This window comes from Qipengyuania sp., from assembly GCF_048550555.1.
Lineage (GTDB): Bacteria > Pseudomonadota > Alphaproteobacteria > Sphingomonadales > Sphingomonadaceae > Qipengyuania.
In genome coordinates this window covers 1-49,328 of the sequence record NZ_JBLYYF010000005.1, presented here as the reverse complement: position 1 = coordinate 49,328, position 49,328 = coordinate 1, and the positions used below count along the sequence as shown (strand labels likewise).

Annotated in this window: 48 protein-coding genes and 1 riboswitch; of the genes, 33 read left to right on the top strand and 15 right to left on the bottom strand. The window is 66.2% G+C overall.

The features are described from left to right. The 3 genes from ACN4E0_RS00605 to smpB form a co-directional block, all read right to left on the bottom strand. Positions 1–2,149: two-component system sensor histidine kinase NtrB (locus ACN4E0_RS00605; protein ID WP_419564400.1), on the bottom strand; the 2,149-nt coding region annotated here is incomplete at its 3' end. Further along, the gene (locus ACN4E0_RS00600) at positions 2,146–2,754 is read right to left on the bottom strand and encodes a DUF2062 domain-containing protein (protein WP_419564398.1); all 609 of its coding nucleotides are present in this window, start codon (positions 2,752–2,754) and stop codon (positions 2,146–2,148) included. The genes ACN4E0_RS00605 and ACN4E0_RS00600, both read right to left, overlap by 4 nt. Before the next feature lie 131 nt (positions 2,755–2,885). After that, positions 2,886–3,368 carry an SsrA-binding protein SmpB gene (gene smpB / locus ACN4E0_RS00595; protein ID WP_221600038.1) on the bottom strand — a complete coding sequence of 161 codons (483 nt, stop codon included), beginning with the start codon at positions 3,366–3,368 and terminating at the stop codon, positions 2,886–2,888. A gap of 95 nt (positions 3,369–3,463) precedes the next feature. On the opposite strand from smpB, the gene ACN4E0_RS00590 reads away from it, so the two are divergent. Next, on the top strand, positions 3,464–4,537 hold the full coding sequence (locus ACN4E0_RS00590; protein WP_419564396.1) for a succinylglutamate desuccinylase/aspartoacylase family protein: 1,074 nt from the start codon (positions 3,464–3,466) through the stop codon (positions 4,535–4,537). 1 nt (position 4,538) lies between these two features. Here the strand turns inward: ACN4E0_RS00590 and dapA are convergent, their stop codons facing one another. Beyond that, positions 4,539–5,420 carry a 4-hydroxy-tetrahydrodipicolinate synthase gene (gene dapA, locus ACN4E0_RS00585; RefSeq protein ID WP_419564394.1) on the bottom strand — a complete coding sequence of 294 codons (882 nt, stop codon included), beginning with the start codon at positions 5,418–5,420 and terminating at the stop codon, positions 4,539–4,541. 137 nt (positions 5,421–5,557) lie between these two features. Here dapA and ACN4E0_RS00580 point away from each other — a divergent pair, with 137 nt between their 5' ends. Genes ACN4E0_RS00580 through ACN4E0_RS00570 form a run of 3 tightly spaced genes read left to right on the top strand, consistent with a single transcriptional unit; the run spans position 5,558 to position 8,437 of the window. Continuing rightward, complete coding sequence (locus ACN4E0_RS00580) at positions 5,558–7,459, top strand: lytic transglycosylase domain-containing protein (RefSeq protein WP_419564402.1); 1,902 nt, start codon at positions 5,558–5,560, stop codon at positions 7,457–7,459. Between the two features lie 23 nt (positions 7,460–7,482). Beyond that, positions 7,483–7,962 carry a GreA/GreB family elongation factor gene (locus tag ACN4E0_RS00575; protein WP_419564392.1) on the top strand — a complete coding sequence of 160 codons (480 nt, stop codon included), beginning with the start codon at positions 7,483–7,485 and terminating at the stop codon, positions 7,960–7,962. Then, positions 7,955–8,437 (top strand): invasion associated locus B family protein, encoded by a 483-nt coding sequence (locus ACN4E0_RS00570; protein ID WP_419564390.1) that lies wholly within the window; start codon positions 7,955–7,957, stop codon positions 8,435–8,437. The genes ACN4E0_RS00575 and ACN4E0_RS00570 overlap by 8 nt, the downstream gene beginning before the upstream one ends. Positions 8,438–8,498: 61 nt before the next feature. On the opposite strand, the gene ACN4E0_RS00565 is transcribed toward ACN4E0_RS00570, so the two are convergent. Beyond that, a complete protein-coding gene (locus tag ACN4E0_RS00565; RefSeq protein ID WP_419564388.1) occupies positions 8,499–9,167 on the bottom strand; it encodes an outer membrane protein in 669 nt (222 codons plus the stop codon). Positions 9,168–9,460: 293 nt separating this feature from the next. Here ACN4E0_RS00565 and rlmN point away from each other — a divergent pair, with 293 nt between their 5' ends. The 8 genes from rlmN (at position 9,461) to ACN4E0_RS00525 (ending at position 15,479) form a co-directional block, all read left to right on the top strand. Then, entirely contained in the window at positions 9,461–10,717 is a 1,257-nt protein-coding gene (rlmN, locus tag ACN4E0_RS00560; protein WP_419564387.1) for a 23S rRNA (adenine(2503)-C(2))-methyltransferase RlmN, read from the top strand. Beyond that, positions 10,714–11,427: a 2OG-Fe(II) oxygenase family protein gene (locus ACN4E0_RS00555; protein WP_419564385.1), complete on the top strand. Its 714-nt coding sequence runs from the start codon at positions 10,714–10,716 to the stop codon at positions 11,425–11,427. The genes rlmN and ACN4E0_RS00555 overlap by 4 nt, the downstream gene beginning before the upstream one ends. Before the next feature lie 19 nt (positions 11,428–11,446). Beyond that, positions 11,447–12,049, top strand: coding sequence for a class I SAM-dependent methyltransferase (locus tag ACN4E0_RS00550; protein WP_419564383.1), 603 nt, complete (start codon positions 11,447–11,449; stop codon positions 12,047–12,049). Further along, on the top strand, positions 12,046–12,690 hold the full coding sequence (locus ACN4E0_RS00545; protein WP_419564381.1) for an MOSC domain-containing protein: 645 nt from the start codon (positions 12,046–12,048) through the stop codon (positions 12,688–12,690). Before ACN4E0_RS00550 ends, ACN4E0_RS00545 begins: the two co-directional genes overlap by 4 nt. 128 nt (positions 12,691–12,818) lie before the next feature. Then, positions 12,819–13,205, top strand: coding sequence for a glycine zipper 2TM domain-containing protein (locus tag ACN4E0_RS00540; RefSeq protein WP_419564379.1), 387 nt, complete (start codon positions 12,819–12,821; stop codon positions 13,203–13,205). A gap of 104 nt (positions 13,206–13,309) precedes the next feature. Further along, entirely contained in the window at positions 13,310–14,080 is a 771-nt protein-coding gene (locus ACN4E0_RS00535) for an SDR family oxidoreductase (protein ID WP_419564377.1), read from the top strand. Continuing rightward, a complete protein-coding gene (locus ACN4E0_RS00530; RefSeq protein ID WP_419564375.1) occupies positions 14,077–14,742 on the top strand; it encodes a cytochrome b/b6 domain-containing protein in 666 nt (221 codons plus the stop codon). The genes ACN4E0_RS00535 and ACN4E0_RS00530 overlap by 4 nt, the downstream gene beginning before the upstream one ends. Then, positions 14,739–15,479, top strand: coding sequence for a molybdopterin-dependent oxidoreductase (locus ACN4E0_RS00525; protein WP_419564373.1), 741 nt, complete (start codon positions 14,739–14,741; stop codon positions 15,477–15,479). Before ACN4E0_RS00530 ends, ACN4E0_RS00525 begins: the two co-directional genes overlap by 4 nt. On the opposite strand, the gene ACN4E0_RS00520 is transcribed toward ACN4E0_RS00525, so the two are convergent. Beyond that, a complete protein-coding gene (locus tag ACN4E0_RS00520; RefSeq protein WP_419564371.1) occupies positions 15,480–15,914 on the bottom strand; it encodes a DUF1801 domain-containing protein in 435 nt (144 codons plus the stop codon). It lies immediately after the preceding gene. A gap of 83 nt (positions 15,915–15,997) precedes the next feature. Between ACN4E0_RS00520 and ACN4E0_RS00515 the strand changes: the two genes are divergently transcribed. Beyond that, positions 15,998–17,311 (top strand): class I SAM-dependent methyltransferase, encoded by a 1,314-nt coding sequence (locus ACN4E0_RS00515; protein ID WP_419564369.1) that lies wholly within the window; start codon positions 15,998–16,000, stop codon positions 17,309–17,311. Positions 17,312–17,347: 36 nt separating this feature from the next. On the opposite strand, the gene ACN4E0_RS00510 is transcribed toward ACN4E0_RS00515, so the two are convergent. Then, positions 17,348–18,385, bottom strand: coding sequence for a lipase family protein (locus ACN4E0_RS00510; protein WP_419564367.1), 1,038 nt, complete (start codon positions 18,383–18,385; stop codon positions 17,348–17,350). 187 nt (positions 18,386–18,572) lie between these two features. Here ACN4E0_RS00510 and ACN4E0_RS00505 point away from each other — a divergent pair, with 187 nt between their 5' ends. The 3 genes from ACN4E0_RS00505 (at position 18,573) to ACN4E0_RS00495 (ending at position 21,600) form a co-directional block, all read left to right on the top strand. After that, positions 18,573–18,836 carry a DksA/TraR family C4-type zinc finger protein gene (locus tag ACN4E0_RS00505; protein WP_419564365.1) on the top strand — a complete coding sequence of 88 codons (264 nt, stop codon included), beginning with the start codon at positions 18,573–18,575 and terminating at the stop codon, positions 18,834–18,836. 122 nt (positions 18,837–18,958) lie between these two features. After that, positions 18,959–20,173, top strand: coding sequence for an argininosuccinate synthase (locus tag ACN4E0_RS00500; protein ID WP_419564363.1), 1,215 nt, complete (start codon positions 18,959–18,961; stop codon positions 20,171–20,173). A 908-nt stretch (positions 20,174–21,081) separates the two neighbouring features. Continuing rightward, a complete protein-coding gene (locus ACN4E0_RS00495; protein WP_419564361.1) occupies positions 21,082–21,600 on the top strand; it encodes a septal ring lytic transglycosylase RlpA family protein in 519 nt (172 codons plus the stop codon). Positions 21,601–21,631: 31 nt separating this feature from the next. Here ACN4E0_RS00495 and ACN4E0_RS00490 read toward each other — a convergent pair whose 3' ends face one another. Continuing rightward, the gene (locus tag ACN4E0_RS00490) at positions 21,632–22,189 is read right to left on the bottom strand and encodes a response regulator transcription factor (protein WP_419564360.1); all 558 of its coding nucleotides are present in this window, start codon (positions 22,187–22,189) and stop codon (positions 21,632–21,634) included. A gap of 395 nt (positions 22,190–22,584) precedes the next feature. Between ACN4E0_RS00490 and ACN4E0_RS00485 the strand changes: the two genes are divergently transcribed. After that, on the top strand, positions 22,585–23,289 hold the full coding sequence (locus ACN4E0_RS00485) for an autoinducer binding domain-containing protein (protein WP_419564359.1): 705 nt from the start codon (positions 22,585–22,587) through the stop codon (positions 23,287–23,289). Here the strand turns inward: ACN4E0_RS00485 and ACN4E0_RS00480 are convergent. After that, positions 23,286–24,293 carry a hypothetical protein gene (locus ACN4E0_RS00480; RefSeq protein WP_419564358.1) on the bottom strand — a complete coding sequence of 336 codons (1,008 nt, stop codon included), beginning with the start codon at positions 24,291–24,293 and terminating at the stop codon, positions 23,286–23,288. The genes ACN4E0_RS00485 and ACN4E0_RS00480 overlap by 4 nt on opposite strands. 269 nt (positions 24,294–24,562) lie before the next feature. Here ACN4E0_RS00480 and ACN4E0_RS00475 point away from each other — a divergent pair, with 269 nt between their 5' ends. Next, positions 24,563–24,769: a hypothetical protein gene (locus ACN4E0_RS00475; RefSeq protein WP_419564357.1), complete on the top strand. Its 207-nt coding sequence runs from the start codon at positions 24,563–24,565 to the stop codon at positions 24,767–24,769. Between the two features lie 41 nt (positions 24,770–24,810). Here the strand turns inward: ACN4E0_RS00475 and ACN4E0_RS00470 are convergent, their stop codons facing one another. Beyond that, complete coding sequence (locus tag ACN4E0_RS00470) at positions 24,811–25,041, bottom strand: hypothetical protein (protein WP_419564355.1); 231 nt, start codon at positions 25,039–25,041, stop codon at positions 24,811–24,813. 180 nt (positions 25,042–25,221) lie between these two features. Here ACN4E0_RS00470 and ACN4E0_RS00465 point away from each other — a divergent pair, with 180 nt between their 5' ends. The 3 genes from ACN4E0_RS00465 (at position 25,222) to ACN4E0_RS00455 (ending at position 28,104) form a co-directional block, all read left to right on the top strand. After that, complete coding sequence (locus ACN4E0_RS00465; RefSeq protein ID WP_419564354.1) at positions 25,222–25,941, top strand: hypothetical protein; 720 nt, start codon at positions 25,222–25,224, stop codon at positions 25,939–25,941. A gap of 176 nt (positions 25,942–26,117) precedes the next feature. Continuing rightward, the gene (locus tag ACN4E0_RS00460; protein WP_419564352.1) at positions 26,118–26,993 is read left to right on the top strand and encodes a hypothetical protein; all 876 of its coding nucleotides are present in this window, start codon (positions 26,118–26,120) and stop codon (positions 26,991–26,993) included. Continuing rightward, positions 26,986–28,104 (top strand): DGQHR domain-containing protein, encoded by a 1,119-nt coding sequence (locus ACN4E0_RS00455; RefSeq protein WP_419564350.1) that lies wholly within the window; start codon positions 26,986–26,988, stop codon positions 28,102–28,104. The genes ACN4E0_RS00460 and ACN4E0_RS00455 overlap by 8 nt, the downstream gene beginning before the upstream one ends. Positions 28,105–28,115: 11 nt before the next feature. Here ACN4E0_RS00455 and uvrA read toward each other — a convergent pair whose 3' ends face one another. After that, complete coding sequence (gene uvrA, locus ACN4E0_RS00450) at positions 28,116–31,082, bottom strand: excinuclease ABC subunit UvrA (RefSeq protein WP_419564348.1); 2,967 nt, start codon at positions 31,080–31,082, stop codon at positions 28,116–28,118. Between the two features lie 248 nt (positions 31,083–31,330). Here uvrA and ACN4E0_RS00445 point away from each other — a divergent pair, with 248 nt between their 5' ends. From ACN4E0_RS00445 to ACN4E0_RS00410, 8 genes are all read left to right on the top strand, one after another. Beyond that, positions 31,331–31,642 carry a hypothetical protein gene (locus ACN4E0_RS00445; protein ID WP_419564347.1) on the top strand — a complete coding sequence of 104 codons (312 nt, stop codon included), beginning with the start codon at positions 31,331–31,333 and terminating at the stop codon, positions 31,640–31,642. Positions 31,643–31,802: 160 nt separating this feature from the next. After that, positions 31,803–33,866: a M13 family metallopeptidase gene (locus ACN4E0_RS00440; protein WP_419564345.1), complete on the top strand. Its 2,064-nt coding sequence runs from the start codon at positions 31,803–31,805 to the stop codon at positions 33,864–33,866. 151 nt (positions 33,867–34,017) lie between these two features. Next, positions 34,018–35,196 (top strand): diguanylate cyclase domain-containing protein, encoded by a 1,179-nt coding sequence (locus ACN4E0_RS00435; protein ID WP_419564343.1) that lies wholly within the window; start codon positions 34,018–34,020, stop codon positions 35,194–35,196. Positions 35,197–35,370: 174 nt separating this feature from the next. Next, positions 35,371–36,294: a lysozyme gene (locus ACN4E0_RS00430; protein WP_419564341.1), complete on the top strand. Its 924-nt coding sequence runs from the start codon at positions 35,371–35,373 to the stop codon at positions 36,292–36,294. 72 nt (positions 36,295–36,366) lie between these two features. Next, on the top strand, positions 36,367–37,521 hold the full coding sequence (locus tag ACN4E0_RS00425; RefSeq protein ID WP_419564339.1) for a diguanylate cyclase domain-containing protein: 1,155 nt from the start codon (positions 36,367–36,369) through the stop codon (positions 37,519–37,521). Between the two features lie 39 nt (positions 37,522–37,560). Next, positions 37,561–38,106, top strand: coding sequence for an RNA 2',3'-cyclic phosphodiesterase (gene thpR, locus ACN4E0_RS00420; protein ID WP_419564337.1), 546 nt, complete (start codon positions 37,561–37,563; stop codon positions 38,104–38,106). Then, positions 38,103–38,732 (top strand): hypothetical protein, encoded by a 630-nt coding sequence (locus ACN4E0_RS00415; RefSeq protein ID WP_419564335.1) that lies wholly within the window; start codon positions 38,103–38,105, stop codon positions 38,730–38,732. Before thpR ends, ACN4E0_RS00415 begins: the two co-directional genes overlap by 4 nt. A 205-nt stretch (positions 38,733–38,937) precedes the next feature. After that, the gene (locus ACN4E0_RS00410; RefSeq protein WP_419564333.1) at positions 38,938–41,115 is read left to right on the top strand and encodes a M3 family metallopeptidase; all 2,178 of its coding nucleotides are present in this window, start codon (positions 38,938–38,940) and stop codon (positions 41,113–41,115) included. Here the strand turns inward: ACN4E0_RS00410 and ACN4E0_RS00405 are convergent, their stop codons facing one another. The 4 genes from ACN4E0_RS00405 to ACN4E0_RS00390 are packed head-to-tail and all read right to left on the bottom strand — an operon-like array spanning position 41,116 to position 45,480. Further along, positions 41,116–41,844, bottom strand: a complete 729-nt coding sequence (locus ACN4E0_RS00405; protein WP_419564331.1) for an ABC transporter ATP-binding protein — start codon at positions 41,842–41,844, stop codon at positions 41,116–41,118. Further along, entirely contained in the window at positions 41,841–42,794 is a 954-nt protein-coding gene (locus ACN4E0_RS00400; protein WP_419564329.1) for a FecCD family ABC transporter permease, read from the bottom strand. The genes ACN4E0_RS00405 and ACN4E0_RS00400 overlap by 4 nt, the downstream gene beginning before the upstream one ends. After that, on the bottom strand, positions 42,791–43,606 hold the full coding sequence (locus tag ACN4E0_RS00395; protein ID WP_419564328.1) for an ABC transporter substrate-binding protein: 816 nt from the start codon (positions 43,604–43,606) through the stop codon (positions 42,791–42,793). The genes ACN4E0_RS00400 and ACN4E0_RS00395 overlap by 4 nt, the downstream gene beginning before the upstream one ends. Further along, positions 43,603–45,480, bottom strand: coding sequence for a TonB-dependent receptor plug domain-containing protein (locus tag ACN4E0_RS00390; protein WP_419564326.1), 1,878 nt, complete (start codon positions 45,478–45,480; stop codon positions 43,603–43,605). The genes ACN4E0_RS00395 and ACN4E0_RS00390 overlap by 4 nt, the downstream gene beginning before the upstream one ends. 90 nt (positions 45,481–45,570) lie before the next feature. Continuing rightward, positions 45,571–45,774: riboswitch (cobalamin riboswitch) on the bottom strand. 184 nt (positions 45,775–45,958) lie between these two features. Between ACN4E0_RS00390 and ACN4E0_RS00385 the strand changes: the two genes are divergently transcribed. From ACN4E0_RS00385 to ACN4E0_RS00370, 4 genes are all read left to right on the top strand, one after another. After that, the gene (locus ACN4E0_RS00385; RefSeq protein ID WP_419564324.1) at positions 45,959–47,017 is read left to right on the top strand and encodes a cell wall hydrolase; all 1,059 of its coding nucleotides are present in this window, start codon (positions 45,959–45,961) and stop codon (positions 47,015–47,017) included. Between the two features lie 115 nt (positions 47,018–47,132). Then, positions 47,133–47,471, top strand: coding sequence for a hypothetical protein (locus ACN4E0_RS00380; RefSeq protein WP_419564322.1), 339 nt, complete (start codon positions 47,133–47,135; stop codon positions 47,469–47,471). A gap of 277 nt (positions 47,472–47,748) precedes the next feature. After that, the gene (gene mdh, locus ACN4E0_RS00375; RefSeq protein WP_419564320.1) at positions 47,749–48,711 is read left to right on the top strand and encodes a malate dehydrogenase; all 963 of its coding nucleotides are present in this window, start codon (positions 47,749–47,751) and stop codon (positions 48,709–48,711) included. Between the two features lie 34 nt (positions 48,712–48,745). Further along, positions 48,746–49,328, top strand: a 583-nt coding sequence (locus tag ACN4E0_RS00370; protein ID WP_419564319.1) for a succinate--CoA ligase subunit alpha, incomplete at its 3' end; no start/stop codon positions are given.

Here is a 49,328-nt window from a genome sequence, read left to right as displayed (position 1 = left end):
CCGCGCGGACCATGTCCTCGTCCTCGACCAGCAGCAGTTTGCCGCCCGCCGACCACTCGGTCGGCTTGGCTTCCTCGGGCTCCTCGCTGCGCATTTCGGCCGGCAGCTCGCCCTTGTGCACCGGCAGGTACATGGTGAAGCGCGCGCCGATCGGCGTCCCGTCGGGTCCCTGGACGTTGTCGGCGAAGATGAAGCCGTTCGACTGCTTGACGATCCCGTAGACCGTCGACAGCCCCAGCCCCGTGCCCTTGCCAAGCTCCTTGGTCGTGAAGAAGGGTTCGAAGATCTTGTTGAGATATTCTTCGGGGATACCGCCGCCGGTATCCTGCACGATGAGCACGGTATAGTCGTCGGCGGGCATGATATCGATGCCCATCTTGCGCACGTCGCGCGCCGAAACCCGGCGCGTGGCGAGCGTCAGCCGCCCCTTCCAGTCCTGCTTGCCGCGCTTCATAGCATGCGCCTGCATCGCATCGCGCGCGTTGACCGCGAGGTTGATGATGACCTGCTCGAGCTGCTGCGGGTCGGCGCGCACCGAGCCGAGCTCGCGGTCGTGGCGGACCGAGAACTCGATCTTTTCGCCCATCAGCCGCTTGAGCAGCTGGCTGACCTCGCTGACCACGTCGGGGAGCTGCAGCACCACCGGGCGCAGCGTCTGCTGGCGGCTGAAGGCGAGCAATTGCCGCGTCAGGCTGGCCGCGCGGTTCGAATTGGCCTTGATCTGCTGGATGTCGTCGTAATCGCTGTCGCCCGGCGTGTGGCGCAGCAGCATGAGGTCGCAATAGCCGATGATCGCGGTCAGCACGTTGTTGAAGTCATGCGCCACGCCGCCGGCGAGCTGGCCGACCGCCTGCATCTTGGTCGCCTGCGCGACCTGGCGGCGCAGGCGCTTCTCTTCGGAGGAATCGGAAATCGACAGCAGCACCGCGGCATCGCCCAGCCCGCGGACGCCGGCGAGCCCGATCGAGACCGGTTCCTCCTTGTCGTTGGCCAGTCGCACCGCCATGTCGCCACTCGCTGTCGCGCCCTTGGCGAAGCGCCGCACGGTATCGGCCATGGCCGCCTTGTCCTCGCGCACGACGAGGTCGGAGGGAAACTGCGGCAGACCGTGATCCACCCGCTCGACCGCGCGCAGGAAGGCCTTGTTCGCGAACAGGAAGCGGCCGTCGCGATCGGTCAGCGCCAGCCCCAGCGGGAGCGCGGAGAGCAGCGCTTCGAGCTGCGGGATCGCCGCCTTGCCGCTCCCCTCCCAGGCGCCGCCGATCCCCACCGTGCTGTCGACCAGAAGCATCATCGAAAGTGCCTCGTCGGCATCGCTCAGTCGCCCATCGCTCACCGCATCGAGCGGCACATGCACCAGCGTCTGCGGCGAGCCCTGCTGGCCTTCGCGGGCGAAGAAAATGCGATCGCGGTCGTCCGAGCGCAGCAATTGCACGAACTCCAGCCCGGCGAGCGAATTGTCCCCGCTGCCGGTCGCGCGCTCGGCCAGTCCCGGCGTCGTCGTCAGCACAATGCCGTCGGGCCCCACCAGCGCGAGTTCGATCCCGGCGCGCGAGATCAGTTCGCCCAGCCGGCCCGAAAGGCGCGTCGCGAGATCTTCGTAGCCGCGCTCCTCGCGTATCTCGGCAAAGCGCCAGACGAGATAGGCCTCGCTTCGCCCGCTGCGGTCGATCTGCAGCCGATAGCGCGTCTCGGAACCCTCGAACTGCACGATTTCGACCGTCGCCGTACCGTCGCGCCAGGCCTCGCGCATGGCGCCCATCACCGCTTCGCGTGAGGTGGCGTCGAAAGGCAGTTCGGTGGGCGAAGATGCCGCCTTGAACCAGGTTTCGTAGGTTGAATTGGCGCAGACCAGCCGGTTGGCGCGGTCGATGATGGCCACGCCGCGGCGGCGGTTCTCGATCGCGGCACTGGTCACCGACCAGTCGGGCGCGAAGACCGCCTCGTCGGCGACCGGGGCCTTGAGCCGGGCGACCAGTAGCAGCATCAGAAGGAGCGCGACCAGCGACCCGCCATAGGCCAGCGCGACGAGCGTCTGCTGGCCGACCAGCCAGATCAGCACGATCGAGACGATGCTGGCGACCGCGACACCGAGCATCAGCGGCAGAGGCGGCAGTCCGGAAACCGCGCTCTCTTCGCTCGCGATCATTCGCCGGTGCCCTGTTGCAGGCGTTCGTCGAGGCGCCGTTCCATCGCCAGCAGCCGGCGCCGGCGCTTGCGCGCGACGACGATGCGCCAGACGAAACCGGCTAGCAGATAGCCGATCGCCGCGCCGACAACGGCCAGCACGACGAATCCGAAGATGGTGACCAGCACGGTCACCCCGACGCCCTCGAACATCTCGAGGAACCAGGCCCAGCGCCCGCTGGTCATCTCGTCCTTCGCCGCGCCGCCGGTGGCGGCGAGGTCGATCTTGAGGATGAAGGATCCGAGCTTGTTGGCCACCACGGCCCAGAATGGGAAGGTGAACGGATTGGTGATGAAGGTCACCAGCGCCGAGAGCGGCACATTGGCGCGCGCCGGCAGCGCCATGAAGGCGGCGAGGAAGATCTGCCCGACGGGGATGATGAAGCCTGCGAAGATGCCCAGGGCCACGCCGCGCGGCACGCTGCGCCGCGTGAAACGCCACAGTTCGGGCGTCAGGAAGCGGTGCGCGATCGGGCGCAGGTACTTGTTCTGCGCCATTTCCTCGCGCGTGGGCATACGCATGCGGAACCAGTCCGCCAGGAAGGTCTTCGGTCTGTGCCCGCTCATTGCCACGCCTCCGCCATGCGCCGCCTGTTGGACGAGTTCAAGGGGGCGGCGACGACGGCTGGCGTAGAAATCGGCATGGCTGGCGATGTGGTTAACCGAGGCATGCTTTGTAAGGGCTGAACGGATGCAATTCAGCCGCGCTCGCGCATCAGCCGAGCCTTGTCGCGCTGCCAGTCGCGATCCTTGGTCGCCTGGCGCTTGTCATGCGCCTGCTTGCCCTTGGCGAGCGCAAGTTCGACCTTCGCCCTGCCGGTCGAATTGAAGTAGATCGACAGCGGCACCAGCGTCATGCCCTTGCGTTCGACCGCGCCGAACAGCTTCTCGATCTCGCGCGCGTGGAGCAGCAGCTTGCGCGGTCGCCGCGGTTCGTGATTGAGCCGGTTGCCATGCGAATATTCGGGGATGTTGGCATTGATCAACCAGACCTGGCCGTCGCGGACCTCGGCATAGCTTTCCTTGATGCTCGCCTCGCCGGCGCGCAGCGCCTTAACCTCGGTGCCCTGGAGCGCGAGGCCGGCCTCGAACGTGTCCTCGACATGATAGTCGAACCGTACGCGCCGGTTGTCGGCGACGGTCTTCTGCTTGTCGAAAGTGGCGGGTTTGGGACGGGCCATAAGGCGGGCGCATGTAGGCGAGCGGACGGCAGTTGGAAAGGGTGGGCCGGCGAAATTGCTTGCCAAGCACGGACCGCTCGTGGCGAATGCCGCCGATGCACAGCCCGACTTCGCACGAACCCTTCGCCATTCACGACAGCGTCGTGGCGCCGGGCACGCAGGCAACGGTGGAGATTCCCGTCAGCCAGCAGGTCACCGGTCTCCGTTCGACGCTGCCCCTGCGGGTCATGCACGGCAGCAAGCACGGGCCCTGCATCTTCGTGAGCGGCGCGATCCATGGCGACGAAATCATCGGCACAGCCGTGATCCAGCGGCTGCTCGAGCGCCTTTCTCCCGCGCAGCTTTCGGGCACGATCATCTTTGCCCCCGCGGTGAACATCTACGGCTTCGCCGCGCACAGCCGCTACCTCCCCGACCGACGCGACCTCAACCGGAGCTTCCCCGGCGCCGAGCACGGCAGTCTCGCCGCCCAACTGGCCCATTGTTTCCTCAAGCACGTGATCGACCGCTGCACGCTCGGGATCGACATTCATTCGGCCGCGGTGCACCGCTACAACCTCCCGCAGATCCGCATCGCCTCGGGCAGCCCCTATCTCAGCGAGCTGGCGATGGCCTTCGGCGCGCCGATCATCATCGAAAGCCCGCTGCGCCCGGGATCGATGCGCGCGCTGGCCGCCGATCGCGAGACCCCCATGCTGTTGCTCGAGGCGGGCGAGGCGCTGCGCTTCGACCGCTTCGCGCTCGAGGTCGGCGTGGCGGGGGTGATGCGCGTCCTCGCGCATGTCGGGATGATCGACGCCGACGACGGCCTCGCCGAAGTCGAGGTGCCCTTGCGCTCGAGCCGCTCGAGCTGGGTGCGCGCGCCGCGCGGCGGGGTCTCGCGGCGCGCGTGCAAGTCGGGCGACGTCGTGCGCGAGGGCGAGCTGCTGGCGCGGGTCGGCGGTTTGTTCGGCGAGAGTCCGGAGGATGTCGTCAGCCCGACCGACGGCGTGGTGATCGGCCATGCCACGCTACCCATCGTCAACCAGGGCGATGCGCTGTTCCATATCGCCGAGATCGACGGGCACGGCCATGCGGGCGAGCATGCCGACAGCATCGTCGAGGCGCTCGCGGTGAGCGAACCGCCCTTCCCCGCCGCGCCGCTGCTCGACGAGGACGAGGTGCTCTAGCTCAGATCAGCCCAGCGATCGCCAGCGCCTCGTCGACCGCCTTGCGGCTCGCCTCGCTGGCATTGACGAGCGGCAGGCGCACGTCGGGCGAAAACCAGTCGTGCACCCGGCTGAGCGCATATTTGACCGGCGCGGGGCTCGCGTCGGAGAACATCGCATAGTGAAGCGGGAACAGCCGGTCGTTGAGCTCGCGCGCCTTGACCAGGTCGTTGGCGGCGATCGCCTCGTGGAATTCGGCGCACAGCGCGGGCGCGACATTGGCGGTGACCGAGATGCAGCCCGCCCCGCCCGCGGCCGAGTGCGGCAGCCACAATTCGTCATTGCCCGAGAGCTGGCAGAATTCGTGGTCGAGCCCCATGCGGTGGTCGGCGACGCGCGAAAGATCGCCACTGGCGTCCTTGATGGCGACGATCCGCTTGGGATATTTGCGCACCAGTTCGACCACCGTCTCGTCCTCGATATCGGTCACGGTGCGCGACGGCACATTGTACATGACGATCGGCAGGTCGCTGTTCTCGGCAAGGAAGCTGAAATGCGCGATCAACCCGGCCTGGCTCGGGCGGTTGTAATAGGGCGCGACGCACAGCCCCGCTGCGGCGCCGGCCTTCTTGGCGAACTGCATGTGGAGCAGCGCATTGCGCGTATCGTTCGATCCGCACCCGGCGATGACCGGCACGCGGCCCGCCGCCTGCTCGATGCAGACCTCGATCACCCTGTGGTGCTCGGCATTGGAGATGGTCGAGGCCTCCCCGGTCGTGCCACAGGGCACCAGCGCCTTGCTGCCGTTGTCTATCTGCCAGTCGACCAGCTTGCGGAACGCGGCTTCGTCGAACGATCCGTCGCGAAAAGGAGTCGCCAGAGCCGGAATCGAGCCTGAGAACATTTACGTCGGTCCTGCGTTAGAGCTATGAAACAAGGCGAGTTTTCGTGGGCGCTGCCACAATTCATTCAGCGCCTGATAAGGAGGGGCGGGGCACGATGTCCAGCATGGGCAGAAAAAGACTTTTTACCTTGGCACTTATGGCCGGCAGCATGCTGGCCGTCCCCACCGTGGCGCAGGCGCAGGACGCGCCGCGAAACTACATGGTGGCGCAGCAGCCTGGCGCGATCGACCGGGCGATCGGCCAGTGGGAGTATCTGACCAAGCAGAATAACCTGCCCTTCGCCTCCTACGCCAATTTCGTCACCAGCTATCCCGATTTCCCCAAGCAGGAGGTCCTGCGCCGCCGCGCCGAGGCCGCGCTCGAGAGCGACGCGCCCACCCCGCAGACGCTGGTCGCCTTCTTCGACCGCTTCCCGCCGCTGACCAACAGCGCGCGCGCCCGCTACGCGCTGGCGCTGGCCTCGCTCGACCGGCCCGAGGCGCTCGACGTGGCCCGCGCAGCTTGGCGCGGGGGCACGATGAGCGGCCCCGCCGAACTCTACATGCAGGGGCTGTTCGGCAGCCGCCTCGCGCCCGAGGATCACGATGCGCGGATGGACGCGCTGTTGTGGCAGGGCAATTACGAGGCCGCCGCGCGTCATGTCGGGCGCGTCTCGCCCGCCTATCGCCCTATGGCGCAGGCACGACTGGCGCTGCTCCAGGGCAGCACGCCGGCGCAGGCCGGCCTGGCCGTGCCGCAGGGCGCGTTGAACGACGCCGGCTATGTCTACAACCTCACGCGCCACTACCGCAGTTCGGGTCAGCCCTATGAAGCGGTCAACCTGCTCTCGACCCGCGCGGCCTTCGTCGCCCCCGCGTTCGACGGCACCGAGTTCGTCAGCGAAGCGCTGGCAGTGGCCAAGAGCGCCGGCGCCACGCAGGCGGCCAGCATCGCGGGCAAGATCGACGACGTGTTCGCGCCGGGCACCGATATCTCGGACGGGTCCTACACGCTGCGCGACAAATACACCGACCTGATGTGGCTCGGCGGGACCAAGGCGCTGTGGTCGCTCGGCGACGGGGCCCAGGCCGCGCCGCTGTTCTACCGCTATGGCACTGCGGCCAAGACTCCGCTGACGCGCTCGAAGGGCTTCTACTGGGCCGGTCGCGCCGCGGCGCGCGCGGGCGACCGCGAAGGCGCGCAGCGCTATTGGGAAATGGCTGCGGACTATCCCGACTGGTATTACGGCCAGCTCGCGCTCAAGGAACTCGGCCGCCCGATACCCAGTTTCGCCGCCCTGCCCCAGCCCGAGGCATCGGAGCGCGCCGCGTTCGAGGCCGATCCGCTGACCGGGGCGCTGCGCTCGATCGCCCGCAACCGGCGCGACTGGCGCACCGAACGGGCCTTCTTCGAAGCCATCGCCGACAAGGCCGACACGCCGGGCGAAATGGCGCTGGTCGGCCAGCTGGCGCGCGAGACCGGGCTCGACGAACTCGCCGTGGTCGCCGGGCTGGTGGCGGGCGAGCACGGGCTGAAGGGCTTCGAACGGCTCGGCTTTCCCACTGTCGAGACGCATGCCGGAGCCAACTGGACCATGGTCCATGCGATCGCGCGGCAGGAAAGCGAATTCGACCGCAACCGTGTCAGCCATGCCGGCGCGCGCGGGATGATGCAGCTGATGCCGGGCACCGCGCGCGAGGAAGCGGGCAAGATCGGGGTCAATTACATGTCCGCCAGTCTGACCGACAGCCCGAGCTACAACATCCGCTTGGGCGATGCGCATTTCGCGCGGCTCATGGACCGCTATGGCGGGGCCTACCCGCTCGCCATCGCGGCCTACAATGCCGGGCCCGGGCGGGTGAACGAATGGCTCCGGCTGAACGGCGATCCGCGCAACGGCAGCGTCGACTGGGCGACCTGGATCGAGCAGATCCCGTCGAACTTCGAAACCCGCTATTACGTCATGCGGGTGATTGGCAACGCCGTGACCTATGCCAACATGCATCCCGACAAGTCGGCTGGATACGAGCGCGATATCGCCAATTACCTGCGGCGCTGATTTGCGCTAGGGGCGCACGCCTCATGCAAGGCAAGACCAATCCCGTGACCCCCGCCGGCTATGCCGCGATGAAGGCGCGCTACGACCATTTGCTCGGTACCGAGCGGCCGGAAATCGTCGAGATCGTCAGCTGGGCGGCGGGCAATGGCGACCGCAGCGAGAACGGCGACTATCTCTACGGGCGCAAGCGCATGCGCGAGATCGACCGCGAGCTCGCCCATCTCGCCCGGCGGATGAAGGCCGCGCGGGTGATCGACCCCGCCGAGCAGCCCGACAAGTCGCGCGCCTTCTTCGGCGCCACGTTGAGGCTCGCCGACGAGGACGACGAGGAACGCGTGGTGACGCTGGTCGGCGACGACGAGCAGGACGCGAGTGCCGGGCGGATCGGCTGGTCTTCCCCGCTCGCCCGTGCGCTCAAGGGCGCGGCGGTCGGGGATTTGCGCAGCGTGAGGCTTCCCGGCGGGCTCAAAGAATGGGAAGTCGTCGCGATCGACTATGCGTAATTCCGCCGCCCTGTTGCTGATCGCCCTCGCCGCCCCGCTCGCGGCCAAGGACAGCCTCGGCGTGTTTTACGACTGGGGCGCCTTTCGCGACGCTTCGGTCCCGCGGTGCTACGCCATCGCCGTTCCGGCGGCGAGCCAGGCGAACCGCGAGTTCGAACCCTTCGCCACCATCGGCACCTGGCCGCGACGCAACCTGCGCGGGCAGGTCCATTTCCGCCTGTCGCGCGCGCTCGCCGACACCGCAAACGTCGTCCTCCTCGTGGGGGGCAAGAGCTTTCGCCTGACCGGCGGCGGGGCCGATGCCTGGGCCGAGGATCGCACGATGGACGCGGCGATCGTCGCGGCCATGCGCTCGGCAACCCGCATGACCATCCGTGCGACCGACAATCGCGGACGCCGCTTCTCGAACGCCTATTCGCTTGCTGGCGCGGCGACCGCAATGGACGCTGCCACCCTGGCCTGCTCGCGCCGCTAATACGAAAAGGGGCCGGCAACCCGAAGGCGCCGACCCCACCCGTTCCGTTATCCGGACCGCCTTAGAAGCGGTAACCGAAGCCGAGCATCACCTGGTGACGGTCGACATCGATTTCGCCCAGATCGACGTCCGGCTGGTCGCCTTCGAAATCGAGTTCGGCGCTGCTGTAGTTCGAGTAGCGGTATTCGAGCTTGGCAAAGGTGTTTTCGTTGAGCGCATATTCCGCGCCCGCACCGATGCGGAAGCCGTCGGTGTCGATCTTGGCGCGATACTCGTCGCCATCGAACGAGCCGTTCACGTTGTAACGTGCATTGGTGTAACCGCCCTTGGCGTAGAGCAGCAGGTCCGGCGAGGCGAGGACACCGGCACGCACACCGACATAGAGATCGCGGCCGGCGTTGACGTCGCCCAGACCGAAGGTCTCGGCATCGCCGCCGTCGAATTCCACATCGGCGCTGGAATCGGTGATTTCACCTTCCAGGCCGAGAACCACGCCGCCGACATTGAAGTCGTAACCGATCGCACCGCCATAGGTTACGCCGTCAATCGACTGGTCGTTGTCTGTGTTGCCGTCGTCGTCGACCGTATCGCCGGCTTTGCTGATGTCGTAGCCGACAAGGGCCTCGACGCGCGGACCGGTAAAGGTGCCGTCGGTTGCGTCCTGGGCCATGGCGGGGGCCGAGATTGCCATCACCGAACCTGCGACGAGAAGGGCTGAGATCTTTTTCATTTGCGAACTCCGTTCTGTTTAGCCCGCAGCTTTTCGTGCTGCATGGACCGGAAGAACGGCGGAGTTGGTCATGCAGTTTCATTAACCTCGCACAACAGGATGTTGTTGCAGATTGAACACATATTGCGCGACGAACAGTGTCCTCCCGTCGATGAAATGCACACTCCGGAATGGATCGACGAGCTGCATCGAAATCAGACGAATGCACGGGAACGCAACCGCACGTGCGGCATTTTCCGCGCCCTCGCACATGCTTTGCAAACCGGGCGCTTGCCACTATATGCGCGGCTCCCATGGCCGATACGACCCTCATGAGCATCCCCGGGCAGGTAGACCCGGTTCCCGTCGCACGCGACATCACCCCGCGCGAGGATGGTCGCGTCGATCTCATCGGCCTGCCCAAGGACCGCATCCGCGAACTGTTCGAAGAGGCGGGTCTGGATCAGAAGCAGGCCAAGCTGCGCGCCAAGCAGGTGTTCCACTGGCTGTATCACCGCGGCGTGACCGATTTCGAAGCGATGACCGATATCGCCAAGACGATGCGCCCGTGGCTCGCCGAACGCTTCTTCATCGGCCGCCCCGACGTGGTCGAAGCGCAGCATTCGACCGACGGCACCCGCAAGTGGCTGCTCCGCACCTCCGACGGCCACGAATTCGAGATGGTCTTCATCCCCGATGCCGACCGCGGGACGCTGTGCGTATCGAGCCAGGTCGGCTGCACGCTCAACTGCCGCTTCTGCCACACCGGCACGATGCGCCTCGTACGCAACCTCACCCCGGGGGAGATCGTCGGCCAGGTCATGCTCGCGCGCGACGCGCTGGGCGAGTGGCCCAAGGGCAATATGAAATTCGATTTCGGGGCCGACCTCGATGTCGAGGAAGACAGCGCCGAATACACGTCCGACGGGCGCCTGCTGACCAACATCGTGATGATGGGCATGGGCGAGCCGCTCTACAATTTCGACAACGTCAAGGGCGCGCTCAAGCTGGTGATGGACGGCGACGGCCTCGCGCTGTCGAAGCGCCGCATCACGCTCTCGACCAGCGGCGTGGTGCCGATGATGGACCGCTGCGGCGAGGAGATCGGGGTGAACCTAGCGGTCTCGCTCCACGCGGTGACCAAGGAAATCCGCGACGAGATCGTCCCGCTCAACAAGAAGTACGGCATCGAGGAACTGCTCGAGGCCTGCGCCGCCTACCCGGGCGCCAGCAATGCGCGGCGGATCACTTTCGAATACGTCATGCTCAAGGACAAGAACGATACCGACGAGCATGCACGCGAACTCGTACGGCTGATCAAGCACTACAAACTGCCCGCCAAGGTGAACCTCATCCCGTTCAACCCTTGGCCCGGCGCGACCTATGAGTGCTCGACGCCCGAGCGGGTGAAGCGCTTCTCGGAGATCGTTTTCGAACACGGCATCAGCGCACCGGTGCGCACGCCGCGCGGGCGCGACATCGATGCCGCCTGCGGCCAGCTGAAAACCGCCGCCGAGAAGAAGAGCCGCGCCCAGCGCGATCGCGAAGCTGCCGAGGCCGCCCAATCGTGAAGTTCCTGCTGCCCGGCACGAGGGCAGCGCGCGCGGCGCTGAAGGACGAATTCCACGAAACCGGCCGCTGCTCGATCGCTCCGATCCTGAGCGACGAGGACGCGCTGGCCCTCGAGACCTTCCTGACCGAACTCGACGACTGGCACCGGATGCGCGGCTTCCAGAACCGCCGCTTCGACATGCCGCCCCGCCGCACGTGGGAGAGCAATCCCGCTGCGGTCGCCGAAAGCGACCGGATCGAACGCGCGATTGCGACCGACAGCGGCAAGGTCTTTGCCTATCGCTACGATGCAATCTCCATGGTCCCGGACGAGCTTGCCGCGCTGGGCGAGACCCCGCTTGCGGCCCTGCGCAAGGCGTTCACTGACGAAAGCACCCTCGCCTTCGTTCGCGAACTGAGCGAGGAGGAAACCGTGCGCGAGGTCGAGATCCAGGCCACGCGTTTCCGCGAGGGCGATTTCCTCTCGCAGCATCACGACGGACCGACCCACGACCGCAAGGTCGCAACCGTGCTCGGTCTGTCGCGCGACTGGATCGCCGACTGGGGCGGCAACCTGCTGTTCCCCTCGGTGGACGAGCGCGTCGAAGGCCTCTCGCCGGGCTTCAACCGGCTCGACCTGTTCGGCGTCCCGCAGTTCCATCTCGTAACCGCCGTGGCCGCGAGCGCACCCCGGCCGCGCATGGCGGTCTCCGGCTGGTTCGTGTCCTAGCGATGCCGGGTGGCCTCGCATGAGCGCCGACCCGGCCACCATCGCCTTCTACGAGGCGAGCGCCCCGCGCTATACGCTGAGCTTCGGACAGGCGCCGAGCCGCCATCTCGACAGCTTCCTCGACCGTCTCGAGCCCGGCGCCCGCGTGCTCGAGCTGGGTTGCGGCGGCGGCCGCGATTCGGGGCATATTCGCGAACGCGGCTTCGATCTCGATGCCACCGACGGCACACCCGCCATGGTCCGCAAGGCGAACGAGCGCTTCGACGTCGGCGCGCGGGTGATGCGCTTCGACGAGCTAGAGGCCGAGGACGAGTACGACGCGGTCTGGGCTCATGCCTGCCTGCTGCATGTCGCGCGCGCGGACCTGCCAGGAGTGCTCGCCGCGATCCACCGCGCGCTGCGGCTGGGCGGTTGGCATTTCGCCAACTACAAGCTCGGCGAGGGCGAAGGCCGCGACCCGCTGGGTCGCTTGACCAACCTGCCCCCCGAGGCCTGGCTCGAGCGCACCTATCGCGAAAGCGGTTTTGCCATCGTCGCGACCGAACGCTATCGCGGCGAAGGTGCGGACGGGGTCCAGCGCGACTGGTCGGCACTGACTCTGCGCAAGGAGGACGGCCTGTGACCGAGGTATTCGCGATCTGCACCGGCCAGCCGAAGCCCTTCAGGGGCTCCGAGACCAGCGCGATCGACAAGCGCCCGGTCGAGGGACCGGTCGGCATCGGCGTGCTCGGCATCGCCGGCGACAGCGTCGCCGACACCAAGCACCACGGCGGCGTCGACATGGCCGTCCACCACTACCCGCACGATCACTACGCCGCCTGGAACACATGGCTCGGCGAACATTCACTGCTGGCAGGCCCCGCGGCTTTCGGCGAGAACCTGATGGCCAGTGGACTGACCGAGGACGGCGTCCATATCGGCGACCGCTTCCGGCTAGGCAGCGCGCTGCTCGAGATCAGCCAGCCGCGCCAGCCCTGCTGGAAGATCGAGCATCGCTTCGACCGCAAGGGCATGGTTGCGCGCATTGTCGAACGGCACGATTGTGGCTGGTATTACCGGGTGATCGAGGAAGGCACGGCAGAGCCGGGCGATCTGCTCGAACGTGTCGAGCCCGGGCACGCAGACTGGACCGTCGCGCGCGTATTTGCCGCGCTCTACGATCCCGCGTATTCCCACTCGCCTGCCGAACTCCACGGGATCGCCGCGCTCGATCGGCTGTGCGAACCATGGCGCGACAAGGCCAGGAAACGGCTCGAAGCCTAGCGGTTCGTCGCGCGGGACCGGTCGGCTCATCGCTAATTTCGGCTTAATGCCGCCCGTTAATCCGAGGTTGTGGACCTCGCCAGCAGAGTCGTCGTTGACAAGCCGATACAGGCAATGAGGTAGCAACGATGAAGAAACTCACCCTCGCATTCGCAGCCGGCACCATGGCGCTGACCGGTCTCGGCATGGCCGCTCCCGCGGCGGCCGATCCGCCACACTGGGCGCCCGCCCATGGCAAGCGCGCCAAGGACCGTGCGATCTACGACAGCCGCGGCTATTACGCGCAGCCGCGCCGGATCACGCGCTCCGACCGCATGTGGCGCGGCAATGACGGGCGCTATTACTGCAGGCGCGACAACGGCACCACCGGTCTCGTGATCGGCGCGGGCGTCGGTGCGCTCGCGGGCCACGAGCTGGCCGGACGCGGCGACAGGACGCTCGGTGCGATCCTCGGCGGCGCGGTCGGCGCGCTGGTCGGTCGCGAAATCGACCGTGGCAGCCTGAGCTGCCGCTAAAGGAACAAGCCAGCCGCAAGGCTGCGCATCGGGCGCGCCGTCACCTTTCCCTCTGGTGGCGGCGCGTCTTTCCTTTGTCCCGCGGGCCGCTATGGTCGCCGGCGATGACCGAGACCAGGCCAGCAGTGCTCGTGACCGGCGGGGCGAAGCGGATCGGCGCGGCGATCACCCGCGCCTTCGCCGCGGCGGGCTGGCATGTGGTGATCCACCACGGCTCCTCGCGCCAGGAGGCCGAGGCGCTGGCCGTCAGCCTCCCCTCCGCCGAAGCCGTGCAGTGCGACCTTGCCGATGGCGATGCCGCCGCGGCGATGGTCGGCATGCTGGCCGGGCGCCTCGCTGACTGGCGCGCGCTGGTCAATTGCGCAGCCGTGTTCGAACCCGACGCGGTGACCGCGCTGGATACCGAGACCAACCGCCGCGCGATGCAGATCAATTCCCGCACCCCCGCGCGCATGGCGCAGTCCTATCTCGCGCAGGCCCGTGCGCAGGGCGGACGGCGCGTCATCCAGCTGACCGACCAGAAGCTCGCCAATCCCAATCCCGATTTCTTCAGCTACACGATGAGCAAGCACGCCGTGGCCGCCACCATCCCCATGCTGGCGATGGGCGCCGCGGGGCCGGACGACCGGGTCTATGCCCTCGCCCCCGGTGCGATCCTCGCCAGCCACGACCAGGACGAGGCCGAGACCGAGGTCTCGCACCGCATGAACCTGCTCTGCCGCAAGACCGGCGCCGACGAAGTCGCCGATGCCGCGCTGTTCCTGGCGCAGGGCCACCTTGCCAGCGGGCAGACGATCTATATCGACAGCGGGCAGCACCTGCTCGCGCAACCGCGCGACGTGATCTACCTCGCGCGCGCGGAGCGGGCCCGGTGAAGCGCCATGCCCTGACAACCCGGCTGTGGCACTGGTTCAACCTCCTGTGCGTGGTCGTGCTGTTCATGTCGGGGCTGACGATCTCCAATGCGCACCGCCGGCTCTACTGGGGCGACTGGGGCTTTTCCGCCGAACAGGCCTGGCTGGCCGTGCCGCGCTTTCCCGACTGGATGACGATTCCCGGATATTACAGTCTCGCCGTCGCTCGCGACTGGCATATCCTGATGGCGTGGCCCTTTGCGCTCGGACTCGCCTTCATGTGGATCGCCATGCTTACGAACCGCCACTTCGCGCGAGACATCGCCACCAGCCGGAAGGAATGGCGACCCGCGGCGATCTGGCACGACGTGGTCGAGCACCTGAAGCTCCACTTCGAGCACGAGGACAGCAAGTACAATTTCCTCCAGAAGCTCGCCTACGGCCTCGTCCTCGGCGTCTTCCTGCCGATGATGGTGCTCACAGGAATGTCGATCAGCCCCGGCATGGAGCCGACGCTCGGTTGGCTGGTCGAGCTGTTCGGCGGGCGGCAGTCGGCGCGCAGCCTGCACTTCATATTCGCCTTCGCGATCGCGGCTTTTTTCGTGGTGCACGTCGTGCTGGTCCTCCTCTCGGGCCCGATCCACCAGATTCGCGACATGATAACCGGGGGGCACGACCAATGAAGCGCCGCAATTTCCTGGTCGCGGCCGGCGCCGCCTTCGTCGCCGGATGCAACCGGATTGCCGAAAGCGTTGCGGGGAAGTCGCTGCTCTACGCCGCCGAAGGCTGGCACAGGGGTGCGCAGCGGCTGCTGACCGGCCGCCGGGCGCTCGCGCCTGAATATCCCAGGAGCGCGATTTCGCCCTTCTTCCGCGGCAATGGCTCGACCGACCCTCAGAACGGCAACTATCCGCAGCATGTCGAGGAAGGTTTCGCCAACTGGCGGCTCGAGGTGCGCGGACTGGTCGACCATCCGCTCAGCCTCAGTCTCGAAAATATCCGCAAGCTTCCCCAGCGCAGCCAGATAACGCGCCACGACTGCGTGGAAGGATGGAGCGCGATCGGCGAATGGACCGGCCCGCAGCTCGCGGTGCTGCTCAAGGCGGCGGGGCTGAGGCCAGAGGCGAAGTTCGTCGTCTTCCGCTGCGCCGACGAATACAAAGGCGGGCGCTATTACGAGAGCGTCGATATCGAAGACGCCTTCCACCCGCAGACGATCGTCGCGCACAGCCTCAACGGCGAACCGCTCCCGGTCCGCAATGGCGCGCCGCTGCGCATGCGGATCGAGCGCCAGCTGGGCTACAAGCACGCCAAGTACCTGACCGCGATCGAAGCGGTCGCCAGCCTCGACGATATCGGCGAAGGTCTGGGCGGCTATTGGGAGGACCGCGCCGGCTACCAGTGGTACGCCGGCATCTGATCAGTCGGGATAGCGGACGAGCGACCGTTTCCAGCCGAGTGCGATCATCTCTTCCAGTACCGCCAGGTCGATGTCCGCCAGCTTGTTGACAGAGAGGCACGCGGCGCCGCGCGAATGCTTCCCGAGCCGCGCCAGCAGCGGAGCGAAGGCCGCCTCCTCGCTCTCCTCGCCGCATTGCAGGATGTAGAGCGAATGCTTCGCCTTGCGCGGGCTGAAGCCCTGGCGGCACATGTCACCCTCGCGCCCGCTCTCGTAGCGATAGTGATAGCGACCGTAGCCGACGATGCTCGGCCCCCACATTTTCGCGGGCTGGCCCGTCACCTTGCGGAACAGCGCGTCGAGCACTTCGGCTTCCTCGCGTTTCCTCTCGGGCTCGACGGCGGCGATGAATTCGGCCGGTTCGACCGCCGTCTCGACCGTTTTCGCTTCCGCCATGGTGAACGCCTCGCTTCGATTGACACCACCATCCTTGTGCCACAGACCTCCCCGAGGGGAAACAGAGGAGAGGACCGGCGCCTATGTGGCTGCTCGACAAATTTCTGAAATCGGCGATCAGGCGCGGATGCATGGTGGTGACGGACCACGACGGAAAGACCTTCGAATACGGCAGCGACGATGGCAGCGGATCACCGCCGCTCCGCATCCGGCTGACCGACAAGAAGGCCGCCAACCACATCGCGCGCTATCCGCAGGTCGGCGCGGGCGAGGCCTTCATGTGGGGCTGGCTCGAGGTCGAGGAGCCGCACGACATCCGCGACCTGGTGCTGTTCGTGACGATGAACGCCAAGCGCGAGGCAGGCGCATCGCTCAAGCCCAAGGGGCCGCTGCGCAAGGCGGCGCAGAAGCTCCTCGCCAAGGCCGACAGCGTCAACCTGCGCACCAAGGCGCGCAAGAACGCCGAGCACACCTACAATCTCACGCGCGAGCTTTACGAGCGCTTCCTCGACGAAGACCGCCAGTACACCATGGCCTATTACCGCGAGGATCCCGACAGCACCTCGCTGGAGAAGGCGCAGCTCGACAAAAAGGCGCATCTCGCGGCCAAGATGTACATCCAGCCCCCCAAGGACGGAAAACGCCAGCGGATCCTCGACATCGGTTGCGGCTGGGGCGGTTTCGCGCTCTATCTCGCGCGGCACTACGACGTCGAGGTCATGGGCGTAGCGCTCGCGCCCGACCAGATCGCCTTCTGCAAGGAACGCGCCGAAGAAGCCGGGGTCGCCGACAGGGTGACATTCGAGCTGATGGACTATCGCGACGTGCAGGGGCAGTTCGACCGCATCAGTTCGGTGGGCCTGCTCGAACATGTCGGCACGCCGCACTACCCGCAGTTCTACGAGCACACGAATCGCTTGCTCGCGCCCGACGGAGTGATGATCAGCCACTGCTGCGGCCGCGCAGGCCCGCCGGGCTTCACCGACAAATGGACCCGCAAGTACATCTTCCCCGGCGGCTATATCCCCGCCCTCTCCGAACTCGTCACGCAGAGCGAGAAGCACGGCTGGCAGGTGATGGATGTGGAGGCGATGCGCTTCCACTACAGCCACACGCTCGAGGAGTGGTACAAGCGCACGGTATTGCATCGGCGCGAAATCACCGAACTCTACGACGAGCGCTTCTACCGCATGTGGCTGTTCTACCTCGCCGGCGCCGAGCAGAGCTTCCGCCACGGCAACATGGTCAACTGGCAGATCCAGTATGTGAAGGACCGCGCCGCGATCCCGATGACGCGCGAATATGTCGAGGCGGAAAGCGCCCGCCTGCGCGCGGCGGACGAGGGCAAGGTACCGCAATGGCGCTTCGACCCGGCGCTAAAGGAGGCGGCGGAGTAGCGCGTTCAGGCACGCTGCTCCGGCACCGCTGACTCTTCAATCGAGGATGGCCTCGAACTCGACCCGCAGGTCTTCGATCTCCGGTTGTGGCCAGTTCCGCCGGGTTACCGCAGGCCAATAGGAATTGACCGCCGAATGCGCTCCCGCGATGGTTTCGCTATGGTCACTCTGGATCGCCGCGAGGATGACGTGTTGCGAATGGGAGATGGCGACTGCGCCGGAGTCTATGACACTCGTCGCGGGATCCGGGCCGTCGTAAAAGACCAGCTCGCCGCAAAGGTGGTAGCCGGCATACATCTGGTCGAAGATGGGACGGAGGGCGTAGGACAGCAGGCTGCTGCAATATTGGGCGTTCATATCCCGGATGTTGAAGCTGTCATAGGGCGGGACGAAGGGCACGATATCGCTCCACCGCTGAAACCGCATCGCTCTGGTGATCACCCGCTGGCTTGCGAAGAATGACACGAAGGTGGCGTCGCCCAGAAGCGGACAGGCATAGGAATAGACCTCGATCGCGGCGGGCCTGCTTCCGTTCACCCCGGTCAGCTCGTTGGCGATGATCACCGCCAGCAGTTGCGATAGCGCGGCCCCCTTCGAATGACCGGTGACGCGGATACCCTTGACCTTCGAATAGTCGACGCTGGCGAGGCCAGCCTGGAAACTGCCGCCGAAGTAGCCGCCTAGCAACAGATAGGGCCACAGGGTGAAGGCCGCGCGGCGAAAGCCGCGATGCACCCTGCCCGATTGCGGATTGGGATAGAGCGGCTCGAGAAAGGTTTCGTCATCCTCGTACCAGTCCTCGAGCGTCGCGATCAGTTCCCAGAAGCTGCTCGTGTCGAGCAGGGTCCCCCGGATGGAAAGCGTGATCCAGCCATCGTCGGCAAGTGTCCAGAAAGCCGCGTCGATATCGCTCTCGCCCAGCTGGAAGGCGTTGACTTCGCCGACGATTCCCGCGTGCGACCAATAGGGTTCGACCTGACCGACCTGATCCTGCGCAATGAAGTAGGCAAGTATCGCATTGGCCAGCATCTTCGTTTCGATCGTAGGCGCCGTCGCCTGAGTATCCTCTCCCATCACACTCCCCCCAGATGCTCTTCAGGACCTGTTGCCTGAAGTGTTATTACTTCCCTTTATTGTGGCAATATTATGGTCGAGTGCGGAGTCTTGAGCTGGAAGCGGCTTGAGCGGGGGACCCATCGCGCTTCCGCACCGTTATTGGTATCTATCGAGGAACAGTACTCACCTGCAGGAAGGATGCAGCATGGCAGGCGGATGGGCGCGCGATGGCGCGGTTCAGGACCAGATCGACGACACGGTGTCCGACGCGGTGAGCGCCGCGCGGGCACGCATGCCCTCGGGCGAGAGCGAACAGTGGTGCGTCGAATGCGGCGAGGAAATTCCGGAGAAACGGCGCGTGGCGCTGCCCGGGGTGAAGCGCTGCGTCGCCTGCCAAAGCGGGAAGGATGCAAACCAGCGTCAGGCAGGCATCAACCGGCGCGGCAGCAAGGACAGTCAGCTCCGCTGACGGCGCGGTGTATCGCGGCGGGTGGTTCGCCAAACTGCGCTTCCGCTCGGCCAAGCGTGAATCGATTGCCTTTCCGCCCCCTCCCCTGCTAGCGGCGCGCGCAAAGCAGCAAGGTGCCCGCAATGTCCGATATCCGTCGCGTCGTCCTCGCCTATTCCGGCGGCCTCGATACTTCCGTCATCGCCAAGTGGCTCGAGGTGGAGCGTGGGCTGGAGGTGGTCACCTTCACCGCCGATCTCGGCCAAGGCGAGGAAATCGAGCCGGCGCGCGCCAAGGCCCGCGCGATGGGCATCCCCGACGAGCATATCTTCATCGAGGATCTGCGCGAGGAATTCGTGCGCGATTTCGTCTTCCCGATGATGCGCGCCAATGCGCGCTACGAGGGCGACTACCTGCTCGGCACCTCGATCGCGCGCCCGCTGATTTCGAAGCGCCTCGTCGAGATTGCGCACGAGACCGGCGCCGATGCGATCGCCCACGGCGCGACCGGCAAGGGCAACGACCAAGTCCGCTTCGAACTGTCGGCCTATGCCCTGGATCCGGATATCAAGGTCATCGCCCCGTGGCGCGAATGGGATCTCACCAGCCGCACCGCGCTGATCGCCTGGGCCGAGGCGCACCAGATCGCCGTACCCAAGGACAAGCGCGGCGAAAGCCCCTTCTCGACCGACGCCAACCTCCTCCACACCTCGTCGGAGGGCAAGGTCCTCGAGGACCCGTGGGAGGAGACGCCCGACTACGTCTATTCGCGCACCGACCACCCCGAGGATGCGCCCGACGCGCCCGAGTACGTCACCATCGATTTCGAGAAGGGCGACGGCACGGCGCTGAATGGCAAGGCGATGAGCCCCGCCACCCTGCTCGCCGCGCTGAACGATCTCGGCCGCAAGCACGGGATCGGCCGGCTCGACCTCGTCGAGAACCGTTTCGTGGGGATGAAGAGCCGCGGCATGTACGAGACGCCCGGCGGCGAGATCTATGCCCGCGCGCATCGCGGGATCGAGCAGATCACGCTCGATCGGGGCGCGGCGCATCTCAAGGACGAGCTGATGCCGCGCTATGCCGAGCTGGTCTACAACGGCCTGTGGTTCAGCCCCGAGCGCGAGATGCTCCAGGCCGCGGTCGACCTCAGCCAGCAAAAGGTCTCGGGCACCGTCCGGCTCAAGCTCTACAAGGGCAATGCCATGGTCGTCGGCCGCAAGTCGCCGAACTCGCTCTATTCCGAAGCGCATGTCACCTTCGAGGACGATGCCGGCGCCTACGACCAGAAGGACGCCGAGGGCTTCATCAAGCTCAACGCGCTGCGGCTGCGGCTGCTCGCCAAGCGCGACCGTTAGTTGCGCTGCAACACGCTTGTGCGGCGCAATATTGCGCCGCCAACGGTACGAGTATTTCATTTTTGCGATGAGCGGTTGAGTTATCCACCCCGCTCCACAGCGAAAAGCGGGGAAAGTGGAAAACTCTACTCTTGTGCGCTGGACGAATCATCCGATCAGGCGCAGCTTCAACTCATCGGAACGGCGAGGAACTTCCACCGGATCGACGGTCTAACGACCTGAAATCAAGGAGAAATTCCACACCGGAAAGACATGGAAGGTGCTGTCCATGTGTTTTCGAGACCGTCATGCGGAGGACTCCGGTCCAAGGCAAGATGGTCGATGACGGAACACACTGTACGTCTTTCATGGATCGGGCCAGCCCGGTCGGATGCCGAGGCGGCATCTAAGAGACGGTCTTCGGACCCGATCATAGGTGCAGCCGCTCGAGGCCCCGGCCATGAACGGAGGGTTCGATCGCGGAGCTGCCTGTCGAAGGCCGGCCTGCGACGGAAGCGAGGGTCTTCGGACCTGGCGCACCAGAGCGGGGCGACTGGAGGGTGGAGCCGGATGCCGGTGCGAGCGCCGGTGACAGAACCGGAAGCGGTGCCTTCGGGCGCGGCGGAAGGGAAAACATCGGATGCCAAGTTCTTGTCTTCGGACACGACCACGCATCGGTGAGAGTGGGGTCGGCAGCGATGCCGGCCCCATTTGCTATGCGCACCCCGGCGCCCCGGGGTCGATTCGCAATCGGACGATCCACGGCTTGTGTGGACGCCTCCCGAGGCCCGCTAAATGCTGTGCGGGACGCCATGATCGTTCCCCAAGCACGATGAACTGTGGCAGGAATGGGGCGATCGCCTCCGGTCGTAACGACTCGGTCGACCTGCTCGCCTATAGACCTTCCAACCGAACGGGAGGTCCAGATCATGGCCAAACGCGCGTTTCGCACCTTGTGTTTCCTTGCTGCCGTAGCGCTGCCCGCCACCGCGGCGCAGCCCAAGGAGCACGTCCACAGCGCCCAGCCCCGGGCCACCGAATTCGAGGCAAGCTTTGCCGGCTTCGAGGCGCTGCCGCCCGCTGTCGCCCCTGCGGCCCGCGCGGTCGACCTGCGGACGATCGAGCCGGCGGTCGAGGCGCCGCGCACCACCACGCCGATCGCGGGCGGGGTCGCATCCTATTACGGCCGGCGCTTCCACGGCCGCCGCACCGCCAGCGGCGAGACCTTCGACATGAACGCGATGACCGCGGCGCACCGCACGCTGCCCTTCGGCTCACTGGTCGAAGTGACCAATCCGCGCACCGGCAAGACGGTGACCGTGCGGATCAACGATCGCGGCCCCTTCCACGGCGGCCGTGTGATCGACGTCAGCCGCGCCGCGGCGGAAGAGCTCGGGCTGATCGCCCACGGCCGCGACACGGTCGAGCTCGCGCTCCTCAACGGGTAGGCATTGCATCGCCCGCTCGCGGGCGACGGCGTCAGGCGGCGAGTTCGCGTTCGTCGGGTGACGCCAGCGAGGGGGCCAGTTCGGCTTCCACCGACAGGCGCACGGCGGCAGCGAGATTGCGCACGCCGAGCTTGGTCAGCACATTGGCGCGGTGAAGCTCGACGGTGCGCGGGCTGATCCCCAGCGTGCGTGCGACTTCCTTGCTCGAATAGCCCTCGCACACCCCGTTGAGCACTTCCTTCTCGCGCGGCGAGAGCGCGCCGATGCGCTGCTTGGCCTGCGCCTGTTCGAGCGTGGCGGTGGCGCCCTGGCGCCGGCGCGTCATGATGTTCGCCAGGCAACGCCGCAGTTCCTCGCCCGTGGCGGGCCATTCGAGATAGCCCACCGCGCCGGTGCCGAGCACGTCCATGACCCGAGCGATGCTCGCCTGTTCGGCATAGGCCACCATCGGGTAGAACCTGCCCGCCGCCTCCAGCGCCTGCTGGGTCTCGGCGAGGAGATCGCCCCCGTCGTGGACCAGCATCCAGGCCTGGTCGGGCCAGCGCCCACCCAGATCCTCGAGCGTATCGGCGGGGACGACATAACCCACGTCCCCCAGTGCCAAAGTCAGTTCGTGACGATTACGATAATTTCCATCAACGACAATAAACGTGGTGCCATGCATCCCGTTTCGATCCCGTAACTGTGTCAAGCCCCCAGCCCGGGAATGCGATGAATTCCCCCAACTGTCGGATGAATAGCTACCGGGACCCCTGTGTTTACCCTAGTCACCCTGTTGGAGGTCACCACATCGGATGACATCCGTGTTAGGTATATTTCGCGCGTCGATCGAAGGTCGGCGTTAACCATGGGGTATATGGTTACCGGAAACGCGCTGGCGCAGCCACGTTGCGGCACCGCGAGACTTGCCTGTCGTCCTGATGGATGACATTCACTCGAATCACGCCCGCCCCGAGTCCCGACCCGAGAAAGGATCAGCCCGCGATGGACGACAGCAGAGCGATCCGCCGGATCGCCGCCGCCGAGACCCGCGACGATACGCTGGCGATCGCCCGCGCCTTCTTCCGCGGCCAGGGCTTCCACGCGCTGAGCTACGTCCGCCCCTCGCACAAGGACCCCGGCCGCGCCGAGGTCGAGAGCTTCGGCTTCCCCGAGGCCTGGACCGCGCTCTACGACGAGGAGCTCAACCGCATCGACCCCTTCCCCGCGCTGGTCGCGCGCGCCGGCCGCCCGATCCGCTTCGGCGAGATCTCCGCCGCGCGCCCGGTCAATGCCGACCACCTGCTGTTCCTCGAACGCGCGCGCGAACACGGGGTGACCGACGGCTTCATCTTCCCCACCTTCGGCCCGCGCCAGCACCTCGCGGCGGTGGGCATCTCGATGGTCGACCACCCAGACCGGATCGATCACGCCGACATCCCGATTTACCATAGCGTGGCGCAGGCGCTGCATCTGCGGATCGACCAGCTCGAGCAGGGCGACTTCGAGCGCCCGCACCTCGCCCCGCGCGAGGTAACCATCCTGCACTGGATCGCGCGCGGCAAGAGCAACGAGGAGATCGCGCTGATCCTCGGCAACAAGCGCCCGACCATCGCCACGCATATCAAGCGCATCTTCGCCAAGCTCGACGTCACCGACCGCGCCTCGGCCGCGGTCCAGGGGCTCAAATACGGGATCATCAGCGTCTAGGGCGCATCGCCCTCCAGCTCCGCGATCCGCCCGGCCAGCTCCTCCTCGCTGCCGAGCAGCCACCATTGCGCCACCCCGAGGCAGAAGGCCTCCATCTGGACGCCGTCGACCTCCCTTGGATCGCCCAGTTCCTCGAGCGGCGGGGCGTCGGCGGGCCGCTGCTCGTCCATTTCCTCGATCACCCGCGAGACCGGCGGGTAATGCGGGCAGTAGCGGCATTGCGGCCAGCGCGGCGAATCGCAGCACGGCCCCTCGCCTGCGACATTGATCACCGGTTCGGGCCCCTCCGGCCCGCGCCGGAAATGCGGACGCCCGCGATCGGTCCCGAAGCGCGCGCCCGCGCAGCGGCAGGGGCGCCCGGCAAGCGGCTCGGGCGCCTCTTCCGCCGGAGACATGGACCGGGTGTTACACGGTCCAGGCGAAAGATTTTCGCTCTCACCCGCCACCTCCCGGTCCCCTGCGCAGGCAGGGGCCTCGTGAGGCTGTGCTCCACCGCCCGAGGTCCCTGCCTGCGCAGGGACACATGCGCCCTCCTCCACCTCGATCGGCTCGCCGCGGCGCAGGCGCAGCACCATGGCGTCGAAATCCTCCGCGAGGCGCTCGATCCGCTCGTCGCCGCGCATCCGGTCGAGCCGCGCGAGGTGGGCGAGCAGCAGCCGGTCGGAGAAGCGCCGCCGCTGGCCGACGAGGTCGCCGTGATACCACACCTCCTCGACCACGCCGTTCATCGCGCAATCGGCGAGCTTCGCCTCCGCCGTGCCGCGCGCGACCACCAGCGCCGCATCCCAGGCGCGCCCGAAACCCGCGCTGGAGCGGCGCGCGCGATAGCAGGTCTGGTGCGAAACCTTCACCCGCCGCGCCGCGGAGCGCACGCTGCCGGTGACCGCGAGCGCCTCGAGAAAGGCCACCTGCCGCTCGGCCACGAACTGCGTCTGCGGCGCGCGCTCGTCCTCGGCATAGAGGTCGGCGTGGAGGATGACGGGATGATTGCTCATGTCGGTCATGCCGCGCCTCCTGCGATGGAGGGGAGCGCAAGGCCCGGCGTCTGGAGTCGGAGCCGAAGGCGGAGACGGCGCGAAGCGCCAGCGCGTAAACAAAAAACACCCATGGTTCACCTGTGCGTTGAGAGCAGGGGAACCGGGCTATTTATACATCGGCGGGCGTGTAGGACAGCCTGCACGGTGCGGCGGCCGGCGGGACCCGGAATGCGCGATGGCGCGTTTCACCATGCGCGGCAGGGAATTGTCCCCTCGCCCCGCAGGATCGCACGCCCATGTTCACGCAACTCAACCCGCCGCTGCCCGTGACCGTCATCGACCGTGGAAAGGGGCTGGCGCTGGCGGTGATCGACTACGGGCCGGAGCACAACCTCATCTGGGTCACCGCGCTGGACGAAAGCGGCGAGATCTGGTGCGCCCCCAACCCCCGGGTGCGGATGCAGGAGAACTGGTCGATGGGGCGGGCGAAGCCGGAGGTCTAGAGCAGGTCGGCAATATCGGTCGGAGAAGGCTTCCGACCCGCTCAGCTCGCGACGTAAAGCGCGACCTTGAACACGGCGAAACCGATCGCCAGCAGCGAGACGAGCGAGACCACCACCGGCTGGAACAGCCCCCCGGCGATATCGGCAGCCGCCCGGTCGAGCGCGGCATCGAGGGACAGCGCCCCCTCGCCCGCCAGCTCGGCGACGGCGCTCTGCGACGCGGCCACCCGGAGCGTATCGGCAACGATGCTGGCGTGTTCGACCTCGGACATGCAGGCTCTCCCTTGTGCACAGGCCTAGCGCACCACCTGTCGCCGCGCGGTTAATCCGGATGGTTACCATCGGGTGGAGAACGGGGCGCGCGCTCGCAGGTCGGGCAGCGGGAAAACGCTCGACGCGCGCGCCGCGCCGCGTGTAGGCCTGCTGACGGTCGCCCTGGGGGAGGACGACGCATGTCGGGGTTCGATTTCGCATTCACCCTGTTCAGGCTGGTGCTGGGGCTGGCGATGGCGGAGGTGCTGGCGGGCTTCGTCCGCGTGCTCAAGGCACGGAGCCTCCCGGCCGCGAAGGGTAAGAGCCCCAAGGCCTCAAGCAGCGAAGCGGTAGGCCAGACAAAAAACGCCTCAAGCAGCAAAGCGGTAGGCCGAAAAGACTCCTCAAGCAGCGCAGCGGTAGGCCGCATGATACGCATCGGCTGGATGACGCCGGTGATGGGCGGAATCGTGGTGGTCGACCTCGTCACCGCGTGGAACCTCGCCTGGCTGACGCTGCAGGAGGTGTCGATCAGCATCCCCGTGCTGGTGGCGGGAATGGTCGAGACGGGCCTCTACTTCATCGCCGCGAGCCTCGTCTGGCCCGACGAGGCGAAGGACTGGGCCGATCTCGACAACTGGTTCGACCGGCACAAGGCGCAGATCGGCATGTGCCTCGCGCTCGCCAATGTGGGCTTCTGGCTGCTCTACAATGCGAGCGGCATCTACAGCGGCTTCCCGCCCGCGCTCGCCCCCTACATCCTCGGCACCGCCGCCCTCCCCTTCACCCGCACCCGCCGCCAGAGCGCCCTGGCGCTGGCGGTGCTGGTGGCGTGCCTGACATGGGTGGTCGGGATCAGCACGCTGCGGCTCATGGGCTGGACGCCATGGGCAACGGGGATGGTGCCGTTGGCGGGGTGATGTCGCCGGGTTCGATCATGGCGCTCTCGACGCAACCATCAAGGAAGCTGCATTGGGCGGCGTAAATTGTTATCCCAACTGAAAGTAGGAAAACGTCTTTTCGGTACTTTAAATTGGTGTGCTTTTTCCCGATAGAGATGCCTATCTAGTCTTACGTCTTCGATCCGGGGGTAAAAGTGGCTGTTGGGACCGCGAAAAGCGCTAAGTTTCACCTCGTGCTACCGGTCAACAATTTGCCTTGCGATATTCCGACAGAGGTGCCGATCTCGTTATCCGACAAGGTGGCGTTGAGGCAAATTCGCCCAGAGGATCTGGCGACAATTACGGCAGACGAGAACTTTGATGCGGTGCAGTTGAAGGGGAGCACCTACACCATCACAGTTGATGATTATGACGTCGAAGGCGATTGGAATGTAGCTCTGTCGAGCGTGCTTGCTGCGGCATTCTCATTGAATGTCTATTCAGAGGAGCAGGCCATCTCCGTCGATAGTGCTTACGTCATTAGGACACTTAGGAAGCGCACGGTTTCTGAGCGAAGGGATCTTCCACACCACCATCATGGTAAGAAGGGACCGTTCAAGATTACCAAGGGCACCGATTTTTCGTCAACGGAAACACTGTTTTCGTCGGTCCAAATTGCTTTAGAAAAGCACAGAGCTCTGGCGCTCACACTTAGTAGGTTTAATTCCTCCCTTGGTCGGGTCTCTTCTCAAGACCGCCTTATTGATTTATGCATTTCTCTTGAGTCTGTGTTTCAATCTCAAACCGAAATCACATTTCAGTTTTCGCTCTTCAATTCCCTTCTTGCGGAGACAGATCCGGCAAAACGGCATACAATCTTCAAGCTTTTGAAAAAGCTCTATGGTCAGAGAAGCAATTTGGTTCATGGGTCGAAGGAACTGGATGAAGATTGGTTTAATGAGGCCTGGCCATCGCTGGTAGCAATCGCCAAGGCGGCGATTTTGCGGAAAGTGGACTTCTTGGCCCAGCATGATCATGACGCGTGGAAAGAGCATCTCGAACAACTCGCCTTAGGAATTTTCGATGGCTAAAAAGCCCACTAGGAAGAGCACGAAATTCACTGTTCCGGTTGTTGTATCTGCAGTTATGGGTGTCCGTGTAGCTCGTGGCTACGCCCCCATTTGCGATCTCGCAGATATTTCCAAGCCTGACATCTACGATGCAAAACATAACCCGACCGGAACGCAGCGCGATCTTAGCCCCAAGCACGCTAAGGACGCCTATGAGTACGTCGGCACCGCCAAACTAGGCTTCTTCCCTGAAGTTTTTCTCTCCTTGCGGGACGCAAACGTGGCAGATCTCAAAGTAACGAATCAGGAAAGAGGATTCGGGATGCTGGAGATCTCGACCTCGTCCATTCACCGTTCTGATGAGATCAAGATTTCCAGAGTCGATGGCAATCATCGCCTGCATTTTGCGGATGGGCACGAAGAGGGATTCCCGCGCCTTGATACCGTGGTATCTTTTTGTATCGCTTTGGATTTGACACTTGATCAAGAAATAAAATTGTTTCGTGACATTAACAATAATCAACGACGAATGAACACAAGTCACTTGGACAATATTAGCCTACGATTGACTAGCGAGCAGGTGATTGCGCGCCGAGACCCTGCACTTTACATCGCGAGTCACCTACGAGACGATAGCGACAGCCCATTAAGGGGTGCCGTCTACGACGGAGGAAGATCAGACGTCACCAAATTCATTCCGCTTCGGACGCTAAAGACCGGACTGGAGTACATGCTCTCACGGCCGACCCGACTGACATCTCTTGATGATCCGAAGATACAGACCGCAGTCATCAAAAACTACTTTTCTGCTGTGAAGGAATGGCAACCAGAAGCTTGGGGAAGCCCGAAAGAATACCTTATGCTCCGCGGCGCAGGCTTGTGGGGGGTTTGTTTCCTAGGTGCGAGCGTCATCGATAGGGCTCTTGGGAAAGGAAAGTACAAGCCCAGGGACATGCTGCAAATCCTTCGCTCTGGACGTGAGTGGGATTGGCATAAATCCGGCGATTTCCAAGGTTATAGTGGGCGGTCGGGAGCCCTGCAGATTAGTAATCTTATTACCGCTGAATTGGAGGACGGATCAGGCTCTTCGCTAAAATCTCTAATCGCGGAGATATCGGACGAGATTGAATAACGCGCGATGCGCTACTCCGCCGCCTCGCGCTCGCGCTTGGCCTTCTTCGCCGCCGCGGGCGCCGATCCGGCGCGTTCGAGCATCGGCTTGAGATACTGCCCGGTGTAGCTGCCCTCGACCGCCGCGACTTCCTCGGGCGTACCCTGCGCGACAACCTCCCCGCCCCTGACGCCGCCGCCCGGGCCGAGATCGAGGATATGGTCGGCGGTCTTGATGACGTCGAGATTGTGCTCGATCACCACCACCGAGTTCCCCTGGTCGACCAGCCGGTGGAGCACTTCGAGGAGCTTGCGGACGTCCTCGAAATGGAGACCAGTGGTCGGCTCGTCGAGGATGTAGAGCGTCTGCCCGGTGCTGCGCTTGCTGAGCTCCTTGGCGAGCTTCACCCGCTGCGCCTCGCCGCCCGAGAGCGTGGTCGCCTGCTGGCCGACCTTGACGTAGCCGAGGCCAACTTCGTTCAGCATGTGCATCTTGTCGCGGATCGGGGGGACGGCCTTGAAGAACTCCTCCGCATCCTCGATCGTCATGTCGAGCACGTCGGCGATCGAGTGGCCCTTGAATTTCACCTCCAGCGTCTCGCGGTTGTAGCGCTTGCCGCCGCATTCCTCGCACGTCACGTAGACGTCGGGCAGGAAGTGCATCTCGATCTTGATCAGCCCGTCGCCCTGGCACGCCTCGCAGCGGCCGCCCTTGACGTTGAAGCTGAAGCGGCCGGGCTTGTAGCCGCGCGCCTGCGCCTCGGGCAGGCCGGCGAACCAGTCGCGGATCTGGGTGAAGGCGCCGGTGTAGGTCGCCGGGTTGGAGCGCGGGGTGCGGCCGATGGGCGACTGGTCGATCTCGATCACCTTGTCGCAGAACTCGAGCCCGCTGACCTTGTCGTGCGCTCCCGCGACCACGCGTGCGCCGTTGAGCGTGCGCGCCGCGGAGGCGTAGAGCGTGTCGATGGTGAAGGAGGACTTGCCCGAGCCCGAAACGCCGGTGACGCAGGTGAAGGTGCCGAGCGGGATCGAGGCGGTGACGTCGCGGAGGTTGTTCGCCCGCGCGCCGTGGACCGTGAGCTCGTGCCCGTTGCCCGTGCGGCGCTTGGCGGGGACCTCGATTTCGCGCGTGCCGTTGAGATAGGCGGCGGTGAGGCTTGTCTTGGACTTGAGGACCTGCTTGAGCGTGCCCTCGGCGACCACCTCGCCGCCATGGACGCCCGCACCCGGGCCGAGATCGACCACGTGGTCGGCGGCGCGGATCGCGTCCTCGTCATGCTCGACCACGATCACCGTATTGCCGAGATCGCGCAGGCGCTTGAGCGTCTCCAGCAGCCGGTCGTTGTCGCGCTGGTGGAGGCCGATGCTGGGCTCGTCGAGCACGTAGAGCACGCCCGAAAGGCCCGAGCCGATCTGCGAGGCGAGGCGGATGCGCTGGCTCTCCCCGCCGCTCAGCGTGCCGCTGGTGCGGTCGAGGTTGAGGTAGTCGAGGCCCACATTGTCGAGAAAGCCGAGCCGCTCGTTGATCTCCTTGAGGATGGCGTGGGCGATCTGCTTCTGCGTCTCGCCCAGCTGGTCGGGCAGCGCGAGGAACCAGTGCTTGGCATCGGCGACGCTCATCCTGGTCGGCGTGGCGATATCGGTGGCGTCGTCGCCCTGGCCGACCTTCACCGACAGCGCCTTCTCGTTGAGCCGCTTGCCGCCGCAGGTCTCGCACGGCTGGCTGGTCTGGAACTTCGACAGCTCCTCGCGCATCCACGTGCTCTCGGTCTGGAGCATGCGGCGGTTGAGATTGCCGATCACGCCCTCGAACGGCTTCTTGACCGTGTATTCCTTGCGCCCGTCCTTGAAGGTCAGCGGGATGGCGCGGCCCTTGGTGCCATAGAGGATGATGTCGCGGATCTCGCGGTCGAACTCCTCCCACCGGGTTTCGAGGCTGAACTCGTATTCCTTCGCGAGGGATGCGAGCACCTGCATGTAATAGGGGCTCGGCGGGTTGCTCTTCGCCCAGGGCACCACCGCGCCCTTCTTGAGGCTCAGCGCCTCGTTGGGGACGACAAGCTGCGGGTCGAACAGCTGCTTTTCGCCGATTCCGTCGCAGGTCGGGCAGGCGCCCTGCGGCGCGTTGAAGGAGAACAGCCGCGGCTCGATCTCCTCGATGGTGAAGCCCGAGACCGGGCAGGAGAATTTCTCCGAGAAGACGATGCGGTTGGCGGGGATGCCCGCGCCCTTCATCGCCCCGCCCGCGGCCCCCTCGTCCTCGCGCCCCGGCACTACGCCATTCGCGAGGTCGACATAGGCGAGCCCCTCGGCCAGCTTGAGCGCGGTCTCGAAACTGTCGGCCAGCCGCGTCTCGATACCCTCCTTCACCGCGAGGCGATCGACCACCACCTCGATATCGTGCTTGAACTTCTTGTCGAGCGCGGGTGCTTCCTCGATCGGATAGAGCTCGCCGTCGATACGCACGCGGGTGAAGCCCGCCTTCTGCCACTCGGCGAGTTCCTTGCGGTATTCGCCCTTGCGCCCGCGCACCACGGGGGCGAGCAGGTAGATCCGCGTGCCCTCGGGCAGCGCCATCACCCGATCGACCATGTTGGAGACCGTCTGCGCCTCGATCGGCAGGCCGGTGGCGGGGCTGTAGGGCACCCCCACCCGCGCCCACAGCAGGCGCATGTAATCGTAGATCTCGGTGACGGTGGCGACGGTCGAGCGCGGATTGCGGCTGGTGGTCTTCTGCTCGATCGAGATCGCAGGGCTGAGTCCGTCGATATGCTCGACATCGGGCTTCTGCATCATTTCGAGGAACTGCCGCGCATAGGCGCTGAGCGATTCCACGTAACGCCGCTGCCCCTCGGCATAGATCGTGTCGAAGGCGAGGCTCGACTTGCCCGAGCCCGAAAGCCCGGTGATGACGATCAGGCTGTCGCGCGGCAGGTCGATATCGACGCCCTTGAGATTGTGCTCGCGCGCGCCGCGGACGGAGATTGTGGTAAGTGCCATGAAGGAAGCGTGTTCCCGAATTGTTCGCTTTGGTCAAGGGGCGGTCTAGGTCGAGCGCTTGGCCCGCGACGCCGTTCCGGCAATGTGGTCCCGCGATGCCGAATTGCAACGCCCGGAACGCAAACGCGAAATGCCGCGACAGGCCGCACCGGACCAGCGACGGCCCGCCCGGCGGCAGAATGTTTCGTTCACCTTCCGCGCGCTATTCCCGCAGCGGGATCGAAAAATTTGAGGGAAGGTCGCACTTCATGAATGCTCGTTTGCTGGCCGGCGCCATGGCGCTCGGCTCCGTCGCCCTGTCCACGCCCGTCTTGGCCGACGACCCGAACGATCCGTCGATGCGGTCGAGGGAGGCGCGCGAGCGCGATGCGGCGATCATTCGCCAGCTCAATCTCGAACAGCTGCGCTACGTCCGGCAGCGTGATGCCCAACAGGCCAGGGGCTGGCAGGCGACTCGCGACTACCCCGATCAGCTGGCCGAGCATGAAAAGCGCATGGCAGCCTGGCGCCACGCCGTGCGCATGTGCGAAAGCGGTCATTACGAATATTGCGCGCGCTGAGCCCGAGGGCCGCGCATCGTCGCCTTCCCGTCCCCGCCGGTCAGCGATGGTACGCCACATCTGCCGCTCGCAGAGGCATCTGCGCCGTTCGCCGACAAGGCTTGTCGCGTACTCCCCTGACGCGCTAGCAGGCGCGCGACTGTAATTCAGGGGACTCTCTATGCTTCGCACCCGTTCGCTCACCCGTGGCGCCGCCGTTTCGGCGCTCGCGCTGGGTCTCGCCCTTTCCGCACCCGCCTTCGCGCAAAGCGGGGACACCGCTGCCGACAGCGAAAACACCATCGTCGTCACCGGTCAGGCCAAGATCGGCGACTACGGCCTCGACCTGACCGCGCGCGATACCGCCGCCAAGCCGGGCGACGATTTCGAACGCTACGCCAGCGGCGCCTGGATCGACCGCACCGAAATCCCCGGCGACCGTCCCTCGGTCGGATCGTTCTACAATCTGCGCGAAGACGTGACCGAGCAGGTCAACGGCCTCATCACCGAAGCGCCCGCGGGCACGCAGTACGGTGCGCTCTACAGCAGCTTCATGGATGAAAAGGCAATCGAACGCGCCGGCATCAAGCCGCTGCAGCGCGATCTCGCCGCGGTCGATGCGCTCACCGACAAGCGCGAATTCGCCCGCTACATGGGATCGACCTACGGCAAGTTCGGCGGCTCGCTGTTCGGCGCCGGTCCCTATGCCGATCCCGACGATCCGACGATGAACGCGCTCTGGATGTTCTCCGGCGGCCTCGGCCTGCCCGAGAAGGACTATTACTTCGCCGAGAAATTCGCGCCGCAGCGCAAGGCCTATATGGAATATCTCGAGCGGACCTTCCGCAATATCGGCGTGAAGGACCCGCGCGAGGCGGCCAGCCGCGTGATGACCTTCGAGACCTATGTCGCCGAGCTCAACTGGGACGTCGAGCTGACCCGCGACATCGACAAGATCAACAATCCGATGTCGGCGACCGAACTGGCCGCCTACGCTCCGGGTGTGGACTGGGCGGCCTTCTTCGACGGGAACAACATCCCGCCGCAGGATCGCATCATCGTGACCGACAACACCGCGATCAAGGGCATCGCCGCGCTCTATGCGAGCACCGATCTCGACACGCTCAAGCTGTGGCAGAAGGCGCGCATCACCCACCAGGCCTCTCCCTATCTCAACAAGAAGATGGTCGACAGCCGCTTCGAATTCACCAGCAAGCTGAACGGCACGAGCGAGCAGCGCGCCCGGTGGAAGCGCGCGGTCGATACGATCGACGGCTCGCTCGGCGAACTCGTCGGCGAAGCCTATGTGGCCGAATACTTCCCCAAGGTCGCCAAGACCCGCATGGACGAGCTGGTCACCAACCTGAAGCTCGCGATGGGCGACCGCATCCGCGGCAACGACTGGATGAGCCCCGAGACCAAGGAGGCCGCGCTCGAGAAGCTCGAGCGGATGGACGTCATGGTCGGCTATCCCGAAACCTTCCGCGACTATTCGCAGCTCCCGATGTCGGCCGACGATCTCTACGGCAACATGGTCGCCGCGACGCAGTTCAACGCCGATTACCAGATGAGCGACCTCGGCAAGCCGGTCGATCGCAAGAAGTGGGGCATGAACCCGCAGACGGTAAACGCCTATAACGGCGGGCTCGAGAACAAGATGGTCTTCCCCGCCGGCATCCTCCAGCCGCCCTTCTTCGACCCCTGGGCCGATCCGGCGGTGAACTATGGCGCGATCGGCGTGGTGATCGGCCACGAGATCAGCCACGGCTTCGACGACCAGGGCCGCAAGATCGACGCAACCGGCGCGGTCCGCGACTGGTGGACCACCGCCGATGCGGAGCGCTTCAAGGTCGAGGCCAAGAAGTTCGGCGACCAGTACGCCGCCTTCGAGGTCGTGCCGGGCAGCTTCATCAATCCCGACCTGACCATGGGCGAGAACATCGCCGACCTCGCCGGCGTGCTGGTGGCCTACGATGCCTACCACAAGTCGCTGAACGGCGAGGAGGCCCCGGTGATCGACGGGCTGACCGGCGACCAGCGCTTCTTCCTCTCCTATGCCCAGGTGTGGCGGGCCAAGGCGCGCGAGGACAGCCTGCGCAACCAGGTCGCCACCGACCCGCACAGCCCGGCGCGCTATCGCACGATCGCGCCGCTGCGCAATGTCGACGCCTGGTACGAAGCCTTCGGCATCACGCCCGACGACGCCATGTACATCGCGCCCGAGGATCGCGCGCGGATCTGGTAAGCAGACGGGGGCGGCGCCGGGCCCGGAGGTCCCCTGCGCCGCCCCCGCCTCGCCCACAGCAAAAATATGAATACGACAGGCGATTTCGTTAAGAAATTCTCGCTACGGGTGGTAATCGCCCGTTGGGAGAGGGACTTAGGGACGCCAGCACGTGCAGATCGGCCAGCAATCTGACGACGATTCTGTCGGCGTGTTTTCGCGCGTCCCGGTCGATTCCTACGAGATCGAGCGCGAGGCGGTCATCGCCATGCTCGAACGCGAGCGGCGGTCGCTGCCCTCCAGCCTGATCGCGATGGTGCTGATGGCGGTCGGGGTGGCGATGCTGCCCAATGTCGCCTTCATGGCCGGGCTGCTGGCGCTGCGGCTGGCCTCTTTCCTGTTCACCCGCACCGCGGCCGCGATGCTCGAGCGCCGGGTGCGGGCGCGCAACCCGCTGAAGAATTCGCGCCGCATCCTGCTCTTCGCCATGATGCTGACCGGGGTGACGCTGGCGCTCCTCCTGTGGCCGCAGCCGGCGGACAGCCCGCTGGGCGCGGTGCGGATGATCCAGCTGGTCGTGGTGGTTGCGGTCACGCTGATCTCGGTCACGCTGGCGGCCCTGCCCCGCTCGGTCGACGCCATGCTGGTGAGCTTCTGGGCGACCGCCTGCGCGCTGATCCTGTTCCATCCCGCGAATGGCAACCTGGCGATGATCGGGGTGGTTACCCTGGTGCTGCTCGGCATACGTCTCTACAGTTCGTCGGCCGGGCTCCACATGCGCAGCGCGGCGCAGATCCTGGTCGAGAACCGGCAATTGTCCGAAGATCTCGCCGATGCGTTGGCGCATGCCGAATTCCTCAGCTGGCGCGATCCGCTGACCGGGCTGTTCAACCGGCGCAAGCTGTTCGAGGAGACGCGCCTCGACGGCAGCGGGCTTTCGCGGCACCTGCTGACGATCGACCTCGACCGCTTCAAGGCGATCAACGACACCTATGGCCATGCGGTCGGCGACCGCGTGCTGATCGCCACCGCCGACGCCATTCGCCACTGGTGTCGCGCGCTCGGCGAGGAAGGCACGCACCAGTGCTTCCGCCTCGGCGGCGAGGAATTCCTCATCCTGGCGCGCGGCTTCGACGATGCCGAGATGATCGATGCCGCCGAGCAGCTCCGCAAGCGGATCGCCGAGCTCGGCCACCTCTTCCCCGATCATCCCGAGATTGCCATCTCGGCCTCGATCGGGCTGACCGGCTGGCGCTTCGGCGAAGGTCTCGACGATGCGCTGCAACGCTCCGACGGTGCCTGCTACGAAGCGAAGGATCGCGGCCGCAACCGGGTCCGCCGCGCCGCCTGAGCCGCGCGGGCTGCCGCCCGGGCGTTGTCCCCCAGCGACGAACCGGGGACCGATCGACCCGCCTCGACCGTTCTATCCATGAAGACGCCACCCGCGCCGTGCGTGCACTTTGTATTCCCAGCGTCGCAGCGCCGGTGTGGCAGCCCGATTGATCCGACGAAAGGTGACCATCCCATGGCCACGAACTCCGCGCGGACAGGTAACCAGCCCGATCGCCCGGGCTCGACCCCGGCGCGCGCCGAACCATCAAGCAAGACGCTCGAAACGATTCTTGCCGAACTCAATCGCCCGCTCGACGATGTCGCATGGTCGGCCTCGCCGCGCCGGTCGAAGGGGGAAAGCTCGCAGACCTTCTTCACCCGGCTGAGCCGCGAGCGCCGCCATCGCCGCGAATTGCGCCGTGCGCGCAAGGCCGCGTCGCAGGCCTTCGGGGTGCGCCCCAGGCTTTCCAACCGCAGGCGCGCGACGCTGATGCTCGGTGCGGGGGCGCTCGGCCTCACTGCCTTCACCGGCCCGCCAAAGGCCCGCAAGCCGAGTACCGACAGCGCCGCCCAGCTGGTCGTCGACCGGATCGAGGGGGCGCGCATGCCCGCCGCGCTGCTCAAGGCCAGCGACTCCTTCAAGCGGACGCTGCTCGAAGAGGAAGGCGTGCGCTACACCGTCTATCGCGACGTCGCGGGCTACAAGACCGTCGGCGTCGGCCATCTGGTCCGGCCCCAGGACGGGCTGGAGGTGGGCGACAGGGTGAGCGAGCGCCGGATGCGCGAATTTCTCGCCTCCGACCTCGCCGAGGCCGAACGCGGCGTCCGCCGGCTGGTCGGCGACCTGCCGCTGCACCAGCACGAGTTCGATGCCCTGCTCGATCTCGTCTACAATGTCGGCTTCGGCAATGTCGCCGAGAGCGAGAGCCCGCGCCTCAACGCGGCGATCGCGGAAGGCGACTACGAGGCAATCGCCGCCGAGCTCGACTATACCCATGCAGGTGGCCGTTTCGCCCGCGGCCTGATGCATCGCAGCGACCGGCGCGCGCGCATCTTCACGAATGCCGCCTATGGCGACCCGCGCGGAGCGGGAGGAAAGCCCGAGACCTCGGCCTGATCGGTCAAAATTACATCATTTTTTACATTCCCCGGCTAACGCTCCCTCATGGCAACGAGGGAATTGAGCGACATGGGCCGGAAGGCCGGCGAGCGGGACGCGCAGTGGCGCCGCGAGCGTCTGCGCCTGCTCGTCCACTCGGTCGCCGACCTCGAAAGCCGCTCGATCGTCGCCGGTGTAATCGGCAGCGGGCTGATCGTGGCGGCCGCCCAATGGCTGCCCAATGCCCGCGATTTCATGATCCCGCTGCTGCTGCGCCTGATCGCCATCATCGGCAATGCATTCCTCTATGAGAAGATCCGCAATCGCCTTCGGACCGGCGCCGACATCGCGATACCGCTTCGCGCGGCCGCCCTCATGGCGGCCTTCGGCGGGGTCAGCTGGGCCAGCCTGATCATTCCGGTGTTCCTCCGCCCCCATCTCCACCCGGCCTCCTATATCGTCACGGCGGGTGTTTTCATCGGCGTTTCGCTCATCCTGGCGAACACGGCGGCGATCAAGCGCATCGCCCTGCCCTTCGCCGCGGGGTTCGTGGTGACCTTCCTCGGCGCGGCCGCCCTGACCCCGTGGAACACGGCGGTCTGGCTGTTCGGCGGGCTGGCCTTCATCGCCACGGGTGTCGGCACCTTCAGCATCGGCAGCGCGCACCAGCGGCTCGACGCGGCCGACACGCTGGTCGAGAACCAGCGCCTGTCCGAAGAGCTGGAGGAGGCACTGGCACGCGCCGAATTCTTCGCCGATCACGATCCGCTCACCGGGCTGTTCAACCGCCGCGCGCTGTTCGACCGGCAGATCCACCTCGAGGCTCCGGGCGAAAAGCATCACATGCTTCTGATCGACCTCGACAATTTCAAGCAGGTCAATGATCGCTTCGGCCATGAGACGGGCGACCGGGTACTGATCGGCGTGGCCCAGGTGCTGGGCGACTTCGTGGCCGGATCGCAGGGCGAAGGTCATTTCGCCGCGCGTCTGGGCGGCGAAGAGTTCGCCGTCTTCCTCGCGGTGTCGGACAATGACGAGGCGGACCGGATCGCCACGCAGCTGCACTTGGCGATGAGCGCCGTCGCCGCCGCCATCGGCCTGCCGCCCAAGCTGGGTACGCCCTCGATCGGGATTTCGCCTATCTATCGCGGCGAACAGGTCTGCGATGCCTTGCACCGCGCCGACCATGCGCTCTATCAGGCGAAACGCGACGGTCGCGACAGAATTTGCCGCGACGCAGCCTGACCCTTTAGCCATGCGCCGGCGAAGCGGCGCCGATCGACCATGTCCCACCGCCTTTTCGTCGGCATCCGCCCACCCGAACCGATCCGCGATGCGCTGATCGACCTGATGGAGGGCGTCGACCATGCGCGCTGGCAGGACGAGGACCAGTTGCACCTGACGCTGCGCTACATCGGCGAGGTCGACAGCCATACCGCCGACGACCTCGGCGAACGGCTGCGCGCCGCCGCCACGCCGGGTTTCGAGCTGGCGATCGAGGGTACCGGCATCTTCGAGCGCAAGGGCCACGCGCACACGCTCTGGGCGGGCATTGCGCCCTCCCCTGCGCTGGCCCGATTGCAGCAGCGTATCGAAAGGCTGTGCATCGCCACCAGGCTCGAGCCCGAGCCGCGCAAGTACCATCCGCATGTCACGCTGGCGCGGCTCAACCGCGCGACGGGGCCGCTCGGCCCGTTTCTCGCCCGTACCGCAGCACTGCGGCTGGGGCCGTGGCCGGTCGATTCCTATATCCTCTACGAAAGCACGCTGCACCCGGGAGGCTCGCTTTACGAGCCCGTCCTGCGCTATCCGCTCGAACCCGTATCATGACCCGCATTCCCCTCATCCTCCTCGCTTGTTCCACTCCCCTTGTCGCCGGCTGCGCCCGCGCAGATGAAACGCCCGCCGAACACCCCACCGAAGCGCCGACAGTCGCGGAGCCGCAGCCGGACGATTGCCTGCTGCTGGTGTGGTCCGACCAGAAGGAGCGCAACGCGCGCTTCGACCGCGACCACGATTTCGTCGATGGCGGAGCCATTTCCTGCGCCACCGGGACCAGCGCGAGCCAGTTCGACACCGCGATCCACGCGCTGCGCGAGGCGGCGAAGAGCGGCAACAAGGCCCGGCTGCTCGAGCAGCTCGGCCTGCCGCTGCTCTATATCGACGCGCAGGGCGAGCGCCGCGAGATCGAGGACCGCGCCGAGGTGGAGGCGGTGTTCGACGAGATCTTCGACCCGTCCATGCTCGCGCTGCTGCAGCGGCTCGACCTGTCGCGGATGAGCGTGGCCAAGGACCAGGGTGGCTATTTCGAGCTCGGCGCGGTGTGGCTCGTCGTCGATCAGGGTGGCGGCCGCCCGCGACTGATGACGGTCAACCGGCAGGCGCTCGACGAAGCGCTCGAGGCGGCGCGCGACCAGGCCGAGCGGAACCAGGGCGACCCGGTCCCGTTCGACTAACGTCACCCTTGCGCCGACCGGCGACTTGCACGTCCTTGCCTAGGCGTGCGAAGCGGTCCAAGCGCGCATCCATTATCGCATTCCTGCGCCCGGCGTCCGCCGCGCGCACCCACACGAACACGAGGGGAAAAGCATGAAGGCCCGCATTTTGGCCACCACCGCCGCAACCGCACTGTCGCTTGTCGCATTCACGGGAACCCCGGCCATGGCCCAGAGCAAGCAGGACAGCCAGTCGCTCGACCAGGCAGTCGCCTATTTCGCCAACGACAGCGTACTTCCGTTCAACGCACCCGATTTCACCAAGATCTCGGAAGACGCCTATCTCCCGGCGTTCGAGAAGGGCATGGCGATCCAGAAGGCGGAGATCGACGCGATCGTCAACAATCCCGCCGCGCCGACATTCGAGAACACCATCGTCGCGCTCGAGAAGTCGGGCCGCATGCTCGGCCGCGTGGCTCGCGTCTTCTTCGCGCTGACCGGATCGAACACCACCGACAAGCTGGACGACATCAACACCGAGGTGAGCCCCAAGCTGACTGCGCATGGCGATGCCATTGCCCTCAATCCCGAGCTCTTCGCGCGGGTGAAGGCGGTCTATGACCAGCGCGCCGCGATGACCATGACCCGCGAAGACGCCAAGCTGCTCGAAGACACCTATGAAGGCATGGTCCATGCCGGTGCCCTGCTGACCGATGCGCAGCGCGAGCGGGTGAAGGAAATCAACACCGAACTGTCCGAAATCACCACCGAGTTCGGCCAGGCCGCGCGTGCTGCGATGGCCGACCAGCCGGTGATCTTCGACACCCCCGAAGAGCTTGCCGGCCTGTCCGATTCCGACATCAAGGCGGCCGCCGACCTCGCCACCGAGAAGGGCTTCGACGGCAAATATGCCGTCGCGCTGCAGAACACCACCCAGCAGCCGCTGTTGCCGAGCATGAGCAATCGCGCCGCGCGCGAGAAGCTGTTCCAGGCGAGCTATCACCGCGCCGACGGCACGACCGACATCGACACGCGCACCCTGATCGCAAAAATCGCGGAACTGCGCGCGGAAAAGGCTGCCCTGTTCGGCGAAGCCGACTGGGCGAGCTATGCGATGTGGGACAGGATGGCCGAAAAGCCCGCCACGGCGCTGAGCTTCATGGAGCGCATGGTCCCCGCGCTCGCCGCGACGCAGCGGCGCGAGGCCGCGATGCTCAACGAAGCGATCGCAGCGGACGGCGGCAATTATGAAGTCCAGCCGTGGGACTGGTACCGCTATGCCAACAAGGTCAAGGCCGAGCGCTACGACCTCGACGAGGACGCGGTGGCCGAGTACTTCCAGCTCGACAAGGTGCTCGAGGACGGCGTGTTCTACGCCGCGAACAAGCTCTACGGGCTCAATTTCAAGCGCCGCACCGATCTGCCGGTCTATCACCCCGACGTGTGGACCTACACCGTCTACGACCGCGACGGCAGCGAGCTCGGCCTGTTCTACTTCGATCCTTTCCAGCGCGAATCCAAGCGCGGCGGGGCGTGGATGAGCAATTTCGTCGACCAGAGCGACATGTGGGGCACCAAGCCGGTGATCTACAACGTGCTCAACATTCCCAAGGCACCCGCGGACGAGACGCAGCTGGTCAGCTTCGACAACGTCAACACGATGTTCCACGAATTCGGCCACGCGCTCCACGGCTTCTTCGCCGACCAGCGCTACGAGAGCCTCTCGGGGACGGCCGTCGCGCGCGACTTCGTCGAATATCCGAGCCAGGTGAACGAGATCTGGGCGACCTATCCCGAAGTGCTGGCCAACTATGCCAAGCACTACAAGACCGGTGAGCCGATCCCGACCGAGATGATCGACAAGATCGAGGCCGCCTCGAAGTTCAACCAGGGCTACGACTTCGGCGAAGTGGTCGAGGCCGCGCTGCTCGACATGAAGTGGGCGGCGCTGTCGAAGGACGAAGCCGCCGCGATCGACACGCCGGAGAAGGTCGACGCCTTCGAGCGCCAGTCGCTCGAAGAGCTCGGCCTCGAGATCGACCTCGTCCCGCCGCGCTATCGCAGCACCTATTTCAACCACATCTTCAGCGGACCGACCGGTTATTCGGCGGGCTATTACAGCTATCTGTGGACCGAGATGCTCGATCGCGACAGCCGCAAGTGGTTCCTCGACAACGGCGGGCTGACGCGCGCCAATGGCGACCACTTCCGCGCCACCGTTCTCGGCCAGGGCGGCACGATGGACTATTTCGAGATGTTCAAGGACTTCGCCGGGCGCGCGCCCGACGTGACCCCGATGCTCGAAGCCCGCGGCCTGGTCGACGGCGACGAGGCGGCCGACAGCGAAGTATCGGACGATGGCCCCTCCGCAGTCGGCGATGCCGGCACCGACGTGACCGAATAATCAGCCAGTGACCAGGGCGCGGTGGCCCGGTTCGCCGATCCACCGCACCGGCACTTTCCAGACGCGCTCGATCACCCGGTGGTCGAGCGCGTTGTCGCATGCGCCGTCGGCGGCGACGCGGCCCTCGTCGAGCACCACCACGCGATCGGCATGGTTCATCGCATGCGCGAGATCGTGGAGCACGAGAACCACACCGGCACCGGCCTCCGCTGCCTTGCGCAGGTGTCGCAGCAGCGCGAGCTGGTGCGCGATGTCGAGTGCGGCGAGCGGCTCGTCGGCGAGGATCCAGCGCGGCTCGCCCGCCAGCACCCGCGCGAGCAGGACACGCGCGGTCTCGCCGCCAGAGAGCGACTGCGCCCGGCGATCGGCAAGATGCGCGATGTCGAGCGCGGCGAGAGCGTCATCGACCGGCTCGGCGCGCCGGTCGCCATGCGGCAGGCGACACAGCTCGACCAGGCTGCGCACCGGGACGTCCCACGCGATTTCATGCGCTTGCGGGAGGTATCCGAGACAGCGGGCGCGCTCTTTCGCGGGCGACGAATGCAGGTCCCGGTCGCCGAGCGATACGCTCCCGTCATGGGGCGGCAGGAGGCCCGCGAGCGCTTCGAGCAGCGTCGACTTGCCCGCGCCGTTTGGCCCGCAGATGGCGGTGATCGAACCGGGTTCGAGCGTGAGCGACACTGCCGCCAGCCGCCCGGCGATCGACAGATCCTGCGCCGCCAGCCTCATGCGAGCCCCCGGCGCAGGCGCAGCAGCAGCCACAGGAAGAAGGGCGCGCCGAGCAGGCTCAGCGCGATGCCCAGCCGCAATTCGGTGACCAGCGGGAGCACGCGCACCACGCTGTCGGCGACGAGGACGAGCAGTGCCCCGGCGAGCGCGCTGGGTACGATCAGTTGCGACGGCCGGCGATCGGTCAGCGGGCGCACGAGATGCGGCACGATCAGTCCGACGAAGCCGATGATCCCCGCCACCGCCACGCTTGCGCCGACAGCGAGCCCGATACCGGCGATGAGCAGCCACAGCAGGCGGTGCGTATCGACACCGAGCGAGCGCGCGACCGGCTCGCCCAGCGTGAGCGCGTCGAGCGCACGCCCGCTGCGCCAGAGCAGCATGACGCCGAGCGCAACCAGCGGGGCGGCGACCCAGACCTCGCGCCAGCTGCGGTCGGTGAGCGCGCCGTTGAGCCACATCACGATCTCGCTCATCGCGAAGGCGTTGGGCGCGAGGCTGATCGCCAGCGCGGTGAGCGCGCCGGCGAGGCTCGCGACCATCAGCCCGGCGAGCGTGAACAGCGCGATCCCGCCGGTGCGCCCCGCGATCGCCGCGAGCAGCGCCATCGCCCCGCCCGCGCCGATCAGCGCGAACAGCGGCAGCAGGAAGGGCGCCGCGGCATAGCCGAACCACAGCGCGCCGACCGCGCCGAGCGCCGCGCCCGGCGCGATCCCGAACAGGCCCGGATCGGCGAGCGGATTGCGCAGATAGCCCTGCATCGCCGCGCCGCTCGCCCCGAGCCCGGCGCCGACCACCACCGCGAGCAGCGCGCGCGGCAGGCGCAAATCGGCGAGGATCAGCGCCGCGTTGGGCGTGGTCGCGGGATCGAGCCAGACGCGGCCCGCAAGCAGCGAGAGCGGCAGCGCGATGGCCAGCAGCACGGCGAGGATCGGCGTTGCGCGCGTCACGATACCTTCTCGCGGATTTCGGCCAGCCGTTCGGCGGCGCGGATGATCGTCGGCCCGCCGCAATAGAGCAGGCTGGTGTCGAAAGCCTCGCGGCGCATCCGCGGCAGGCGGTCGAGCACCGGATGGCGCTGGCCGACCTCGCCGCCCGCGACCAGCAGCACGCGCGGCGGCGCGGCAACCAGTTCTTCGAGCGCAACGTAATCGGCTTGCCCCAGCCCCCGTTCCGGCGCGACATTGGCGAAGCCGGTGCGGCGCAGCAGGTCGCTGACCAGTTCCTGCTCGCCCGCGACGATTCCGCCGGGCTGCCACAGGAGAGCTTCGACCGGCTCGCCCGAGCCTGGTGCCGCATCGTGGAGCGCGGCTTCGATCCGCTTCACCAGCGCCTCGCCCGCCTCCGGATCACCCGTCAGTTCGGCGAGTTCGCGCACCTGCGCCTCGCTCGAGGCAACGTCGCGCGCGATATCGAAAGTCGCCACCTCCACGCCCATATCCTCCAGCGCGGCGCGCGTGGCGGGCGCGAGGAAGCTCCCCGCCACCACCAGATCGGGATCGAGCGCGAGCACTTCCTCGACCGTGCCGCCGGTCGCGGCGAAGCGCGCGGCGGTGCGCGCATCCATCGAGCTCGAGCGCGGATCCTTGCTGTAATGCGAGATCGCCAGCAGCTGGCCCGGCGCGGTGACTTCGGCGAGCACCGCGTCGGTGCAGGGGTTGAGGCTGACGATGGTGGGGCGCTCACTGTCCCCGACCCGCGCCGGCTCCCCGCCCGCACATCCGGCGAGCAACAGCGCCAGCGCGGGCAGCAGGCGCCTCACATCCGCGCCCTCACCCCGACGAAGGCACCGCGACCGGGAGAATTGTATCCCGCGACGCTCCGGTAGTCGGCGTCGAAGACATTCTCGATCCGGCCGTAGATCTCGACCGCGTCCGACAGCGGCATGGCGGCGCGCAGGTCGAGCACCGCGTAGCCGTCGAGCCGTACCGCATTGCCGGCATCGTCGAAGCTGGCGCCGACGAGGCGCAGGTCGGTGCCGAGCTTGAGCCCGAAGGGCGCCTCGTAATCGGCAAAGAGCGTCGCCGTGTGGCGCGGGCGACGCGCGAGATCGAGGCCGGTGGTGCGATCCTCGGTATCGACGAAGCTGTAGACGCCCGAGAGGCGCAGCCCCGGAGCGATATCGAATCCCGCCTCGGCCTCGATCCCCTGCGCCCGCGCACGCGCGGTGTTGTCGTAGGTGCCGAAGGGGCGATTGGTGCAGATCCCGCCGCTCACCCCGAAGCAGGAGACGAAGCCAATCAAATCCTCGCTGTCGCGGCGGAACGCAGTGAGCGCCAGATGCGTGCCGCGCCCGCGCTCGCCCTTCTCGATGCCGAGGTCGAAGCTGGTGCTCTCCTCGGGCCGGAGCAACGGGTTGCCGTAATCCGACAGCAGCTGGAACAGCGTCGGCGCCTTGAACCCCTCGCCCAGGCTCGCCCGCAGCCGCCAGTCGCCGCCGAAACCATAGGACAGGTCGGCGCCATAGCTGGCGTTGCTGCCGAATAGCGAATGATCGTCCACCCGCGAACCGACATGCGCGGCGAACCGGCCCATGACGAAGCCCAGCTGGACGTAGGCGCCGAAGATGTCGGCCTCGCCCGCCGGGCTGAAGCTCGCGGCGTAATCGGTCCATTCCTGCTCCGCGCCGAAGGCCACGGTGACCGGGCCGATCGCGCGATATTCGCCGCGCAGCGCCACGCGCTCCGAATGGCCGTCGGAGGCGAAGCTCGTCGCGCCGGTCGCGTCGAGATTGTCGCGCTCGGTGTCAGAGAGACTATAGGCGCCGCGCAGCGTCAGGTCGTTGCCGTAGAAGGCGAAACCGAGATCGCCCGAGTGGCGGCGGGTCTTCTGCGTCTCGAGCGTGTCGGCAAAGGCGTAGGTCGGCGGCGGGGTGCCGTCGAGGTCGAGATCGCCCTCGCTCCAGTTGGCATGCGCGAAGACCTCGAGATTGCTGGTGACATCGACGAAGACCTGGCCGCCGAGCGCGACCTGCTCAAACCCGTCGGGCTCGGTGCCCGAGGCTGCGGTCGAGAAACCGTCGGTGCGGTACCAAGAGCCGGTGAGGCCGGCGTAGTAGCCCTCGCCGCTGAGCCCGCCCGCGGCGCTGGCGAAGAGCGTGTCGCGCGCGCCATATTCGACATTGCCGCTGGCGCCGGTTTCCCCGCGGGTCGAGATGTCGATCACCCCGCCGATCGCGTCCGAGCCCCAGATGGTGCTGTTCGACCCGCGGAGGATGTCGAATTTGCCCGCCGTGCCGAGCAGCAGATTGCCGAAGTCGAACCCGCCGCCGGGCGCAGCTGGATCGGCCACGCGCACCCCGTCGACCAGCACCAGCAGCTGTTCGGCATTGGCCCCGCGGATATTGACCGCGGTGAAGCCGCCGACCCCGCCACTGCGGCTGAGCGAAAGTCCTGGAGTACGTTGCAGCACGCGCGCGGCATCGGCGCCCTGGACCGCGTCGATTTCAGCGCGATCGACCACGGTAACCGACTGACCGGTGCTCTCGACATTGGTGCTCAGGCCATTGGCGGTGACGGTAATCGTCGGCCGTGTGGCATCGGCGAGAATGATCGCGGCATCCTCATCCTCCACCGACTGCGCAAAGGCCGCCGAGGAAAACAGAGAAACAGAAGCAAGAAACAGATATTTACGCACAAAACCTCCCATCATGGACGAAGTGCCGTCCATGACGGGAAAGGGCGGAATTGCGCCTTTCCGCGTTTGCCACCGGTACACCCCGCCCGCGGCCGAACGACGGTCATGGGCAGGTCTCCTGGCTCCCGGATCGACGCTCTCCCGCCGCCTTCCCGGGCTTGCACCCAGTGGCCTGTGGCGGGATCGCTCCCCGGTCACAGTTGCGGGGGCAGCGAGGGCCTACGGAGACAAGTCTCCACCCTCTTCCCTCTTCGGGCCTGCGCGAACAGGCCAACCCGTGACACGCGATGCCACCTACCGCCGGTTTTTGCATTGCACAAGACGCTCTTCGTTAAGCTCTACAATGCTAGGAATCGGGTCGGACGTCGTCCCGCAGCGGGATGGCCTGTCCGCGCGTCTACCGCAATGGCGCGCAAACGCCTATGTTCGGGCAGCAATGCGAGGAAGCGATTTGGCCAGGATGCAAGCGAGCAGGGGGATGGCGCCGCGCGCAGCGCACGCTCCCTCGCCGCGCGTCCAGCGCCGCCAGGCGCGTCAGCGCGACCGGCGTCAGTTGCTCGCGCGCGGCGCGCTGCTCGCCGGTGCGGTGGCGCTGCCCACGGTCGCCGCGCAGGGCGAATGGGGCGAATTTGGGCGGGCGCTGGGGCTCGGGGACGAACGCGTCGCGCTTGCGCCCATGCCCTTCGAGACCGCGGGCGAGAGCTTCCCCGGCTCTGCCTTCTACTATCTCGAGGATGCTCCGCGGCTGACGATGGACCTCGCCGACCTGCGCGAGAGCGAAGGCACGCTGGAGACGGTCGAGTTCGCCGAGAGCCATGGCGCGGGCGCTGCGGCGCAGGCCTTCCGCCAGGCAGGCAGCGGGCTGGACAAGGCACGCGCGCTGCAATGCCTGTCGATGGCGGTCTATTACGAGGCGGCGAGCGAGAGCTATTCGGGCCAGCAGGCGGTGGCGCAGGTGGTGCTCAACCGCGTCGCCCATCCGGCCTATCCGGCGAGCGTCTGCGGGGTCGTGTTCCAGGGCTCGGAACGCAAGACCGGCTGCCAGTTCAGCTTCACCTGCGACGGCTCGCTCAACCGCAAGCCCTCGCGCCGCGGCTGGGCCGTGGCACAGTCGGTGGCGCTCGCGGCGCTGGCGGGCGAGGTCTACAAGCCGGTCGGCCTGGCGACGCATTACCACACCAATTACGTCAATCCCTATTGGGCGGCGAGCCTCGACTATATCGGCGCGATCGGCGCGCACCGCTTCTATCGCTGGAAGGGCGGCGCGGGGACCGCGGGCGCCTTCACCGATGCCTATGCCGGCAGCGAACCGCTTGCCGCGCCCAGCGTGCGCCGTGCCGAGGCCGATGTGCCCGGGCCGGTGGCCCCCGCCCCACCCTCGAACGAGGCGATCGGCCTCGGCCCCGCAGGCGATCCGCCGGTCGGGGCGGCGGCCTCAGCAGTTGCACCCGCCAATGGCAAATTGCCGCAATCGGGCCGCATCCGCGAGGAATATGCCAATTCGGGCCAATGGATCAGCCAGCCGGGCAAGCAGTAGCCGCTCGCCCGCCGAATTATCCTTTACGGCTCCACAACCATGTCGCAACACCGAAGCTTAGCGCGGCCTCGCTAGAAGCACCGTCACCCCCGGTCGTTTCCAGAGGATTTCAGGCATGCCCCTCCGTTTTGCCGCCGCCCGCACCCCCGCAACCTCTCCGATTGCCCGCGTTCTGGCGCGAAAATCGCCCGGTCGACCCGCAAACGACAATGGCGATGCGCCGCGGGTGGTGCCGAGTTCGGGCATCGATCCGACGATGCGCGCCGCGCTGAGGCAATTCGCCACGCACGGCATGGCGGCGGCCGGAATTGCCCGCTTCCAGGCGGAGAAAGCCCATTTCGCCGGCGACGGCGACGCCTGTCGCTGGTGGCTCGGCATCTGCCGCTCGCTCGACCGGCGCCTTGGCGAACGGCTCGAACGGTCGCTTGCCATCGAGGATCTGCTGGCCCGCTGAGGCCCCGGAGCGGAGCCGCCGCTCCCTGACCCTCGGCGCGGCATCCAAAGGGCACTGGACAGCGGCGAAAAACCGCATTATTGAAATTGCGAACCATTTGCAAAGATAGTTTTGCGCCGCCGATCATTGGCGGTTGCATTCACCCCTGCACCGTCCTAGTGCCCCTCTCGCAATCGACCGGGCGCCGTGCCTCCTTTGCGGGACACCTGATGCATGGCCCATTATCGGTCCGGGTATCATCACTGTCCCGCACGGCAGGAACAAGGACCCTACCCCCATGGCACGCAAGAAGATCGCCCTTATCGGCGCCGGCATGATCGGCGGCACGCTCGCACACCTCGCGGCGAAGAAGGAAATGGGCGACATCGTCCTGTTCGACATCGCCGAGGGCATGCCGCAAGGCAAGGCGCTCGACCTCAGCCAATGCGGCCCGATCGAAGGCTTCGATGCCAAGATCACCGGGACCAACGACTATGCCGATATCGCCGGCGCCGACGTGGTGATCGTCACCGCGGGTGTGCCGCGCAAGCCGGGCATGAGCCGCGACGATTTGCTCGGCATCAACCTCAAGGTGATGAAGGCCGTCGGCGAAGGCATCAAGAACAACTGCCCCGACGCCTTCGTGATCTGCATCACCAACCCGCTCGACGCGATGGTCTGGGCGCTGCGCGAATTCAGCGGCCTGCCTCACAACAAGGTCGTCGGCATGGCCGGCGTGCTCGACAGCGCGCGCTTCGCCACCTTCCTCGCCTGGGAATTCGGCTGCTCGGTGAAGGACGTCAACGCCTTCGTCCTCGGCGGCCATGGCGACACCATGGTGCCCGTCACCAGCTACACCACGATCAACGGCATCCCGGTCAACGACTACGCCAAGATCAAGGGCGTTTCGCCCGACCGCATCGACGAAATCGTCAAGCGCACCCGCGCGGGCGGCGGCGAAATCGTTCAGCTGCTCGGCAACGGCTCGGCCTATTACGCGCCCGCCACCAGCGCGATCAGCATGGCCGAGGCCTATCTCGGCGACCAGAAGCGCATCCTGCCCTGCGCCAGCTATGTCGAAGGCAAATACGGCCTCGACGGCCTCTATGTCGGCGTCCCGACCGTGATCGGCGCGGGCGGCACCGAGGAAGTGATCGAAATCGAGCTCTCGGACGAAGAAGCCAAGAACCTCAAGGTCTCGACCGACGCGGTCGAGGAACTTCTCGAAGCCTGCAAGGGCCTCGACAGCTCGCTCGCCTGAACGGCGAATCCCACCGAACAGGAGTAGAGACTCAATGAGCATCCTCGTCGACAAGAACACCAAGGTCATCACCCAGGGGATGACCGGCGACACCGGCACCTTCCACACGCAGCAGGCGCTCGCCTATGGCACGCAGATGGTTGCGGGCGTGACCCCCGGCAAGGGCGGCACCACGCATATCGACCTGCCGGTGTTCAACACCGTCGCCGAAGCCAAGGCCGAAACCGGCGCGACCGCTTCGTGCATCTACGTCCCGCCGCCCTTCGCCGCGGACTCGATCCTCGAGGCGATCGACGCCGAGGTCGAACTGATCGTGGCGATCACCGAGGGCATCCCCGTGCTCGACATGGTCCGCGTGAAGCGCGCGCTGCAGGGGTCGAAGTCGCGCCTGATCGGCCCGAACTGCCCCGGCGTCCTCACCCCCGGCGAATGCAAGATCGGCATCATGCCGGGCAGCATCTTCAAGAAGGGCAGCGTCGGCGTGGTCTCGCGCTCGGGCACGCTGACCTATGAAGCCGTCCACCAGACCACCATGGTCGGCCTCGGCCAGACCACCGCGGTCGGCATCGGCGGCGACCCGGTCAACGGCACCAATTTCATCGACGTGCTCGACCTCT

Bases quoted from the DNA above. Each gene is read 5' to 3' on its own strand.
- ACN4E0_RS00600 (WP_419564398.1), bottom strand. From the start codon at position 2,754: ATGAGCGGGCACAGACCGAAGACCTTCCTGGCGGACTGGTTCCGCATG.
- smpB (WP_221600038.1), bottom strand. From the start codon at position 3,368: ATGGCCCGTCCCAAACCCGCCACTTTCGACAAGCAGAAGACCGTCGCC.
- ACN4E0_RS00590 (WP_419564396.1), top strand. From the start codon at position 3,464: ATGCACAGCCCGACTTCGCACGAACCCTTCGCCATTCACGACAGCGTC.
- dapA (WP_419564394.1), bottom strand. From the start codon at position 5,420: ATGTTCTCAGGCTCGATTCCGGCTCTGGCGACTCCTTTTCGCGACGGA.
- ACN4E0_RS00580 (WP_419564402.1), top strand. From the start codon at position 5,558: ATGGCCGGCAGCATGCTGGCCGTCCCCACCGTGGCGCAGGCGCAGGAC.
- ACN4E0_RS00575 (WP_419564392.1), top strand. From the start codon at position 7,483: ATGCAAGGCAAGACCAATCCCGTGACCCCCGCCGGCTATGCCGCGATG.
- ACN4E0_RS00570 (WP_419564390.1), top strand. From the start codon at position 7,955: ATGCGTAATTCCGCCGCCCTGTTGCTGATCGCCCTCGCCGCCCCGCTC.
- ACN4E0_RS00565 (WP_419564388.1), bottom strand. From the start codon at position 9,167: ATGAAAAAGATCTCAGCCCTTCTCGTCGCAGGTTCGGTGATGGCAATC.
- rlmN (WP_419564387.1), top strand. From the start codon at position 9,461: ATGGCCGATACGACCCTCATGAGCATCCCCGGGCAGGTAGACCCGGTT.
- ACN4E0_RS00550 (WP_419564383.1), top strand. From the start codon at position 11,447: ATGAGCGCCGACCCGGCCACCATCGCCTTCTACGAGGCGAGCGCCCCG.
- ACN4E0_RS00540 (WP_419564379.1), top strand. From the start codon at position 12,819: ATGAAGAAACTCACCCTCGCATTCGCAGCCGGCACCATGGCGCTGACC.
- ACN4E0_RS00535 (WP_419564377.1), top strand. From the start codon at position 13,310: ATGACCGAGACCAGGCCAGCAGTGCTCGTGACCGGCGGGGCGAAGCGG.
- ACN4E0_RS00525 (WP_419564373.1), top strand. From the start codon at position 14,739: ATGAAGCGCCGCAATTTCCTGGTCGCGGCCGGCGCCGCCTTCGTCGCC.
- ACN4E0_RS00520 (WP_419564371.1), bottom strand. From the start codon at position 15,914: ATGGCGGAAGCGAAAACGGTCGAGACGGCGGTCGAACCGGCCGAATTC.
- ACN4E0_RS00515 (WP_419564369.1), top strand. From the start codon at position 15,998: ATGTGGCTGCTCGACAAATTTCTGAAATCGGCGATCAGGCGCGGATGC.
- ACN4E0_RS00510 (WP_419564367.1), bottom strand. From the start codon at position 18,385: ATGGGAGAGGATACTCAGGCGACGGCGCCTACGATCGAAACGAAGATG.
- ACN4E0_RS00505 (WP_419564365.1), top strand. From the start codon at position 18,573: ATGGCAGGCGGATGGGCGCGCGATGGCGCGGTTCAGGACCAGATCGAC.
- ACN4E0_RS00500 (WP_419564363.1), top strand. From the start codon at position 18,959: ATGTCCGATATCCGTCGCGTCGTCCTCGCCTATTCCGGCGGCCTCGAT.
- ACN4E0_RS00495 (WP_419564361.1), top strand. From the start codon at position 21,082: ATGGCCAAACGCGCGTTTCGCACCTTGTGTTTCCTTGCTGCCGTAGCG.
- ACN4E0_RS00485 (WP_419564359.1), top strand. From the start codon at position 22,585: ATGGACGACAGCAGAGCGATCCGCCGGATCGCCGCCGCCGAGACCCGC.
- ACN4E0_RS00480 (WP_419564358.1), bottom strand. From the start codon at position 24,293: ATGACCGACATGAGCAATCATCCCGTCATCCTCCACGCCGACCTCTAT.
- ACN4E0_RS00475 (WP_419564357.1), top strand. From the start codon at position 24,563: ATGTTCACGCAACTCAACCCGCCGCTGCCCGTGACCGTCATCGACCGT.
- ACN4E0_RS00470 (WP_419564355.1), bottom strand. From the start codon at position 25,041: ATGTCCGAGGTCGAACACGCCAGCATCGTTGCCGATACGCTCCGGGTG.
- ACN4E0_RS00465 (WP_419564354.1), top strand. From the start codon at position 25,222: ATGTCGGGGTTCGATTTCGCATTCACCCTGTTCAGGCTGGTGCTGGGG.
- ACN4E0_RS00455 (WP_419564350.1), top strand. From the start codon at position 26,986: ATGGCTAAAAAGCCCACTAGGAAGAGCACGAAATTCACTGTTCCGGTT.
- uvrA (WP_419564348.1), bottom strand. From the start codon at position 31,082: ATGGCACTTACCACAATCTCCGTCCGCGGCGCGCGCGAGCACAATCTC.
- ACN4E0_RS00445 (WP_419564347.1), top strand. From the start codon at position 31,331: ATGAATGCTCGTTTGCTGGCCGGCGCCATGGCGCTCGGCTCCGTCGCC.
- ACN4E0_RS00440 (WP_419564345.1), top strand. From the start codon at position 31,803: ATGCTTCGCACCCGTTCGCTCACCCGTGGCGCCGCCGTTTCGGCGCTC.
- ACN4E0_RS00430 (WP_419564341.1), top strand. From the start codon at position 35,371: ATGGCCACGAACTCCGCGCGGACAGGTAACCAGCCCGATCGCCCGGGC.
- ACN4E0_RS00425 (WP_419564339.1), top strand. From the start codon at position 36,367: ATGGGCCGGAAGGCCGGCGAGCGGGACGCGCAGTGGCGCCGCGAGCGT.
- thpR (WP_419564337.1), top strand. From the start codon at position 37,561: ATGTCCCACCGCCTTTTCGTCGGCATCCGCCCACCCGAACCGATCCGC.
- ACN4E0_RS00415 (WP_419564335.1), top strand. From the start codon at position 38,103: ATGACCCGCATTCCCCTCATCCTCCTCGCTTGTTCCACTCCCCTTGTC.
- ACN4E0_RS00410 (WP_419564333.1), top strand. From the start codon at position 38,938: ATGGCCCAGAGCAAGCAGGACAGCCAGTCGCTCGACCAGGCAGTCGCC.
- ACN4E0_RS00405 (WP_419564331.1), bottom strand. From the start codon at position 41,844: ATGAGGCTGGCGGCGCAGGATCTGTCGATCGCCGGGCGGCTGGCGGCA.
- ACN4E0_RS00385 (WP_419564324.1), top strand. From the start codon at position 45,959: ATGGCGCCGCGCGCAGCGCACGCTCCCTCGCCGCGCGTCCAGCGCCGC.
- ACN4E0_RS00380 (WP_419564322.1), top strand. From the start codon at position 47,133: ATGCCCCTCCGTTTTGCCGCCGCCCGCACCCCCGCAACCTCTCCGATT.
- mdh (WP_419564320.1), top strand. From the start codon at position 47,749: ATGGCACGCAAGAAGATCGCCCTTATCGGCGCCGGCATGATCGGCGGC.